A 54,879-nucleotide genomic window follows, 5' to 3' on the forward strand; every position below is an offset into this window, starting at 1 on the left:
GGCCCGCCGCCGAGCGACTTCAGCCCCGGCCCGCCGCCGAGCGACTTCAGCCCCGGCCCGCCGCCGAGCGACTTCAGCCCCGGCCCGCCGCCGGCACGGTGGGCCGAGCCCGGAAGGTTAGCGACCTTCGCCGGTGGGGAAGAACCTGAACAGGTCGCATTCGCACGTCGCGGCGGGGAGAGCGGCGAGCGGCGAGCGGCGACCAGTCGCTGCGCCCGAAGGGAAGCCCCGCATGAGACTCAGTCACCACCCGGAAGGGCGTCACGAGGACGGCAACTCCGCCGACCTTCCCGGGGCCGGCGTGACAGCCGTTCCCGCGTCACCGCCCACGCGGTCCGGCGCGAAGGCGTCCGGGCACGACTCGGAAGCGCCGGGCGACGCCGGCAGCACGCTCCCGCGCCGGCCGTCGGACTCGCCGGGCGACGCCGACAGCACGCTCCCGCGCCGGCCGTCGGACTCGCCGGGCGACGCCGACAGCGCGCGACGGCGAGGCGAGGAGGATTTCGATCTGGCCGCCGCCGGCACGACAGAGGTCGGCCGCGGCCCCGACGCCCGGGAGACGGCCCCGCCCGGACCGGACGAGGGGCCGGACAAACCGTCGCAGCTGAAAGCCAAGGGGCTCTTCGCCGCGGTGAAGCGGACGATCAAGCAGTTCTCCGAGGACAACGTCTCGGACTGGGCCGCCGCGCTCACCTACTACGGCGTGCTGTCGATCTTCCCGGGCGCGCTGGTGATCGTCTCGCTGCTGGGCATGCTCGGCCCGGCCGGGCAGCGGACCGTGGAGGACGCGGTCACCGAGATCACGCCGAACTCGCAGCTGCGTGACCTGGTCAACACGGTGCTCGACCAGGTGCACGGCACGGGCAGCGCCGGGACGGCCGCGGTCGTCGGTCTGATCGTGGCGTTCTGGTCGGCGTCCGGGTACATCGCCGCGTTCATGCGCGCGTCGAACGCGATCTACGACGTGCCGGAGGGCCGGCCGATCTGGAAGACCCTGCCGATCCGGGTCGGGGTGACCGCGGTCGTCGGCGTGATGCTGATCGCCTCCGCGGCCATCGTGGTGTTCACCGGCGACCTGGCGCGGGTGGTCGGTGAGCGGATCGGGCTCGGCGACGTCGCCGTCACCATCTGGAACATCGCCAAGTGGCCGGTGCTGTTGATACTGGTCAGCCTGATGTTCGCGATCCTCTACTGGGCCTCGCCGAACGCCAAGACCGGCGGTTTCCGCTGGATCAGCCCGGGCGGGATCTTCGCCGTGGTGCTGTGGGCGGCGGCCTCGGCAGGCTTCGCGATCTACCTGGGGAACTTCGCGAACTACAACAAGACGTACGGGACGCTGGGTGGTGTCATCGCGTTCCTGGTCTGGCTGTGGATCTCCAACATGGCGATCATGCTCGGCGCCGAGCTCGACGCGGAGCTGGAACGCGGCCGCGCCATCGCCGCCGGTCACCCGGCCGACGAGGAGCCGTTCCTGGAGCTGCGCGACACCCGCAAGCTCCAGAAGGGCTCCGAACACGGCCTGAGCCAGAGTTGACCTCCGCCGGCGCGGCGGCCCGAACCGCCGCGCCGGCCCGCGTGGGCGCCGGCCCGCGGGGGCGCCGGCCCGCGGGGGCGCCGGCCCGGAGGACACCGAGCCGCCCCCGGCACAGGCCGCCTGATCCGGGACGGAGCGGCCAATCATGGCAGGCCGGGCACGGACAAAACGACCCGCCGGGCACAACACGGCACGGCGGACACGGCACGGCACGGCGGACACGGCACGCCGGGCACGGCACGGCGGGCAGAGCCACAAGGCTGCGGGCACCAACGCGGCCGTCGGCGCGGCATCTGAACCCGCTCGACGGCCCCGGCACGGTCACTTGCAGAGCAGCTTGCCCATCCGATGACCGGAAACGCTCAACCCCACCCCGAGCAGCGCCAGCAGGAAGAGCACGTCCACCACCTGCGCCCACCCCACCCAGCCCAGGCTGATCCCGCGGATCAGGTCGACCGACCGGTACAGCGGGGACACCTCCACCAGCCAGCGCAGCGCCGGCGGGTACGACTCGGCGGGGACGAACGTGCCGGAGAACAGGAACAGGGCGAACTGCCCGGCCCCGATCAGGTCGAAGTCCTGCCAGCTGCGGATCAGCGTGGACACGGTCATCCCGAGCGCCCCGAACGCGAAGCCGACCAGCACCGTGGCCGGGAACGCGGCGAGCGCGCGCAACGGCGTGGTGAGGTCCATGACGACCATGATCACCAGGAAGGCGGCCGAGTAGACGCTGCCCCGGATCATCGCCCAGACCAGCTCGCCCAGCGCGATCTCGAACGGTTGGATCGGGGTGGCGAGGATCCCGTCGTACAACCGCATGAATTTCATCTTGCCGAAGAAGTTGAAGGTGGTCTCGGCGAGCGCCCCGCTCATCGCCGACGCGGCCAGCATCGCCGGGGCGACGAACTCCGTGTAGCCGACCAGCCTGCCGCCGGGCAGCTCCAGGTCGCCGATCAGGGCGCCGACACCGACGCCGATCGAGAACAGGTACAGCACCGGCTCCAGCAGGCCGCCGGCCATCACCACCCAGTACGCCGACTTGAGCGTGCTGATGTTGCGCTCGGTGACCCGCGCGGACCGGCCGGCGCTGCCCTCGAACGACACCAGTTTCGGCCAGACCAGCGTCAGCACGCCGCTTCTCCCCTCATCGTCAGAACACCAGCCGGCGCTGGAACCGCCGGTGCGCCAGGAACCATCCCGCCACGCACCAGGCCAGCAGGTAGAGCAGGTGCCACCAGCCGGCCGCCCCCGGGTCGAGGCCGAGCGTGGCGGCCCGGGTCAGGTCGACGCCGTGCCACAGCGGCAACGCCCAGGCCACCCATCGCAACGGCTCGGGCAGCGACCCGATCGGGAAGAACACCCCCGAGAACAACGACATCGGCAGCACCGCGAACCGGAACAGGATGGCCAGGTAGCTGTCGCTGCGGACGCTCGCCGTATAGGCCGCGACGGGCGCCGCCACCGCCAGCCCGACCAGCGCGGACAGCGGCAGGACGGCCAGTGTCCAGATCGAGCGGAACGTCCCGAACGCGGCGGCGACCAGAAGGAACGCCGTGACGCTGAGCAGCACCCGGAAGATCATGAAGGCCAGGTGGCCGCCCAGGATGTCACCCACCCGTAGCGGCGCGGCCGCCTGGGCGAAATACACCTTCAGCCACTCGAAGGAGCTCATCACCGGCCAGCTGGCCTCGCCCAGCGCGGTCTGCGCCGCGGTCGAGGCGATCAGTCCGGGCACGATCCAGTCGAGATAGGCCACGCCGTCGATCCCGGTCCTCACGTAGCCGCCGACGCCCAGCCCGAAGCCGAGCATCGTCAGCAACGGCAGCACCAGCGTCGACAGGGCGCTGGACCGCCAGGTGCGCCGGTAGTTGACCAGGTGATATTCCAACACGTACGCCGAGGGGGTCATCAGTCCACCAGCGTCCGGCCGGTGAGGTGCAGGAACACGTCCTCCAGGCTGGAGCGGCGGACCAGGGCCGACGCCGGGTTCAGCGCGCGCCGGTGCACCTCGGCCAGCGCGTCGTCGCCGTCGGAGACGTAGAGCAGCACCCGGTCGGGCAGGACCTCGGTGCGGTCGGCGATGCCTGCCAGCTTGCCCGCGAAGACGCCCTGGTCCTCGGCGGCGAAGCGCAGCTCGACGACCTCACGGGTGGAGTGGCGCTCGATCAGGGCGCGCGGCGAGCCCTCGGCCACGATCCGGCCGCCGTCCATCACCACGAGACGGTCGCAGAGCTGCTCGGCCTCGTCCATGTAGTGCGTGGTGAGCACCAGCGTCACGCCCTGCTGCTTGAGCCGGAACAGCCGCTCCCAGACCAGGTGCCGGGCCTGCGGGTCGAGACCTGTGGTGGGCTCGTCGAGCAGCACCAGGTCGGGCTCGTTGACCAGCGCCCGGGCGATCGTGAGCCGCCGTTTCATGCCGCCGGACAGCGGCTCCACCTTGCTGCCGGCGCGCTCGGTGAGCTGCACGAACTCGAGCAGTTCGGCGGCACGGCGGCGGGCGGTGGGCCGGGGGATGCCGAAGAAGCGCGCATAGGTCGTCAGGTTCTCCCGGACGGTCAGCTCGACGTCGAGGTTGTCGAGCTGGGGGCAGACGCCGAGCCGGGCACGGATCGCCGGGCCGTCCCGCCGCGGATCCATGCCGAGGATCCGCAGCACCCCGCCGGTGGGTGGCGAGACACAGCCGATCATGCGCATGGTGGAGCTCTTGCCGGCCCCGTTGGGACCCAGGAAGCCGAACGCCTCACCGGGCTGCACGTCGACGTCGATGCCGTCGACGGCGGTGAAGTCGCCGAACCTCTTGATCAATCCGCGGGCGTGGATGAGAGCTGTCACGCCCCAAACCCTACGGAGGGGGTACGACAGAATTCCTCGCCGCGCCGACCAGCTCATCGGTCGCCGTGATCACCGACTCGCGGTCCACCGGGGTGCCCGAGTCGTAGCGGACCGCCCAGGTCAACCCGTCCCGCCCGCTCACCCGGCGGCCGACGACGCGCACCGCGCCGTCCTCCAGCTCGTGATGCGTGGTGTACGCCACCGAGCGGGTCACCCGGGACCGCACCTGATCGGGCAGCTCCCCCGGCTCCAGGAGCAGGAACGTCAGCGCCGGGCCGTCCACCAGCACGGTGTAGCCGTCGCGCTCCTCGGCCACCTCGGCCGGGGTGATCCGCAGCTCCCGCCCGGACCACGCGGCCTTGTGGATCTCGTGCCAGCCCAGCCGGTCCCCGCCCGGCGGCCAGATGCCGCGGTTGGTCGCCACCACGACCCCCTGCTCGCACGCGGACCAGGCGACCACCCGCTCCTCGGCCTCGAGCGGGGGACGGGAGCCGGCCGGCAGCGCGGGCCGGCGTCGGAAGAGCCTCACATGCCACCTGCCGCCTGTTCACGCAGGGCCCGGGCCTGCTGTTCCAGCGAGAAGAGCTCCCCGGCGAGCGCCAGATACTGATCCTTGTGGGTGACCGGGTTGAGTCGCTGCACCTTCGACTTCAGGTCGCGGATCCGGGTGGTCACCGCCGCACCCTGCAGCCGTGCCAGGGTGACCTGCACATACCGCGGGTCGACCGGGCCGTCCACCCTCAGCGGCTCCACTGCCAGCTCGCTGACCAGTCCCTGCGAGCCCAGGTCGGCGCAGGCGTCGCGGACCTTCTCGATCCACACCACCCCGCCGGTCGCCGAGCACGCGCCGCCGGCCTGCGCCACCGCCTCACGCAGCGCGGCCAGCACCGGATCGGCGTAGTTCTCCGGCCCGAGCGCGTCGAACATCGGGCCGGCCAGCACCGGCTCCTGCAGGGCCAGTTTCAGCGCCTCACGCTCGACCAGCCGCTGCGGCGAGTCGGCCGGCGCGGGCCGGCCCGGCGCCCGCTGCTCGGCGGCCTCCCCGCGCAGCGCGTTGTGCACCGCGCGCTGCACCGGCTCGAGGTCCATCCCGATGTCGCCGGCCAGCTTCCGGGCGTACTCCGGTCGCTTCTCCCGGTCCTTGATCTTGGCGACCAGGGGGGCGGCCTTGCGCATCGCCTCGACCCGGCCCTCGACGGTGTCCAGGTCGAAGCGCGAGATGGTGTGCCGCAGCGCGAAGTCCACCAGCGGCTCACGGCCGGCGATCATGTCGCGCACCGCGAGGTCGCCGCGGGCCAGGCGCAGCTCACAGGGGTCCATGTTGTCCGGGCTGACCGCGATGAAGGTCCGCCCGACGAACCGCTGGTCCTCCTCGAAGGCGCGCAGCGCCGCCTTCTGCCCGGCCGCGTCCCCGTCGAAGGTGTAGATGATCTCGCCGGTGAAGCTGTCGCTGTCCATCAGCAGCCGGCGCAGCACCCCGATGTGATCGACTCCGAACGCGGTGCCGCACGTCGCCACCGCGGTCGGCTCACCGGCCTCGTGGCAGGCCATCACGTCGGTGTAGCCCTCGACGATCACCGCCCGGCCGCGCTTGGCGATCTCCCGCTTGGCGTGGTCGATGCCGTAGAGCACGTGGGACTTCTTGTAGATCGGCGTCTCGGGCGTGTTCAGGTATTTCGGGCCGTCGTCGTCGTCGAACAGCTTGCGGGCGCCGAAGCCGATCACGTCGCCGCCCAGGTCCCGGATCGGCCAGAGCAGCCGCCGGCGGAACCTGTCGATCAGCGACCCGGAGCGGGCCGTCCTGGACAGGCCCGCGGTGATCAGCTCGTCCGCGGTGAAGCCCTGCAGCCGCAGGTGCTTGCTGAGCGCGTCCCACGAGTCGGGGGCGAAGCCGCACCCGTACCTCTCCGCGGCGTCGCGGCCGAAGCCGCGCTCGGCGAGGAACTCCCGGGCCTTGCGCGCGCCCGGCGAGCCGAGCTGGTCGCGGTAGAACTCGACGGCCGAGGCGTGCGCCGCGATCAACCGCTGCCGCTGCCCCGCCTGCGGCCGCGGGCCGGACGGCGCGGAGCCCTCGGTGTCGTACCGCAACTGGATGCCGGCCTTGCCGGCCAGCCGCTCCACCGACTCGACGAACGACAGGTGCTCGGCGTCCATCAGGAACTTGATCGCGTCCCCGCCCTGGCCGCAACCATGGCAGTAATACACGCCTCGAGCTGGGGAGACGTTGAACGACGGGGTCTTCTCGTCGTGGAAGGGGCACAGCCCCTTGAGGTTCCCGCCCCCGGCCGAACGCAGCGTCACGGTCTCGCTGATCACATCGGCGATCGAGGTGCGGTCGCGGACCAGTGCGATGTCCTCGTCCTTCACCCTGCCCGCCACGGCATACATCCTGCCTCGCCCACTCCCGGAACCGCCAGCAGGGTCCGGGCGCGGCGTCAGGACAGCGGGCCGACCAGCGCGCGGTGCCAGGCCACGGCGGCGTGGTCGGTGAGCGACGCCACCTGATCGATCACGACGCGCAGGGCCGCGGCGTCGCTGCCGGCGGCCGCGTGCGCCGGCCGGAAGAACGGGTCGAGCCTGTCCGGGGCACGGCTGAGCGCCTCCACCAGCTCGACGATGATCAGGCGCTGCCGCTCGTACCACGGCTCCGCGGCGCGCATGCGCATCACGTACCGGAAGGCCATGCCCTTGAGCAGCGCGCACTGGGTGCGCACGGTGCGCGGGACGACCAGGTCGGCGTCGTAGCGGCGCATCGGGTCGGTGCCGTACCGGCTGTGCGTGGCGCCGACCGCGGACGAGACGAACCGGCCGGTCAGCACGCTTGTCATCCGTTTGAGGGTGACCTGGGCGCGGTACGACCCGTCGTACTCCCCGACCGCGGCCACCGCCGGGTCGGCGAGCAGGTGGTCGAGCGCCTCGCCGAGCTCGCCGGCCGTCTCGTCGGAGTAGGTGGCGGCCACGTCGGCGCAGAGCGCGGCGCGCTCCTGCGGGTCCCGCAGCAGCGGGCCGAGATCGAGGTAGCCGCCGTGCAGCCCGTCCTCGACGTCGTGCACCGAGTACGCCACGTCGTCCGCCCAGTCCATCACCTGCGCCTCCAGGCAGCGGCGGTCGCCGGCGCGGCCGTCGCGCAGCCAGGTGAAGACCGGCTCGTCGTCCGGGTAGACGCCGAACTTGCGGGTCCCGGGCCGGCGGAACCACGGATATTTGCAGCAGGCGTCCAGCGAGGCGCGGGTCAGGTTGAGCCCGGCGCCGGGCACCTTGGCCTCCAGCCGGGTGAGCACCCGCAGGGTCTGCGCGTTGCCCTCGAAGCCGCCGCACCCGGCGGCGACCAGATCGAGGGCCGCCTCGCCGTTGTGCCCGAACGGCGGGTGGCCGATGTCGTGGGCCAGGCCGGCGACGTCCACCACGTCCGGGTCGCAGCCCAGACGCGCGCCCATCTCCCGGGAGATCTGCGCGACCTCCAGGGAGTGGGTCAGCCGGGTGCGCAGGAAGTCGTCCGATCCGGCGGTGTGCACCTGCGTCTTGGCGGCGAGCCGGCGGAACCCGGCCGAGTGCAGCACCCGGGCCCGGTCCCGCTGGTAGGGCGTCCGCCCGTAACCGCTGTCCTTGGCGGGCTCGGATGCCCAGCGCTGGGCGTCGACGGCCGTCATGGGATCAACCATAGGGGCCGCGACGGCTCGCGCTATCGACCTTTCCGGTCACCCAGGACGCAGAACTCGTTGCCCTCGGGATCGGCCAGGACCACCCATCCGACGTCGTGCTGGCCGATGTCGGCGGGCCGGGCGCCCATCCCGACCAGGCGTTCCACCTCCGCCTCCCGGTCGTCCGGGCGCAGGTCGAGGTGCAGCCGGTTCTTCACCCGCTTCGGGTCGGCGGACTGGGTGAAGAGCAGGCCGGGCAACTCGTCCGGGCGACGCCGGATCTCCACGAAGTCGCCGTCGTCGTCCTTGCCCTCGTCGACGATCACGTAGTCGAGCGCCTCGGCCCACCAGCGGGCCAGCCGGACGGGATCCGCGGCGTCCACCACGACCTGCTCCCAGCGACTGGGCATATGTCCTCCACACGATCGACACGTGACGATCAGGTTACGCGCCCCCGACGGGTGACCCGTGTCGTTCGAGCGGACGCGCCGTGCGACGAAGGCACTCGATGCGTGCCGGAAGATGACATTCCGTGATTCCTGGTTCACCGGCGACCGCGACGATGCGGCGCTTGCTGACCGAGCTGGGTGCGTCCGGGCGGACCGGCGCACTGCATGTGGGTGGCACTCCAGGTGGGGTGTTCTACCTGGTGGCGGGACGGATCGCGTACGCCGAGTCGCCGGCCGCGCCGAGCCTGGCGGAACGCCTGATCGGCTCCGGGCGGCTCAGCCCGCAGACCTGGCGCGCGGCGTATGCGGAGGGTCACCGCGCCCGCCGGGTCGGGCGGATCCTGCTGCGCGACGGCTGGCTCGGCCAGCACGAGCTGGCGCTGCGGGTGGTGGCCGCGATCGCCGGCGCCACGCACGCGCTGCTGCGACAGGCCGACGCGCCGGCCCGGTTCGTCCCCGGGGAACGGCACTGGCTGGGCGAGGTGACGCCGGGCACGCGCACCCGGGCGCGGCCGCGGCTGGTCCGGCGCCGGCCCCGGGCCCGCACGCCGGCCTGACCGACCACGACGCACAGGGCGTGCGACCTTTCGCCTCGGTGTCACCGGAGGATGGCCCGCGGTGGCGGGGGCGGCGATCCGGTCGTACGCCACGAGCAGCGCACCCGAGGGAAACGTCGAGGAGAGAAGTGCCCGGCGTCGATCACTGTCTACAGGAGGCCATGACGATTCCTGGCGCGGTCGGGGCCAGCATCGTCGACTACACCACCGGCTTTCCGGTCGCCACGACCGGGGCCGCACCGAATTCGGACCACGAGGCCACTGCCGCCGGAACCGCCGACGTGGTCCAGGCCGCGAACAGCCGGTCGCTGTTCGTCTCGGCCGTACCGCACGACCTGCTCGAAGACCTGATCATCACGACGGCCGGGGGTTACCACCTCCTGCGGGTCGTCCAGACCGAATTCGATAGCCGGCTGGTGCTCTACGTCTGGCTGGACCGGGTGCGCGGCAACCTCGCCGTGGCCCGCCGCCAGATGCAGCGCCTGACCGACGAGCTCGTCGCGACATGACAAACGCGCACACCAGTGAGGAGTGACGGTGCCGCCCACGAAGACCGCCGGACCAGGCGATCTGCTGTCGCAGGTCGCCGGTGAGCGGCAGACCGGAGCGCTGGTGGTGGGCGGCCACCCCGGCGGCGCGGTCTACGTCTTCGAGGGCCGGGTCATCTACGCCGAGTCGCCGGCCGCGCCGGGGGTGGGCGAGCTGCTCACCTCGTCCGGGCGGCTGGCCGGGCGGACCTGGCAGAACGCGCTGGACCTGGGCACCTCGACGGCCCGGGTGGGCCGGCTGCTGGTCGAGCAGGGACATCTCACCCAGGGGGAGCTGGAGCTGTGCGTGCTCGGGGCGACCTACGACGCGGCGTACTTCACGCTGGCCACGGCACGCGCGTCCGTGGACTTCCTGCCGTCGGCCACGCACTGGCTGGGTCCGGTGGTGCACATCGACACGGCGGCGGTGCTGCACGAGGTGGGGCGGCGGGCCGAACTGCTCGACGACATCTTCCCCGACCCGCGGATCGACACCGCTCCGGTGAGCCCGGTGACCCGGCCGCCGCGGGAGCGGGTGACCGTCACCGCGCTGCAGTGGGAGTTACTGATCCACGCCGACGGGCAGCGCACGCCTGCGGATCTGGCGCTGCTGCTCGGCCGCGCCGGCTACGCGACCATCCAGGAGCTGCGGCGGCTCGCGGCGCTGGGGCTCATCGAGCTTCCCGAGGTACGGGTACCGGACGCCCCCGACTTCTTCGTCCGGCTGCCGCGGCACCGGCCCGGCGCCGTGCCGGTGACTCGCCCCGCGCCCGTGCCGGAGGCGGCGCCGGGCGGGCCACCGGTCGACGGGATGCCGCCGGCCAGAGGGGAGCCACCACCACCGGAACCACCACCACCGGGGGTGGGGAACACCGGGCCGAACCGGCTGGCCCGCCGCAAACCCGGCGCGAAGCTGCCGAAGGAGCTCGCCACCGAGAACCCGCCGGTGCATCAGGGCACCGACGAAGTCCTGCTGAAACGCATACGCACCGCGCTGCGGGCACTGCGGTGACGCGCGCACCCCCGGACCAGGAAGAAGGAGCGTGGCGAGTGATTACTGTCGATCCGGCGGTACCCGACGAGCTCGGCCGCCTGCGCAGCCGGGTGCCGGAGCTGGTCGGCAGCGTGCTGGCCACGGCCGACGGCATGGTCGTCGCGCACGACTCGCACGGGATCGAACCGGACACCCTGGCGGCTCTGGCCGCGGCGCATCTGGCGCTGGCCCGCCGGTTCGCGCACGCGGTCAATCACGGCGAGCTGCGGGAATCCGTCGTGGAGTGCGACGGCGGGTACATCACCTCGTACACCGCGGGCCCGAACGCCCTGCTCACCGTGGTCACCTCGGGTGACGCGAACCTGGCCATGGTGCACCTGGAGGCGCGGCGGTGCGTACGCCGGATCGTCAAGCTCCTGGCCCAACTGGAGCTGATCCGGCAGCAGCAGAAGCAACAGCAACTGCTCCAGCAGCAGCACCGGGCGCAGTCGGAGCACCAGCCGCCGCAGCGGCCGGAGATCCCGCAACAGACCGGACCCTCGACGGCCCCGCTGGTCCGGCGGACCCCGATGGCCACCCTGCCGAACGTCGGCGTGCACGGCAGCCTCCGCCACACGGCGGCCGGCTGACCGGCAGAGCAGCACCGCGGCGATCCGCCGCACTCATCGGCGCCGCCGCTCCTGGCCGGCGGGCCACCATCCCACCACAACGGAGGAACGAATTCCGATGGCCGACATGGACACCGCGCTCAAGGAAGTTATGGAGATCGACGGCTGCATCGGCGTCGCGCTCGTCGACCACACCAGCGGCATGGCCCTGGGCACCCTGGGCGGCGGCAAGGACCTCGACCTGACGGTCGCCGCGGCCGGCAACACCGACGTGGTCCGGGCGAAGCTGCGCGCGATGGAGATGCTCAACCTGTCCGAGAAGATCGAGGACATCCTGATCACCCTGGACACGCAGTACCACATGATCCGCCCGCTCACCAGCCGAGCGGGCAAGGGGCTGTTCCTCTACGTGGCGCTGCGCCGGGACCGGGCGAACCTGGCCATGTCCCGGCACCAGTTGCGGCGCATCGAGAACGACCTCGACGTCTGATCACGACGTCGTCCCGGCATGATCGCCACCCCCCGGACGGGGAGGGCCCGCACCGCCCTCCCCGTCCACGGTTCTCAGGCCCGCAGCTCGCGCGGCTCCTGATCGCCGTGCGCCCACATCTCGTGGGTGAACCCGCCGGTCAGCAGCCGGGCCCGCAGCGACTTGCCACGCCGGGCCGGCACGACCGAGACCGAGGTCCCGTCCTGGCGCAGCTCCCGGGCGACCGCGAGCACCGTGGCCAGCTCATCACGGTCCTTGTCGAACAGCAGGGCGAGGCGTCTGCGGGGCTCGGCGCCACGGTCCCGGAGCAGTTCCCAGATGCGCTCGAAACCGATGGAGAACCCGCACGCCGGTACCGTGCGGCCGAGGAAACGGCCGATCATCTGGTCGTACCGGCCACCGCCCGCGACAGACGAATTCATCCCCTCGACCTGGATCTCGAAGATCGGGCCGGTGTAGTACCCCATGCCGCGCACCAGGGTCAGGTCGACGTCGATACGCACGTCCGCCGCGGACGCGCCGGCCGCGTCGCGGATGGTGGCCAGCCCGTCCAGCGCCTCCCGGTCGTCGTCGATCTTCAGCAGGCCGGCGAGCGTCGCCAGGTCGGCCGACTCCCGCGACGCCTCGATGATGCTCATCAGGCCGGTCACCGCGGCCGGCGGGAAACCCCGCTGGACCAGCGTGTCGGCCACCCCGGACGGCCCGATCTTGTCGATCTTGTCGAGCTGGACGAGCGCCTCGCCGAACGACTCCGGCGCGAGGCCCGCCACGCTGAGCAGCCGGTGGAGCAGGCGGCGGTCGTTGAGCTGCACCCGGAACCCGCGGAAGCCGAGCGCGCCGAGCGCCTCGGTGGTCGCGGTCACCAGTTCCACCTCGGCCAGCAGGCCGGGCTCGCCGATGAGGTCGATGTCGCACTGGACGAACTGCCGGTAACGGCCGCGCTGCGGGCGCTCGGCACGCCACACCGGGCCGATCTGCATGGCCCGGAACGGGCTCGGCAGCTTGGCCTCGTTGGTGGCGAAATAGCGTGCCAGCGGAACCGTGAGGTCGTAGCGCAGGCCGTAGTCCGCGAGATCGGTCTGCGGCGTGACGCTCTGCGGGTCGAGGCCGCGCCGGAGCGTCTTGAAGATCAGCTTCTCGTTCTCGCCGCCCTGGCCGGACAGCAGGAAACGCAGATCCTCCAGGACCGGCGTCTCGATCCCGGAATAGCCGAACTTCTCGTAGACGGCGCGAATGCGCTGGATCACCTCACCGCGCGTGCGCGCCTCCTCCGGAAGGAAGTCCCGCATCCCGCGCACCGGCGACGGTCGTTCACTCATTCGGCGTGTCGTCCTTCCTGTGCGCCTGGGCGCCCTTCACCGGCCCCAGAACCTATCAGCCGCGACGATCCCGACTCCGGCGGTGATACGCGGCGAACGCGCCCCGGCTGCCGCCCACCGCTGCTGGTCCCCGGACCCGGCGGCTAGCATGTGCGGCATGTCGGCCCGGGAGATCGTGGAACGTGTCCGGGCCGGTGAGCTCGACCACGAGACCGCCCTCGACCTGCTCGCCGGCGTGCCGGCCGCGGAGACCGACACGGCGCTGGCCACCGCGCTGGGCGGCGAGTTCGACAGGCTGTTCCGTACCGGCTGGCAGCCGGTGGAGCTGCACCGGGCGGTGGCCCGGCGCGGCAATCCGATCCAGGGGCGGCTGGTCGCGGAGGCCGCCACCACGTTCATGACCGGCAAGGAGCCGGTCGCGGACGGGTGGCGGGCTCAGGCCGTACAGCTGAGATCGGCCGGAGGCCGCAGATCGGACCGGATCGCCGTGCTGGACGCCTCCCTGGACCTGCTGGCGCAGCTGCGCCGCCTGCCGGCCATCGAGATCCTCGTCCCGCCGCCGGGCACGCCCGCGACGACCGTGCACCAGCACGCCGACCAGCGGGTGCTCGACCGGGTGCGGGCGCTGCTGGCCAAGGCGGAGGCCACCGACTTCCCGGCCGAGGCGGAGGCGTACAGCGCCAAGGCGCAGGAGCTGATCACCCGCTACCGGATCGAGGAGGTCACCGCGCCGGCCGTGGACCTCACCCCGTTCGCGCGCCGGATCGGGGTCGACCATCCCTACGAGAACGAGAAGGCCAGCCTGCTCGACGCCGTCTCACGGGCCAACGGCTGCCGCACGGTCTGGTCGCCGGAGCTGGGCTTCAGCACGATCTTCGGCTTCGACGCCGACATCGACGCGGTCGAGCTGCTCTACACGTCGCTGCTGGTCCAGGCGAACAAGGCGATGACCCGGGACGAGCCGGTCAAGGGCAAGGCCCGGGTCAAGGCGTTCCGCCGATCGTTCCTGATCGCCTACGCCGTCCGGATCGGCGAGCGCCTGCGCGAGGTCGCCGACCGCGAGTTCGCCGGCCACGGCGACCTGCTCCCGGTGCTGCGCGACCGCGACGTCCAGGTCCGCGCCGCGATGGAGCGGGTCTTCCCCCGCACGGTCCGCGCCCGCGGCAGCCGCGTCGACAGCCTGGAGGGCTGGGATTCCGGCCGCGCCGCCGCGGACGAGGCGAACCTGCGATAGAACCCGATCCGGTACGCCCGGAGCACCGTCCCACGGCCCGGTCGCACCGGGACCTGGCCCCCTATCCGCCGGACTCCTCGGTCTCGGCTCCCTCCGGGACGGTGTCGTCGTCGCGGGAGTCGAGCCACCCGTGCGGAAGCGCCACCTTGCCCGGGGCGTTGACCCGGCCGCGCGGCTGGCCCAGCGACTCGACCGGGAACGGCACCGCCGGGTCCAGCTTGGCGAGCAGGTCGTCCAGCTCGTCCAGCGACGAGATCATCGCCAGGCTGCGGCGCAGGTCACCGCCGACCGGGAAGCCCTTCAGGTACCACGCGACGTGTTTGCGGAAGTCGGCACAGCCGTGCCTCTCGTCCTCCAGCGCCTCGACCAGCAACTGCGCGTGCCGGGACATGATCTTCGCGACCTCGCCCAGGGTGGGCAGCACCGGCTGGTACGAGTCGCCCTGGGTGAACGCCGCCTCCAGATCCGCGAACAGCCACGGGCGGCCCAGGCAGCCGCGGCCCACCACCACGCCGTCGACGCCGGTGTGCGCGACCATCCGCAGCGCGTCGGAGCCCTCCCAGATGTCGCCGTTGCCCAGCACCGGCACGTCCAGGGCCTGCTTGAGGGTGGCGATCGCGTCCCAGTCGGCCTGGCCGGAATACCGCTGCTCGGCGGTGCGGGCGTGCAGCGCCACGGCGGCCACCCCGGCGTCCTGCGCGGTGAGGCCGGCCTCGACGTACGTCAGATGGTCCTCGTCGATGCCCTTGCGCATCTTGATGGTTAGCGGGATGCCGTAGTCCGCTGCCGCGTCGGCGGCCTGGCGCACGATGCGGCCGAACAGCTTGCGGCGCCAGGGCAGCGCCGACCCGCCGCCGCGGCGGGTCACCTTCGGCACCGGGCAGCCGAAGTTCAGGTCGACGTGGTCGGCCAGGTCGTTCTCGCCGACCATGCGCACCGCCGCCGCGGTGACCTCCGGGTCCACACCGTAGAGCTGCAGGCTGCGGAAGCCCTCGTCCTCGGCGAACGCGATCATCTTGAGCGTCTTGGGGATCCGCTCCACCAGGGCCCGCGTGGTGATCATCTCGCAGACGTAGACGCCGCCGCCCTGCTCCCGGCAGAGGCGCCGGAACGCCACATTGGTGATCCCGGCCATCGGGGCGAGCACGACGGGCGGGTTGACGGCGTGGTTGCCGAGCATGAGCGGTGCGGTCACGCGCTCCAGGGTGACACGCTCAGCCCGGCAACCACGAATCGGCAGCCGCCTACCGGTCCCCGTCCGGCGCGATCAGCGTGTCCAGCATCCCGATGATCTGCTGCACGCCGCCCTTGAGCAGGTGCAGGTCGGCGGTGTGCTGCGCGAGGATCGCGGCGTGTTCCTCGAACATCCCGGTGTGCCTGTTCAGGATGGTGGTGTGCCTGTTGAGGATCGCGGTGTGCTCCGACTGGGTTTTCGCCAGCGACTTCAGGAGCCGATCCTGGGCAGCCAGCTTCAAGCCGAGCTCCGACTGATCACGATCTTGGCTGGCGCGGAGCCTTTCCTGCTCGTCCATGCGCTCCTCCAGGTTGGCAACGCGGTCTTCCAGGGTCGGCATACATGCCTCCAGGGCGAAGGGTAGCCCGTCAACCGACGGGTGAGGGGTGTTCACTCCGCCGACAACTATAGGCGCGGGACCAGATGTCGTGCGTCACCTGAACGGGTGCCCGCGTGGCGCGCGGCGACCGGGCCGGGCGGGTCACGGGACGCTGAAGTTGACGGCGACCCGGTTGTCCCCCTCGGTCACGCCCCAGAGCCGGGGCGCCGAGCCGTTGTACGACGGCTGGTACGACAGGTTCTCCAGCCCGCCGTAGACCTGCGCCTGCTGGTGCGGCGCCTGGTCCGGCAGGGCCTTGTGGACGCAGGTGCCGGAGCCGGACGCGCAGGTGCCGGAGATGAACCAGTTCGCACCGTCGCTGGCCACGCCCTGCATGTGCCAGATCGGCGAGACGAACGCCTCGTCGGCGTGCACCTTGCCGTCCGCGCTGAGCAGTGGCAGCGCTGTCGCCGAGCTCATCGGCCAGCGGATCGCCCGGCCCCCGGCGCTGTTCGCGCCGACGAACTCGGCCGAGACCATCGAGTCCCGGGCGCTGCCCCGGCGGTCCAGGCTGATCGCGTTGAGGCAGGGCCGGTTGCCGGTGATCGACGAGCAGCCGACGTACGCCCCGGTCGGCGTGTACTCCGGGTAGTACTCCCCCACCTCGGGCAGCACGTACCGGTGCCAGCGGCCGCTGGGCGCCTTCGTCCCGTCGGCTCCGAAGCCGACCTCCTGCTCGGAGCGGGTCATCGCCCACAGGTGACGCAGGCTGAACGCGTGCAGCCGGCCGCCGTTGGCGACCAGGATGGTGTTGCCGTACCAGACGACGCCGTCGGCGTGGTTCCAGTCGAACGTCCGGAAGTTGTCCACCCCACCGGTGGAGTCCGGCACGACCAGCAGCACGTCGCGGAACTTCAGCGCCGCGGTGCTGGTGTAGTCGACGAAGGTGAGCCGGGCGAACGCGTCGCTGTCCTGCGGGCCGTGCCAGCTGGCCACGGCGATCCTGCGGTCCTGCCAGATCAGGTTCGGCTGGGCGTCCCAGGAGCCGGTGACGCCCTGCGGGCGCCAGGTGGAGGCCCAGTCGTCGTCCTCGGGGTCCCAGCAGAAGCCGGCCGGGCTCAGCGTCGACGGGATCCCGGTGGAGTGGCACAGCCCCCAGGTGGGCCGGAAGTCCTGGGGCCCGTCGATCGCCGCACCGAGCGTCGGCACCGCGGTGACCTTCCCGCTCGCCTCGATCCGGTCGATGACCGCGCCGTACCGCTGGAAACTGTCGGACGGATCCAGCACGAACGACGACGCGTCGATGTGCGCGAACGCCGCCGCGGCGTCCGCCCGCCCCGGACCGGCCGCCACCGTCACGGCGCCGATCAGCACCGACGCCGCCCCGGCCAGCAGGCGCCGCCCCCGTGAACCTCTCGACATAGGCCACCTTCCCTTGATCAGAAAGTGACCATCCTAGATTCCGTCAGCCCGGCTGGAACAGCGCGCGGGGCATGGCGTCGCCATGCCCCGCGTCGACGGATCGGAACTCAGCAGCCCGGCAGGCGCTTGATCAGGTAGTCCTCGATCTGGTCGAGGGAGACCCGCTCCTGCTTCATGGTGTCGCGGTCCCGCACGGTCACCGCGTTGTCGGTGAGCGTGTCGAAGTCGACGGTCACGCAGAACGGCGTGCCGATCTCGTCCTGCCGCCGGTACCGCCGCCCGATCGCCTGCGAGTCGTCGAACTCCACGATCCACCGCTTGCGCAGGGTCGCGGACAGCTCACGGGCCTTCGGCGACAGCTCCGGGTTGCGCGACAGCGGCAGCACGGCGACCTTGACCGGGGCCAGGCGCGGGTCGAACCGCATGACCGTGCGCTTGTCGACGCCGCCCTTGGTGTTCGGCGCCTCGTCCTCGTCGTACGCCTCGAGCAGGAACGCCAGCACCGCGCGGGTCAGGCCGGCGGCCGGCTCGATCACGTACGGCGTCCAGCGCTCGCCCTTCTCCTGGTCGAAATAGGACAGGTCGACGCCGGAGTGCTTGGAGTGCGTGGACAGGTCGAAGTCGGTCCGGTTCGCGATGCCCTCGAGCTCGGCGAAGTCGGTGCCGCCGAACTGGAAGCGGTACTCGATGTCGACGGTCCGCTTCGAGTAGTGCGACAGCTTCTCCTTCGGGTGCTCGTAGAAGCGCAGGTTGTTCTCCGACAGGCCCAGGTCGCGGTACCAGTTCCAGCGCTCCTGCAGCCAGTACTCGTGCCACTGCTCGTCGCTGCCGGGCGCGACGAAGAACTCCATCTCCATCTGCTCGAACTCGCGCGTGCGGAAGATGAAGTTGCCGGGCGTGATCTCGTTGCGGAAGCTCTTGCCGATCTGCGCGATACCGAACGGCGGCTTCTTGCGCGCCGCGGTCGCCACGTTGGCGTAGTTCACGAAGATGCCCTGGGCGGTCTCCGGGCGCAGGTAGTGCAGGCCCTCGGTGCTCTCGGTCGGGCCGAGATAGGTCTTCATCAGGCCGTTGAACATCTTCGGCTCGGTGAAGGTGCCCTTGTTGCCGCAGTTCGGGCAGTTCAGCTCCTGCAGCGAGGAGGGCGGCGACCCGTGCTTGGCCTCGTAGGCCTCCTCCAGGTGGTCGGCCCGGAAACGCTTGTGGCAGGACTGGCACTCGGTCAGCGGGTCGACGAACGCGTCGAGGTGACCGGAGGCCGCCCACACGTCCTTGGCCAGGATCACGGCCGAGTCCAGGCCGACGATGTCGTCGCGCTGCTGGACCATGGTCCGCCACCACTGCCGGCGGACGTTCTCCTTCAGTTCGACGCCCAGCGGACCGTAGTCCCAAGCCGAGCGGGTCCCTCCGTAGATCTCGCTGGAGGGGAAGACGAAGCCCCGGCGCTTGGCAAGGCTGACAACGGAATCGATGCGGTCGGCAGGCATGGGTCTCCTACGCCGGCTGGGTGTCGGCGGGGGTATCGATGTGGGAAGAGGACGAAAGCCGAGATTACTCCCCGAGCGAGCACACCTCGAACGCGCCCGTGCTGGTGTTCTGCCCCAGCTGCGCCTCGGTGTGCTCGACGTCGCCCCCGGAGTAGGTCAGGTCCACCGGCACCTCGCCGGAGACCAGATCAAGATCACCGATCCGGTACGCCGTGAAGCGCTCCTCCCGGGCCACCCGCTCGCGGAACTCGGCGAGGCTCTCCCGGTCCTTCGCCTCCTGGCACAACTGCCCGTACGCCTTGTCGTAGTCACCGGCCCTGACCGCGTCCAGGTACTTGCCGACCACGACGTGCGCCTGCTCGTTGAACGCGCCGGTCATCGCCACCCCGAGGCCGATCACCGCGGCCAGCCCCCCGGCGCAGACCAGCGCCACGATGCCGCCGCCGATGCCGAAGCCCAGCCCGATCCGCCGGCCCCGCCCCTCGACCGGCGGCGCCGGGAACGGCGGGTGCACGCCCGGCCCCGGCGGGGGCGGGGGCACGAAGACGGCAGGCGGGGCGGCCGGAGCGGCGTACTCGACAGGCGGTTGACCGTAGGTCATACGCAGAGCCTAGTAGGCGGGGTCCGAGGCGGTGGCCGGCGTCGGCCGAGGGCGAGGTCGCATACCGGTGTCGTCTGTGGCCTTGCCGCGGGAGCCGCACCCGCCTGATCCGCGGGGCGGGCCCTGGCTCTCAGCGCCACGGATCGGCGGCCCGGTCGCTGGCGGCGACCTCGACCGGCTCGCCGGGCCCGGCGCTGGCCAGCGTCTCGAACGCGGACGGCTCGTCCAGCGACCGGGCCAGCAGCGGGGTCGCGTGCACCTTGACGTCGAAGGCGCCCAGCGCGCGGCGGTAGGCTCCGACGGACTCCCACTCGGTCACCAGGGTCCAGCTGGACGTGTCCTCCAGGGCCCGGGTGAGCCGGCCGGACCGGTAACCGGGGCATCGCGCGAGCGCGGCCAGCGCGGCGTGCGCCTGCTCCACGAAGCCGTCACCAGTGTCCGGCGGGACCAGGAAGCGGTTGAGCACCAGCATGTGACGAGGGTACGCACCTTGACGGGAGCCGCTGTGACGACGTCCGACCATTTCCTGCGCCGCCTGGCCCGGATCAACCCGACCACCGCGTTCGTCGTGGCGCTGGTGCTGCTGCTGGCCGGTCTCTTCCTGCCCGGGGTGGTGGGCGCGCTGCTGCTCGGGGTCCTCGCGGCCGGGCTCGCGGCGCTGACGTTCACCACCTGGCCGGTGCAGGCGCCGATCACCCGGCTGGTCCGGGTGGTGCTGCTCACTCTTCTGGTGGTCGCCGTGGTCGGCAAGGCGCTCTGAACGCATGCGCTTTTGACAATCATTGTCATTATCGATCACAGTGGGTGGCATGATGCGCCGCCCGCTGGTCCCCCTGGTCGTGCTGGCCGCCCTGGCCGCGCTGGCCGGCTGCGGCGCGCGGGCCGACGCCGGCGGCCGCCTGCCGATCGTGGCCGCCTTCTATCCCCTGCAGTTCATCAGCGAGCGGATCGGCGGCGGCCTGGTCACGGTCACCAACCTGACCAAGCCCGGCGCCGAGCCGCACGACGTGGAGCTCAGCCCGCGCCAGGTGGCCCAGATCTCGGACGCGAAGATCGCCGTCTTCCTGCACGGCTTCCAGCCCGCGGTGGACGACGCCATCGAGCAGAACGCCGAGGAGCAGGGGTACGACGTGGCAAGCGCCGTCCCGCTGCTGCACGCGGAGGACTCCGGGGGCGACGAGGGTCACGACCACGAGCACGAGCACGGCGGCACCGACCCGCACGTCTGGCTGGACCCCACCCGCCTCGCCGCGATCGGCGACCGGCTCGCCGAGCGGTTCGGCCAGGCCGACCCGGCGCACGCCGCCGGCTACCGGGCGCACGCCGCCACCCTGCACCAGCAGCTCACCGAGCTGGACGGCGAGTTCCGCGCCCGGCTGGCCGGCTGCGCGCGGCGGGAGCTGGTCACCAGCCACACCGCGTTCCACTACCTGGCCGCCCGCTACCAGCTGACCCAGGTCGGGATCACCGGCGTCGACCCGGAGGCCGAGCCGTCGCCGCGCCGCCTGGCCGAAGTGGCCGCCGAGGCCCGGTCGCACGGCACCACCACCATCTTCTTCGAGACCCTGGTCAGCCCGAAGGTCGCCGAGACGATCGCGCGTGAGGTCGGCGCGCGGACCGCGGTGCTCGACCCGCTGGAGGGCCTGACCGACCCGGACGCGGACTACTTCTCGGTGATGCGGGCCAACCTGGCCGCGCTCACCACGGCATTGGGGTGCACGTCATGACCGTCATCGAAGTCAATCACCTGGCGGCCGGATACGACGGGCGGGAGATCCTGCGGGACGTCACCCTCAGCGTCGCGGCCGGCGACGTGGTCGCGGTGCTGGGCGCCAACGGCTCCGGCAAGTCCACGCTCATCCGGACGATCCTGGGCCTGGTCCCGATCCGCCGGGGCGAGGTCGAGCTGTTCGGCACGCCGCAGCGCCGGTTCCGCCGGTGGGAGCGGGTCGGATACGTGCCGCAGCGCCTGGGCGCCGGCAGCGGCGTGCCGGCCACCGTCGGCGAGGTGGTCTCCTCCGGCCGGCTGGCCCGCCGCGGGCTGTTCCGCCCGCCCGGGGCCGCCGACCGGGCCGCGGTCCACCAGGCGCTGGAGGCGGTGGGTCTGCTGGACCGGATCGGCGACCCGGTCAGCACCCTCTCCGGCGGCCAGCAGCAGCGCACGTTGATCGCCCGGGCGCTGGCCGGCCGGCCCGACCTGCTGGTGCTGGACGAGCCGACCGCCGGCGTGGACGCGGCCAGCCAGGAGGCGTTCGCCGGGGCGCTTACCGCGTTCGCCGCCGACGGCGGGACGATCCTGCTGGTCCTGCACGAGCTGGGGCCGCTGCGGCCGCTGATCGGCCGGGCCGTGGTGGTGCACGAGGGCCGGATCGCGCACCAGGGCGTGCCGCCGGAGCCGGCCGGGCACCACGCCGAACCGGGGCACGACCACGTGCACCCGCACGCCGACGCGGAGCAGGCCGGCATCTGCGAGTGGGCGCCCACCGACGGGATGAAGGCGTACTAGACATGGACCTGCTCACCTATCCCTTCATGCTGCGTGCCCTGGCCGGCGCCCTGATCATCGGGCTGGCCGCGCCGGCGCTCGGGGTCTACCTGGTGCAGCGGCGGCTGTCGCTGATCGGCGACGGGATCGGCCACGTGGCGCTGACCGGTGTCGGCGTCGGCCTGCTCACCCACCAGTCCCCGGTGCTCACCGCGGTGTTGGTCTCGGTGTTCGGCGCGATCGCCGTCGAGCTGGTCCGCGAGCGCGGGCGCACCTCCGGCGACCTGGCCCTGGCCCTGCTCTTCTACGGCGGCATCGCGGGCGGAGTGGTGCTGGTCGGGCTCTCCGACGACGCCAGCAACGCCAGCTTGATGCAGTACCTGTTCGGCTCGCTGATCACCACCTCGCCCACGGACATCGCGGTGATCGCGGTGCTCGGCGCCGCAGTGCTGGCCGCCATGCTGGTGTTCCGGCCGGCGCTGTTCGCGCTCTGCAACGACGAGGAGTACGCGCGGGTGAGCGGCCTGCCGGTGCGTACCCTCAATCTGCTGCTCGCGGTGACGACAGCGGTCACCGTGACGATCGCCATGCGTACCGTCGGCCTGCTCCTGGTCTCCGCCCTGATGGTCGTCCCGGTCGCGGCCGCCCAGCAGCTGACCCGCGGATTCCGGTCGACGATGGCGGTGGCCATGCTGATCGGGATCTGCGCGGCCGGCGCCGGGGTGGTGGTCTCCGGCGAGATCGACACCGCGCCGGGCGCCACCACGGTGCTGCTCGCCATCGCGGCGTTCCTGCTCGCCACCGGCGCCGGCGCGCTCTGGCACCGCCGGCCCGGTTCCCCCTCGCCGGCCCCTGTCGAACCCCCGGATGTCGTGCTCCATGGCTGACCGGGTCCGCGCGGTACGGTGGTCCACACCATGACGGCCACCGGTTACGAAGCGTACGAAGCCGCGGGCGCGCTGCTGCGAGCGCTGTCCGCCCCGATCCGGATCGCCATCGTCGCGGAGCTCGGAGCGGGCGAGCGTTGTGTGCACGATCTGGTCTCGCAACTCGGCGCCCCGCAGCCGCTGGTCTCGCAACACCTGCGGGTGTTGCGGGGGGCCGGCGTGGTGAGGGGTGTCCGGCGTGGCCGCGAGATCGCATACTCCCTGGTGGACGAACACGTCGCGCACATCGTCGCCGATGCCGTGAGCCATGCGAGGGAGAGCCGATCGTGAACCCGGAGAGCAGTGCCCAGCGCAACACCAAGCAGCGGAGCGCGGTGCGTGACGTGCTCGGCGAGACCGAGGGCTTCCACAGCGCGCAGGACCTGCACGCGATGCTGCGCGACCGGGGCGAGCGGGTCGGCCTGACCACCGTGTACCGGACGCTGCAGGGGCTGGCCGACACCGGCGAGGTGGACGTGATGCGCCCGCCCGGTGGCGAGCACCTCTACCGCCGGTGCAGCCAGGGGCATCACCACCACCTGGTGTGCCGGTCGTGCGGGCGGACCGTCGAGGTGCTCGGGCCGGCGGTGGAGTCCTGGGCCGAGAAGATGGCCGGTCAGCACGGTTTCGTCGACGTGTCGCACACCATGGAGATCTTCGGGACGTGCCCGGAGTGCGCCGGCAAGGGCTAGGTGCCACGCTGCACTGGTGAAGTTCTATGCGGACCGCCTGCCCACCGCCGTACGCCAGCTGGTCACCGACATCCTCGTCGTCGTCTGGGTCTACCTGTGGATCCGTGTGGCGCTCTGGGTCCGCGACGTGGTGCAGAAGCTGGCCGTTCCCGGCCAGAAGCTGGAGAGCGCGGGCAGCGGCATCGCCGACAACCTGGCCGACGCCGGCGGCAAGGTGGGCCGCGTGCCGCTCGTCGGCGACCAGCTGACCAAGCCGTTCAACGGCGCCGCCGACGCGGCCCGCTCGATCGCCGACGCCGGCCACCAGCAGCAGGAGCTGGTCGACCAGCTGGCGCTGATCCTGCCGCTGATGGCCCTCGCGGTGCCGCTGGCGCTGGTGCTCTTCCTCTGGCTGCCGCTGCGGATCCGGTGGATCCGGCGCGCCTCGGTGGCCCTCGCCGTCCGGGACGAGCCGGCCGGCAAGGACCTGCTGGCGTTGCGGGCGCTCGCCTCCCGGCCGCTGAGCGAGCTGGCCCGGCTCGGGCCGGACATCGCGCAGAGCTGGCGGGCCGGTGACGCCGCAGCGGTGGAGGCGCTCGCCGAGCTGGAGCTCAAGCGTCTCGGTCTGCGCCGCGGGCGAAGCTGAGCGCCGCGGGGTCGGCGGGGGCGTCGTCCAGCACGAAGCCGTCCTTGTCGTCGTCGTCGGCCCAGTTGCGGTGGGTCACCGGCAGGATCGCCCAGAACGTCAGGAACCAGCCGCCGGAGATCACCGTGAGCACCACGGCCCAGCGCGCGTCCAGCACGTAGTCGGTGATCAGCAGCACGCTGCTCACCATCGAGACCAGCATGCAGGCCAGCCCGCCGGTGGCCATCCGGTGCGCGTAGCGGACCAGCTCGGGCTTACGGCCCTGGCGGAACAGCGCGCGGTGGAACGCCACCGGCGAGATGATCAGCGCGGTGGCGAACGCCGCGCTGATCAGCGCCACCATGAACACGTCCCGCTGGAACGCGTTGGCCTTGGGGAAGCCGCTGGAGAAGGGGAGGGTCAGCAGGAAGGCGAAGAGAATCTGCACGCCGGTCTGCGCCACGCGCAACTCCTGCAGGAGGTCGGCGAAGTTCCGGTCCCAACGCTGCTTCTGGGTCTCTCTCGACGAGGGGGCCATGGTGTCATGGCGTTCCCCGCCGTGGGCATGGTCAAACGCCGATACGTGCCAGCACCGCGTCACCCAGCTCACGCGGCGCCTGTTCGGGCACCCAGTGGCTGACCCCGCGCATCGCGACCAGCTGGTAGTCGCCGCGCACCCAGTCTGCGGCGCGCAGGGCGGCGGTCAGCCCGACCACGCCGTCGCGGTCGCTCCAGACGTACGTGGTGGGCACGGTGATCTGGCCGAGGTCCGCGACGTCCGCCGACCGGAAGGCGCGGTACCAGTTGAGCGCGGCGGTCAGCCGGCCCGGCTCGCGCATCGCCTTGACGTAGAGGTCGGCCCGCGGCCCGAGCGGCCCGAGCATCCGGCGCATCACCAGCGCGCCGCCGCCGAGCAGCAGCCTCTCCGCCACCGGGCTGCGCAACACCCGGGTGTAGGCGAACCGGGCGCGCTGCGACGGGCGGACCCGCAGCGCCATCAGCAGCGCCCGAGGGTGCGGCACCGAGATCGCGGTCAGCGTCCGCACCCGCTCCGGGTGGCGGCCGGCGACCAGCCAGGCGACGATCGCGCCCCAGTCGTGCCCGACCAGGTGGGCGGACTCCAGGTCCAGGGCGTCCAGCACCGCCGGCACGTCGGCGACCGCCTCGCCGATCCGGTACGGGCCCACCCCGGACGGGCGCGCGCCGGGCGAGTAGCCGCGCTGGTCCAGCGCGTACGTCCGGAGTCCGGCCGCGTGCAGCCGGGGCAGTAGCGGATCGAACTCCCGATGGTCCTGCGGGAAGCCGTGCAACAGCAGCACCGGCTGCCCGTCGGACGGCCCTGACGCGGTCACCTCGAACGTCAGGCCGCGAGCCTTGACCTCCATGTGAGAACCACCTCCCTGTGCCAACACGTCTAGCTGGTGTTAGCGTCATCGAAACACAACGAAGCTTTTCCGCGACGGTGGAGACCCGCGCGTCACTCACGTGATGCCCGGGATCGAGGCGGGTCCGCGGGCGAGCTCCGATCCGACAGGGGAGCGCACAGCGCTGAGAGTGCGGCCACGCCGCAGACCCTCGTACCTGATCTGGGTAATGCCAGCGCAGGAAGTTCGGTCCTCTCCAGCCGCGCCATGCTACGACGCATGGCGTGCGTCTCCTCCCGGTATCCGCTGGGAGGCGCATATGAGAAGCAGCTGGCGCACGATAGACATCGTGATCGCCTCGGTCATCGCCGTCGCGTTCGGCGTGATCTTCTGGGCCTGGGACGCCGTCTGGGCGGCCACCGAGAACGCGTTCGTGTTCTTCCCGCCGGCGCAGGCCGTCCTCTATGGGATGTGGTTCCTGCCGGCCGTGCTGAGCGGGCTGATCATCCGCAAGCCGGGCGCCGCGTTCTTCACCGAGACGGTCGCCTCGATCATCTCGGCGCTGCTCGGCAACAAGTGGGGCGCCACGGTGATCGTGCAGGGCGCGGCGCAGGGCCTGGGCGCCGAGCTGGCGTTCGCGTTCTTCCGCTACCGCGTCTTCACGCTCCCCGCCGGGCTGCTCTCCGGCGCCCTGGCCGGCCTGGTCGCGGCGGTCTTCGACTGGTTCGTCTGGACCTACGCCTACCAGCTGTGGAGCTACCGCGTCCCGTACGCGCTGATCACCGTCGTCAGCGCCACGGTGATCGCCGGTGCGGGCGCCTGGCTGCTGGTCCGGGCCCTGGCCCCGACCGGCGTCCTGGACCGGTTCGAGGCCGGTCGGGAGCGAGCCCTCATCTAGATGTCCGAAGTTCATCTGCGGGGGTTCGGGTGGCGGCACGCCGGCCGCCGCGCCTGGGCGGTCCGCGGGCTGGACCTGACGGTCCGGCACGGCGAACGGGTGCTGCTGCTCGGCCCGTCCGGCGCGGGCAAGAGCACCCTGCTCGCCGCGCTGGCCGGACTGCTGCCGGAGGACTCCGGCGAGGCCGGGGGCACCATCGAGATCGACGGGCTGGACCCGCGCAAGGCCCGGGACCGCACCGGCATCCTGTTCCAGGACCCGCAGACCCAGCTGGTGATGGCCCGCTCCGGCGACGACGTGGCGTTCGGCCTGGAGAACCGCGGCCTGCCCCGGGCGGAGATCTGGCCGCGGGTGGCCGAGTCGCTGGAGCGCGTCGGTTTTCCGTACGACATCTCCCGGTCCACCGCCGCGCTCTCCGGCGGCGAGGCGCAGCGGCTGGCCCTCGCCGGGGTGATCGCGCTGCGCCCCGGCCTGCTGCTGCTCGACGAGCCGACCGCCAACCTGGACCCGGCCGGCGCCGCGTTGATCCGTGACGCGATCGCGCGGGCGGTCGGCCCGGACACCACGCTGATCATCGTCGAGCACCGGGTCGCCGAGGCGTTGCCGCTGGTCGACAAGGTGGTGGTGATCGAGCCGGGTGGCGGCGTGCGTGCCCAGGGCACGCCCGCAGAGGTCTTCGCCGCCTACGGCGAAGACCTCGCGGAACACGGCGTCTGGGTGCCGGGTTGCCGCATCGCCGCGCGGCCGTCCCGGGTTGCGCCCACCGACGAGCTGGTACGTGCGGAAGCGGTCACCATCCCGGGCCGCCTCCCCGCCGTGACGCTCACCGTCCGGGCCGGCGAAGTGGTCGCGGTCACCGGGCGCAACGGCGCCGGCAAGTCCACCCTCGCGCTGGTGCTCGGCGGTCTGCTCGCGCCGGTCGCCGGGCGGGTCACCGGGTTCGGCGATCGCCGGCCGCCGCACAGGTGGCGGGCCCGGACGCTGACCCGGCGGATCGGCTCGGTCTTCCAGAACCCGGAGCACCAGTTCGTCACCGGCCGGGTCGCCGACGAGCTGGCCCTCGGGCCGCGCCGCCTCGGCAGGCCGCCCGCCGAGGTCCGCCGGACCGTGGACACGCTGCTGCAGCGGCTGCGGCTGGAGAAGCTGGCGGCGGCGAACCCGTACACGCTCTCCGGCGGCGAGGCCCGGCGGCTGAGCGTGGCCACCGCGCTGGCCACCGCGCCGCGGCTGCTGGTGCTCGACGAGCCGACGTTCGGGCAGGACCGGCGGACGTGGCTGGAGCTGGCCGACCTGATCGCGGAACTCCGCGACGAGGGGCACGGGATCGTGGCTGTCACCCACGACGGGGACTTCGTCCGTACCGTCGCCGATCGCACCTCGGTCATCGGCGGACCCGCCGGGGAGGAGCGGCCTTGACCGTCACCGCCGCCGCACCGCTGGCGCGCCGCAATCCGGTAGCCAAGCTGGGCGCCGCGCTGCTGTTCACGCTGCCGCTGGTGGCCACACTGGACCCGGTGACCCCGGCCGTCGCGCTGGCCGTGGAGCTGGTCGCGCTGCCGTTCTTCGGCGTGCGGCCCGGGGTGCTCGCCCGGCGGGCGTGGCCGCTTCTGATCGCCGCTTTCGGGGTGCTGGTGAGCATGCTGCTGTTCGCCGCCGACCGCGGCGGCGCCCTGCTCGTCTCGCTCGGCCCGCTGGACGTCACCACCGGCGTGCTGTCCGCCGCCACCGGGCTGGTCCTGCGCATCTTCGCCGTCGCGCTGCCCGGCATCGTGGTGTTCACCACCACCGATCCGACAGACCTGGCCGACGCCCTGGTGCAGAACGCCCGCGCGCCGGAGCGGTTCGCGGTCGGCGCGCTGGCCGCGTTCCGCCTGATGCCGCTGCTCGGCGACGAGTGGCGGATGCTCACCGTGGCCCGGCGCGCCCGCGGCGCGGACACCGGCCGCGACCCGCGCGCCTTCGTGTCCACCGGGTTCGCGCTGCTGGTCGGCGCGCTGCGGCGCGGGGTCCGGCTGGCGGTGGCGATGGACGCGCGCGGCTTCGACTCGGGGATCCCCCGCACGCACGCCCGGGTGTCCTCGTTCACCCGGGCCGACCTGGCCCTGCTCGTCGTCTCCGGGCTGGCGTCCGCGGCGATCCTGACCCTCGCCGTCGCCACCGGATGGTTCCGCCCGATCATCGGTTGACCGCGTGTTCGCCGGCCGGACACCACCTCGACAGTGGACGTTGACCTGCTCCCGCGAGGGTGGCGCTCATGGGTCATGGCCACGATCACGATCACTCTTCCGCGGCGGCTGCCGGGGCCGGCGTCCCCGAAGCCGTGGATCTGAGCATCCCGGACAGCGAACTCTCCCCCTCCGACCACTCGCGGCGCGACTTCCTGCGCGGGGCCGGCCTGCTCGGCGCGGGCGCGGCAGCCGCGTCGGTCTTCGGCCGGCCGGGCGCCGCGGAGGCCGCCGGCCTTGCGCACACCCACGACCACCAGGGCGGCGGCAACGTCCAGGGCGGGTTCCGGTGGCTCGCCGGCGACCACCACATCCACACCCAGTACAGCTCCGACGCGCAGTACCGGGTGCTGGACCAGGCCCGGCACGGTCACGCGTACGGCCTGGACTGGCTGGTGATCACCGACCACGGCAGCGCGGCGCACGCCAAGATCGGCGTGGACAAGGTCAACCCGGACATCGTCAAGACCCGCTCCGAGATCCGCGACCTGCTCACCTTCCAGGGCCTGGAGTGGAACATCCCGGGCGCCGAGCACGCGACCGTCTTCGTCCACCCGGGCAGGCACGAGGTCGACGTCCTGAAGAGGTTCGAGAACGCGTACGACGGCTCGCTGCTGCCGGCCACCAACACCGCGGCGCAGAACGAGGCGATCGCCATCGAGGGCATCAAGTTCCTCGGTGAGCAGGTCGAGCAGCGCAAGGTGGAGGGTGCGCTGTTCCTGGCGAACCACCCGGCCCGGCGCGGCATCGACTCCCCGCACGAGATCCGCAACTGGCGCGACGCCGACCCGACCGTCGCGATCGGCTTCGAGGGCGCGCCCGGCCACCAGGCCGCCGGCATCCCCGCCCCGAACGGCCGTGGCGGCGCCCGGGGCTACTACGACAACAATCCGTCGGCCGCGTCGTTCGCCGGCTACCCGCTGGAGAGCTACCGCACCTGGGGCGGCTTCGACTGGATGACGGCGACCGTCGGCGGCCTCTGGGACAGCCTGCTCGCCGAGGGCAAGACCTGGTGGATCACCGTCAACTCGGACTCGCACGTGGTCTACCTGGACCAGTCGGCGCAGGGCGCGAACAGCGACTTCAACGCCAACGGCAAGTACAACGACCCGGAGTACACGGGCCAGCCGCTGATCACGGCCGGCGACTTCTGGCCGGGCTACTACGGCCGGACCAACGTGGGCGCCACGTCGTTCTCCTACAAGTCGGTCATGGACGGCCTGCGCGCCGGACGCGTCTGGGTCGACCACGGCCGGCTGATCAAGGGCTTGGACGCCCGGGTCCGGCAGACCGGCGACCGCCGCGCGCACACCGGCACCCCGCTCGGCGGCGTACTGCGGGTCAAGCGGGGCACCTCGACCGAGCTGACCGTCGACATCGGCCTGCAGGACACCCCGAACTGGGCGACCTTCATCCCGCGCCTGCGCCGGGTCGACGTCATCGCCGGCACGGTGACCGGGCCGGTCTCCGACCGGGACAGGTTCACCGCCCCGAACACCAAGGTGGTCAAGTCCTTCGAGATCGGCAAAACCAGCGGCTCGGTCTCGCTGAGCTTCGACCTGGGCCGCCTGGACAAGCCGTTCTACGTCCGGCTCCGCGGCACCGACGGCAACCGCACCCAGCCCGGCCTGCTCGGCGCCTCGACCGACCCGTACGGCCCCGAGCTGGACGTGGTGGGCGACGCCGACCCGTGGGGCGACCTGTGGTTCTACACCAACCCCATCTGGGTCCTCCCCCGATGACGAACGGGATCGCGGCGGCCGGCTCCCCGGCCGGCGCCATCCCCGGCGTGGCAGCGGTCCCGGCCTCCTCCGGCGGCGTCGCCCGCATCGTCGGGGTGAGCCTGGGCCACCGCACCCTGGCCGAGGCCGACCACTGGATCCAGGAGCTGGCCCCGGCTCCGGTCCTGGCCTGCACGCACCTGGTGCAGGTCCCGTTCCCGCACGTCGCGATCAGCCTGCTGACCTCGGAGCCGGTCCGCACCGACCCGGCCCTGCGGGCCGCCGCCGACGCCGCGGCCGGCGGCCCGGCCGGCCGGGCCGTGCTGTTCCCGGGCAGCGCCCGGCTGACCGGCTCGCTGACGGTGAGCGAGATCCTGCAGCGCAGCTCGATCGCCCGGGTCGAGGTTCTGGGCGGCGGCGCGGCCACCCCGGACGCGCTCGTCGACACCGGGGACTTCGTCCGCCCGCAGTTCCGCTCCGGCGAACTGGTCCTGGTCACGACGCCGGCCGCGGGAGACCGCCTGGTTCCCTTCGAACGCCGCGACCCGACTCCCTGCTGCGCCGCCCACTGATCCTTGAATCCGGCGTTCCAGCCGGCTTCCGTCAGAGGAAACCTTCCGGCAGGCACCCGATGGTGACTTGAATCGATCAACGCTTGCGCCTAGTCTAGGCGCGGAGCAAGATGCTGTACGCACTCTCCCGGAAACCACGAAGGTGAGGATCAGGCCTTCGCAGCCCGATCCTCACCTTCATCGCCCGGAGGGGCGCTAGAGAAGCAGTTCGACCAGAGCGGTGGCCCCGGCGATCACAGTCGCCAGTCCACCGAGGACGACCCCCGCGGTCCGGAGGTATTCGATGATCACCGCATGTCTGCCCGGCCCACTCCCAGTGCCGGTGGCAACCTCCGCGTAGGCCGGGACGACTTCCGCGAAGCTGTCAAGGGCAGCGTCAGGCCGCGAACTCTCCGGCTCCGGCTGTCGTAGGCTCATGCCGAATCCTTTCTCTCATCGGGGAGGCGGGTTCACAGCGGCGGCCCCTCCGGCATGAGGGGCCGCCGCGCCACGAATATGCATGATTCCGGCTTCCAGATGTTTCCCGCCTTTCGCGCCAGGTCGGGGCGCATGTGCCGATGCACGTGCATTTGCAAGTACCCCTGACGCCTCTCGATGGAGCATATTCACTTTGCGCCTCGCCGGTCGACGTCACTCAAAGTAAGCGGCTACCGGAGAGGGTGAGGGAGAGCGGCGTCTGCACGTGCATCGGATCGCGCAGAATGCCCCGCCGCTTCCAGGAAACTTGCAGATTCCATCGACACTTGCGTATCTGACCTGCTCCGGCGCGTGCCACTCTATGTAACGAGCGCGGAAAGACGGACCACAACACGCCTGCCGAGTTCGGAGGCAACGGCACGGGACTCCCGAACGCAGTCGATGAGATTCACCCGTGAGCGCCGGAGGGGTCCCCCGATCGGGTGCATCTGGGGCGGTTCGTCTCCGGCTGAGGGTTACCGAGCCGGCCACGATCTTCGGGGATGTCGCCGGCCGGGGAACGTGTACCGCGACAACGAGGTGCGGCCGCGACGCGCCGGGTGATCAGCGCCGCCTCCTCGGGCGGCGCTGATCAGGAGACGGCTGAACGCGTCACAGGACGTAGGTGGCGATCATCTGGCTGAGCTGGCGGATGTCGACGTTGCGCTTGAACTCGAGCCGGACCTTGCCCAGGCCGCTGTACCAGAGGTCAAGCTCGGTGTCCCGGTCCAGGCTGCCGGCGGTCTCCACCGAGAAGGCCTGGATCCTGCTGTACGGCAGCGACGTGAAGTCGGTCTTCGAGCCGGTGATGCCCTGGACGTTGACGGCGATCAGCCGCTTGTTGGTGAAGACCACGAAGTCGCGGACCGAGCGGAACGCGAAGACGATCTGCTCGCCCTGGATCAGGAACGGCGCGACCTGCGGGTACAGCTCACCCGGGTCGCACGGGTTGAGCTTGAAGACGGAACCGTTGGCGAAGTCGATCACAATGGGCGACCCTATCGGCCGAGGAGCGCCGCCACCTCGGCGGCGAGCTTGGTGGTGGCCTCGATCTCGGCCTTGCGGATCGACACGCTCTCCACGTTGAAGCCGTACGGCACGCCCAGGTGCTCGCAGAAGTCCCGCAGGTCACGGGCGATGTCGAGGCAGTGCTTGTACGACTCGGCGAGCGGGTCCGGCGAATGCCGCAGCGAGTTCTGCAGCCAGCGCGGCACGTCGACGCCGAGCCAGCGCAGGAACTCCAGCGTCTTGAGCGATCCGCACAGCGACAGCGTGAAGATCATCGTCCGGGGTCGCACACCCCGTGCCCGGCACTCGTAGTAGTAGTCGGAGATCAGGTTCTTGGTCTCGTTGACGTGGTAGACGACCTGCGAGATGAAGAAGCCGGCGCCGCGCTCCTGCTTGGCCAGCATCCGCAGGTGCTCGTCCCGCCGCTCGCCGATCGCCACCGCGCCGAGCGGCAGCTCCGGGCGGATCTCGCCACGCAGCTCCTGGGCGCGGCGCAGCCCGGTGCGAACCGCCTTGCCGCCGGACGACGGGCCGACGAAGACGCTGAGCACCCGCTCCGGGTCCGCGTCCCGCATCCAGTCGCACAGCTCGTCCTCGCCGTACTTGCCGACGCACCGGTAGATGATCACCGGCTCGGCCCAGGCGCTCAGGTGCGTCTCGTAGTAGCGCACCGGGTCGAGCGTGGCGAGGAACGGGAACGGCCGCTCCTCCGGGTTGCGGTCCGACTCGTCGTCGATGTCGTACAGGATCAGCCCATCCAGATCGAGGCCGCCGAGCCGCTCCAGCGTCACCTCGGCGATCTCCTTGATCCGTTCCTCGGAGGTGCTGCGCTTCGGCGGCGTCACACTGAACAGCAGCACACCACTGCGCGCATCGGCCAGCATTTCCGGCAGTCGGGCACGAGTCATGGACCCCACCTTAGAAACCGCTCGCCCACCGCACCCACGACCGCCCATCGTTCCCGCCAGTCGAACAACCAGACTAGTCGTACGCATCGATCAACTCGATCGGCATCAACTCCGACGCCTGATCGACGGCCGGCGGTGCGGCGCGGGGCCCCGCCGTACGCCTGCGAAAATCGACACCATGCTGATCGCCTTCTCTGTCACGCCGATCGGGGTCGGTGACTCCGTCGGCGACGCCGTCGCCGAGGCCGTGCGCGTCGTCCGGGCCTCCGGGCTGCCCAACCGCACCGACGCCATGTTCACCACGATCGAGGGTGAGTGGGACGAGGTGATGGCCGTCGTCAAACAGGCCGTCGACGCCGTCGCCGCGGTGGCGCCACGGGTCAGCCTCTCGCTCAAGGCCGATGTCCGGCCCGGCGTGACCGGCGCGCTGACCGCCAAGGTGGAGCACATCGAGCGGGTGCTGAACCAGCCATGAGCCATGAACCGGGCGCCGGGCCGGCCCTGCCGTCGGGAGCGGGCACCGAACCGGCCATGGGCCCCGCAGCGGATGCCTCGCCAACCGTGACACCTGGAAACGAACCGGCCACGACGCCGGGAGCGAGCGCTCGGCCGGCCGGCAGGCGACTGGTGATGTGGGACATCGACTACACCCTGCTGCGTGGCGGTGGAGTCGCGGCCCGCGCCTGGAGGACCGCGTTCACCGAGGTCACCGGAGTGCCCTGGCGCGACGAACCGATCTTCGGTGGCCGCACCGACCTGGACATCTGCAGCGGGGTCTTCGCCGCGCACGGGGTCACCGACTGCACGCCGGAACGGTTCTTCGCGCGGTACGTGGAGATCGTCGGCACGGTCGGGCACGAGTTCGCCGAGCAGGGCGAGCTGATGCCCGGAGTGCGGGAGGTGCTGGCCTGCCTCGCCGGCCGGCCGGACGTCGTGCAGACCCTGGTCACCGGCAACGTCCCGGAGGTGGCCGCGATCAAGGTGAACGCGTTCGGGCTGGCCGGCTCGTTCGACATCGAGGTCGGCGGTTACGGCACCGACGACAGCGTGCGGGCCACCCTGGTCCGCCGCAGCCTGGAGCGGGCCCAGGCCAAGTACGGCGAGGTGTTCCACCCCGTGGTGATCGGCGACACCGTGCACGACGTGACGGCGGCGCTGGCCAACGACGCGGTGGCGATCGCGGTGGCCACCGGCGCCACACCGGCGGCCGACCTGGCCGCCGCCGGCGCGCACGTGGTCCTGCCGGACCTCAGTGATCTGGCGGCCGCGGTCCGGGCCCTGGCCGGTTGACCACGGAACCAGAGGCCCTCTCGCGGATCACACGGGGCTGCGGCGTGGTCCGCGGACGGGGCCTGGAACTCGCCCCGCCCTCGTGTGATCCGGGAGGCGCTAATCCGGGCGCAGCTCCGGCGGGAACCCGGTCCACCGCAGCTCCGGCGGCAGGTGACTGATGTCGTTGAACATGATCAGCCGTGGTTTCTGCCCGGGGAAGTAACGGATCAGGGTCAGCCCGGCGTTGCACGAGTGGAGCCCGCGCCACCGGTCCTCCGGCGCCTCCAGGGCGTCCCGCACGAACCACGCCACCTGGAAGGCGTGCGTCACCACCAGTTCGTGCGTCTCGACAGCGGCCGGCCCGGTGAACCGGTCGATCATGGCGGCCGAGTTCGCCGGGGTGGGGAACTGGTCGTCCAGCTCCCCGGCGGCGTGCAGCGGGACGTCCGGCAGGTGCGCGGCGATCAGCGTGGCGGTCTGCACCGCCCGTGGGAGCGGGCTGTGGAAGATCGCCGAGACGGGCACGCCGGCGAGCCGCTCCCCGAGGAGGGTGGCCTGCTGCTCGCCGTCCCCGGTGAGCCCGGTCTCGTCCTCGTTGGAGAACGCGTGTCGGGCGATCCACAGGTGCCGGACCTCGTTCATCGGGCCGCGGCTCACTCCGGGCTGACCGGGTTCGGCAGCGCCCCGCCGAAGCGCCGGTCCCGCTGGGCGTACAGCTCGCAGGCGTACCACAGGTGGCGGCGGTCGAAGTCGGGCCAGAGGGTGTCCAGGTAGACCATCTCCGCGTACGCCGACTGCCAGAGCAGGAAGTTCGACGTCCGCTGCTCGCCGGACGGCCGCAGGAACAGGTCCACCTCCGGCACCTCGGGGTGGTACAGATACTTCTGGATGGTCTTCTCGTTGACCTTGTCGGCCTTGAGCCTGCCGGCCGCGACGTCCCGGGCGATGGCCGCGGCGGCGTCGGCGATCTCCGCCTGGCCGCCGTAGTTCACGCAGAACTGCAGGGTGAGCGTCTTGTTGTGCTTGCTCATCTCCTCGGCGGTCTGCAGTTCGGAGATCACGCTCTTCCACAGCCGGCCGGAGCGGCCCGACCAGACCACCCGGACCCCGAGGTCGACCAGCTGGTCGCGGCGGCGGCGGATGACGTCGCGGTTGAAGCCCATCAGGAAGCGCACCTCGTCGGGAGAGCGCTTCCAGTTCTCGGTGGAGAAGGCGTAGGCCGACAGGTACGGGATGCCGAGCTCGATGGCGCCCTCGATGGCGTCGAAGAGCGAGTGCTCGCCCTGCTCGTGCCCCTTGGTGCGGGACAGCCCGCGTTCCTTGGCCCAGCGGCCGTTGCCGTCCATCACGATCGCCACGTGCCGCGGGAGCGCGGCGGCGGGCAGCTCGGGTGGGTGGACGCCGGAGACGTGCGGGGTGGGCGGACGCGGGCTCACGGTTTCAACTCCCGTCGATCGACAAGCGGCAGCGAGCGTAGCGAGCGCTCCATGTGCCATTGCAAGTGGGCGGCGACCAGGCCGCTGCACTCCCGGCGCACCGAGGGGGCGGACCCGTCGGCGACCCGCCAGTCGCCGGCGGTCAGCGCCGCCATCAGGCCCAGGGTGGCCGGGCTGGGGTGGGCCGCGCCGGGCGGCCGGCAGTCCGGGCAGACCGCGCCGCCGGCCGGGACCGCGAACGCCGCGTGCTGCCCGGGGTCGCCGCAGACGGCGCACTCGGTGAGCGCGGGCGCCCACCCGGCGAACGCCATCGCGCGCAGCAGGTAGGCGTCGAGCACCAGGCTGCCCGCGTGCTCGCCGGCGGCGAGCGCCTTGAGCGCGCCCAGGGTGAGCTGGAACAGCCGCAGCGCGGGCTCCCGCTCGACGGGGGTGAGCCGTTCGGCGGTCTCGCAGATCGCGCTGGCCGCCGTGTACCGCGGATAGTCGGTCAGGAAGCTCTTGCCGAACAGGTCCAGCGCCTCGACCTGGCTGACCGAGTGCAGCGAGCTGCCCACCCCCTCGGGGGAGCCGGCCAGCTGCAGGTCGATGTGCCCGAACGGCTCCAGGCGGGCGCCGAAGCGCGAGGTGGTGCGGCGCACCCCCCGGGCCACCGCGCGCAGCCGGCCGTGCCGGCGGGTCAGCAGCGTGACGATCCGGTCGCTCTCGCCCAGTTTCTGCACGCGCAGCACGACCGCGTCGTCGCGGTAGAGGTGGCGGCGGTATCCAGCAGCGGGCACCCCGCCATTCTGCCCGGTGCGTACGACAAACCCTGACCCGGATCTCAGGGTCGACTCGGGGACGGGACTGATGGTGCTCGGTGCCCACCCGGAAATAGCGTCAGGCCATGAGCCGTACAGCTGCCCTGATTCTCGCCGTCGCCTCGGTCGCCGCCCTGGCCGGCTGCGACGGCGCGGTGGGCGCCAAGATGACCTTCGCCGACACCGAGAAGACGAAGATCACCGACATCGTGTTGAGCGGCGGCAGCGGCGATGTGATGGTCACCACGGGCAACGTCACGGAGACCCACATCAAGCGCACGATCCGCGGCGGCAACGGCTCCGCCGCGGCGTACCGGATCTCCGGCGGCACGCTCACGCTGACCACCGACTGCGGTTTCGACTGCAGCATCTCGTACGAGATCCAGGCGCCGACCGGCGTGAAGGTCAGCGGCAACCTGCGTTCCGGCGGCGTGGCCCTGACCGACGTCGGCCCCGTGGACCTGACCGTCACCTCGGGCGACGTGATGATCGACGGCAGCAGCGCCCCGGTGAAGGTCAAGGCGACCTCGGGCAGCGTGACGGTGTCCCGCGCGCCCGGCGTGACGCTGGAGGCCACCTCCGGCGACCTGGTCGCCCGGGAGATCTCCGGCCCGGTCGACGCCCGGGTCACCTCCGGCAATCTCGACCTGCAGCTGGTCAGGCCGGCCCCGGTGACCGCGTCGGTCTCCAGCGGCGACCTGATGCTGATGGTGCCCGAGGGCAGGTACCGGATCAGCGAGCACACCGCCGGCGGCGACGCCGAGATCGACAGCGCGCTGATCAGCGACCCGGACTCGCCGAATGTGCTGGATCTACGCGCGCGAAGCGGCGACCTGACCGTCGGCATCCGGTAGCCGGGCGGGGGCCGGCGAGACCGGCACGGGGAGGCGGCGGCCCGGCAGCAACGCCGGCCGCCGCCCGGCCGCCACGTCCTCCACCCAGCCGGCCAGCGCCAGCGCGACGCCGAGCAGCACCACCACGGCAGCGAACCGCCAGCCCAGCCCGACCGGCCCGGTGATCGGCAGGTGGTGCCGCTCCCCGAACTGGGTGACCGCGACCAGGATCGGGATGTGCCACAGGTAGATGCTCAGCGCCCGGGAGTTCAGCACGGTCAGCACCCGGTGCTCCCGGACCATCGGCGAACAGCTCAGCGCGACCAGCACGAAGGCCGCCGACCAGAGCGCGTTGCCGATCGGGATGTCGTTGAGGTCGTAACCGCGCGGCCCCGGGTGCGTCACGACCCAGAGCATCCCCGCGACCGCGAGGGCTGCCGCGATCGCGATCATCACCTTGCGCGGGACGCGCCTGAGGTGACCGTCGTGGTGGGCGAACCCGAGCAGCCACGCGCCGCCGTAGAGCGCCAGGTCGTGCGCCACGTTCACGACCTTCGCGCCGGTCAGCTCCAGGACCAGCAGCACAGCGTACGGGACGAGCACCGCGACCAGCGGGATCCGCCGGAACACCGGCAGCGCCAGCGGCGAGAGCAGCACGAACCACAGGAAGTCACGCAGATACCAGGCGTGGCTCAGCGACTCCATCCACCAGCCGGTGGCCTCCGGATCGACCAGGGGAAAGCCCCAGAGCAGCAGGTGTACGTCGAACGGGGTACCGGCGATCAGCATCGCCGGTACCGCGATCAACAGGGCGAGCACCCACAGCGAGGGCAGCAACCGGCGCAGGCGGCGCTCCACCGCCCATACCCCGAACCGGTCCAGTGACGCCGCCATCAGCGACCCGGCCAGCGCGAACATCACGGACATCGCCGGGAACACGATGGTCAGCGCGGCCCAGCCGGTGAGGTGATAGATCACCACCCGGACGGTGGCGATCGCGCGGAGCAGGTCGAGGTACCGGTTGCGCATGGCCAACCGTGTTACCCGGTTTTACGGTTGAAGCGCAAATTCGGTGAACTATTCCATAGTAAGAGAATGTCCAACTATCGAGCTAGAAACCGAGTTTGCGGAGCTGCTTCGGATCACGCTGCCACTCCTTGGCGACCCGGACGTGAAGATCCAGGTAGACCTTGGCACCCAGAAGTCGCTCGATCTCCACACGCGAACGCGAGCCGACCTCCTTGAGCCGTGCCCCACGGGTCCCGATCACGATCGACTTCTGGCTGTCCCGCTCCACGTAGATGTCCGCGAAGATCCGCGTCAGGTTGCCCTCGACGAGCATCTCCTCGACCAGCACGGCGATCGAGTGGGGCAGCTCGTCGCGCACCCCCTCCAGCGCCGCCTCGCGGATCAGCTCGGCGATCAGCATCTGCTCCGGCTCGTCGGTGAGCACGTCGTCCGGGTACAACTGCGGCGACTCCGGGAGGTGACGCACCATCACGTCGGTCAGCGTCTCCACCTGATGCCCGGAGACCGCGCTGACCGGGACGATCTCGGCGAAGTCGTACAGCTCGGAGACGGCCAGCAGCCGCTGCGCCAGCGTCTGCGGATCGACCAGGTCCACCTTGGTCACCACCGCGATCACGGTGGCCTTCAGCTCGCTGATCTCGGACGAGATGAACCGGTCGCCGCGCCCCACCGGCTCGTCCGCCGGGAAGCACACCCCGATCACGTCGACCTCGCTCCAGGTCTCGCGCACCAGGTCGTTGAGCCGCTCGCCGAGCAGCGTCCGGGGCCGGTGCAGACCCGGCGTGTCGACCAGCACCAGCTGCGAGTCCGGCCGGTGCAGGACGCCACGGATCACGTGCCGGGTGGTCTGCGGCTTGCTCGAGGTGATCGCGATCTTCTGGCCGACGATCGCGTTGGTCAGGGTGGACTTGCCGGCGTTCGGCCGCCCGACGAAACAGGCGAAACCCGCCCGATAGACGCCGTCGTCCCTCCGGTCCGACGACGCCGCCTTGTGCCGGTGCACCCGCTGCGGCCTGCTGTCGGGCCGGCTTTCCGAGGTGCCGGTACGGCCGTCGGCACGCCCACCGCGGGCGGAACCCGGCTTCCCGGCACGACTGTCGCCCCGGCCCGCCGTGGCGCCCGCGCCCGCGCCGGACCCACCGGTCGCGCCCCGCTCCCCGGACGCACCGCCCCGCGCGCCGCCGGTCCTGCGCCCCCGCTCGTCCGCGCCCGGCCCCTGCTCGGCGGCCCGCCGAGCCGCCCGGCGCTCCTGGCGGCGTTGCTCGTTGCGCTCCCCCGGCGTCAGCCGCCGCTCACCCGGCTCCGGGTGCCGCTGCTCGTCGCCTTCCGCGGGCGCCGGCCGCTGCCCGCTGCGCTCCCCCGGCTCCGGACGACGCCGCTCGCTGCGCTCCTTCGGCTCCGGACGACGCCGCTCGTTGCGCTTCCCGGGCTTCTCGGGGGTCATGCGGTCACCGTGCCCAGCAGCGTGCCGGCCGGACCCGCGACGTGGATCGGGGCGTCGGCGGCCAGGTCGCGGACCGCGGCGTGGCCGGCACCCTCCAGGTCCGCGGACGCGGTCACCACCGCGGCCGCCTCGATCTTCGTGGCGCCGGAGGACGCGGCCTGGGCCACGGCCAGCTGCAGCGCGGAGACGGTGAGGCTGGGCAGCGTCACCGAGGCGGCCGCATACGTACGGCCGTCCTGGTCGCGGACCGCCGCGCCCTCGGTGGCGCCCACCCGGGCGCGGGAGCTGCGGGCCAGGGTGACCAGCTTGGCGTCCTCGGCGCTGAGCGGGGTGCCGTCCGCATTCGGCACGGGGACGGCGGTGAACGACTGCTCAGGCATCGGCGGGAAGTCTTTCCTCGTTCTCGGTGGCGTTCTCATCGTTGTCGTCGGCGGGCGGCGCCGGCCGGGCCCGGCGCACCAGCACCGAGTCGATCCGGTTCCGCCTGCCGGTGGTGCCCTCGGCGATCAGGTGCAGACCGCCCACGTCGGCGTGGGCGCCCGGGATCGGCACCCGGCCCAGCGTCTGCGCGAGCAGGCCGCCGACCGTCTCCACCTCGTCGGTGGGCAGTTCCACGCCGAACACGTCGCCCAGGTCCTCGATCGGCAGGCGGGCCGCCACCCGGACCGCGCCGTCCTCCAGGTGCTCGATCGGGGGGCGCTCCACGTCGTACTCATCGGTGATCTCGCCGACGATCTCCTCGAGGATGTCCTCGATGGTGACCAGGCCGGCCGTCCCACCGTACTCGTCGACGACGATCACCAGGTGGTTCCGTGCCGCCTGCATCTCGGAGAGCAGATCGTCGACCGGCTTCGACTCCGGCACGAACGTCGCCGCGCGCATCGCGTCGGCCACCGCCTGCGCGGCCGCCGCCGGATCCCCGTTCTGCGTCCGCCGGATCACGTCTTTGAGATACAGCACGCCGAGCACGTCGTCGACGCTCTCGCCGATCACCGGGATCCGCGAGAAACCCGAGCGCAGGAACAGGTAGAGCGCCTGCTGCAGGCTCTTCGGCGCCTCGATCCACACCATGTCGGTACGCGGCACCATCACCTCGCGGGCGATCGTGTCACCCAGCGCGAACACCGAGTGGATCATCTCCCGCTCGCCGTGCTCCACGACGCCGCGCTGCTCGGCCAGGTCGACCAGCTCACGCAGCTCCACCTGGCTGCCGAACGGCCCCTCCGGGAACCCCTTGCCCGGGGTCACCGCGTTGCCGATCAGGATCAGCAGCGAGGCCAGCGGGTTGAGCACCCGGCCCAGCCAGCGGACCAGGGGCGCGGCGGCGCGGCCCACCGCGTACGCGTGCTGGCGCCCGACCGTGCGCGGGGCCACCCCCACGACGACGAAGCTGACCAGCGTCATCGCGCCGGCCGTGACCAGGGCCGCCGGCCAGCCCACCCCCCAGCTGTCCACCGCGACCAGCGCCACCAGCGTGGTGGCGGTCAGCTCGCAGAGCAGCCGGAGCAGGAGCAGCAGGTTGACGTGGCGCACCACGTCGGAGGCGACCGCGGCCAGCGCGCCCGCGCCCCGATGCCCCTCGCGCTCCAGCTCGGTGGCCCGGGCCGCGGAGACCGTGGCCAGTGCCGCGTCGGTCATCGAGGCGAGGCCGGCCAGCAGGACCAGCCCGACCGCGTAGATGATCAGTTGCAGGTCCGGCAGGCCGGCCGAGGCGGGGTTCACGATCAGCCGGCTTTGCGCCCGGCGCGCCAGCTCTGCAGCAGTTTGGCCTGCAGAGCGAACATCTCGCGCTCCTCCTCCGGCTCGGCATGGTCGTAGCCGAGCAGGTGCAGCGCGCCGTGCACGGTGAGCAGGTGCAGCTCGTCGGCGGCCGAGTGGCCGGCCGCCGCCGCCTGCTTGGCGGCCACCTCGGGAGCCAGCACGATGTCACCCAGCAGCGCCGGCTCGCCGGTGCCGGACTCGCCGGGACCGTGGTCGACGCTGCCCTCGTCCATCGGGAAGGCGAGCACGTCGGTAGGCCCGTCGCTGCCCATCCAGCGGTGGTTCAGCTCAGCCATGTAGTCGATGTCGACGAGCAGGATGGACAGCTCGGCGAGCGGGTTGACCCCCATCTCGTCGAGGGCGTGCCGGGCAACCGCGAGGATCGCGTCGGTGTCGACCTCGACTCCCGACTCGTTGGCGATCTCGATGGACATAGTGGTGCGATTACCCCTTGTGACTAGCGCCGACGCCCGGCCCGGCCGTTGGCGGCCCGCCCCGGGACGGCGTGAACGGAATTAGCTGCCTGTTGCTCCTGCGCGGCATCGAACCGCGCGTAGGCGTCCACGATCTCCGCGACCAGCCGGTGCCGCACCACGTCGGAGCTGGACAGCTCGGCGAAGTGCACGTCCTCGACGTCGCGCAGGATCTCCCGGACCACCTTGAGCCCACTGGTCGTGCCGCCCGGCAGGTCGACCTGGGTGACATCGCCGGTCACCACGATCTTGGCGCCGAACCCGAGCCGGGTGAGGAACATCTTCATCTGCTCGGGCGTGGTGTTCTGCGCCTCGTCCAGGATGATGAAGGCGTCGTTGAGTGTCCGACCGCGCATGTAGGCCAGCGGCGCTACCTCGATCGTGCCCGCGGCCATCAGGCGTGGGATGGACTCCGGGTCGAGCATGTCGTGCAGGGCGTCGTAGAGCGGCCGCAGGTAGGGGTCGATCTTCTCGGTGAGCGTGCCGGGCAGGAAGCCCAGACGCTCGCCGGCCTCGACCGCCGGCCGGGTCAGGATGATCCGGTTGATCTGCTTGGCCTGCAGCGCCTGCACGGCCTTGGCCATCGCCAGATACGTCTTGCCGGTACCGGCGGGGCCGATGCCGAAGACGATCGTGTTCTCGTCGATGGCGTCGACGTAACGCTTCTGGCCCAGCGTCTTGGGCCGGATGGTGCGGCCCCGCCGGGACAGGATGTTCAGCGTCAGCACCTCGGCGGGGCGCTCGGAGGTGTTCTCCTCGAGCATCCGCAGGGTGCGGCGGACCGCGTCCACGCTGAGCGTCTCGCCCTTCTCGATGAGCTCGATGAGCTCGGAGAAGAGCCGCTCGGCGGTGGCGTTGTCGGCCGGCTCGCCGCTGATCGTGATCTCGTTGCCGCGCACGTGCACGTCACTGCTGAGCGTGCGCTCGATGAGCCGGAGGATCTCGTCCTTGGCGCCGAGCAGGTTCACCATGATCTTCGGGTCGGACACCGAGATCTTGGTCTGCGCCCGCACCGGGCTGGACGAGCCCGTGCTGGAAGGGTTCGGCGTACCGGTCATAGGGCGGCCCTAGGGGCCTCCGCCACCTGCTCTCTAACTAAGCGCCGTCCCGTCGGTGCCGGTCGAGGCTCCCGGGGCGGCGTGCTCAAGGATCGTGCCATCCTATCCGCTCGCCCGCCGCCCCGCCGATGCCATTATCGGCAGGCCGTTCGACAGATCACCCGGGCGCGGATCAGAACGGGCCGTCCGAGGCCGCGCCGCCGTCGAAGGCCTCCTGGCGCCGGGTGAACCGGTAGGTGGCCCAGTGCATCAGCGTCACCGCGCCCGACTCGTCCCGGGTCAGCCGGAGCAGCTCGCCGGCCTCGCGCCCGGAGATCGTCCGGAGCACGTCGGGCTGGTCCGGCAGCGGCCGGAAGATCGCCGGCGGGCGGTCCCCCGGCGCCTCCGCGGCGCGCGCCTGCAGCTGCCCGTCGTGCCAGGCGAAGACGAACTCGGAGCCCTCGCTCCACCAGCGGCCCAGCACCGGCCGGTAGGGCGCCGGCGCGGGAGCGGCCACCCGCCACGGCCGGATCTCCGCGGGATCCGTCTCGACCGCGAGCCGCAGCAACTCGTGCACCAGCTCGTTGGTCTGCCCCGCGGTCCCGGAGGAGCCGAGCACCGCGCAGCCCAGCCCGCCCGGGTTGCCCTCGCCGCCGCGCCGGCCGTAGACACCGGCCAAAAAGCCCGGCATGGCGCCGTCGTGGCCGACGTGCATCACCCGCTTGCCGTCCGGGCAGAGGATCAGCCCGAGCCCGAAGCCGGCCGCCCAGAGCGTCTCGTCGGTGGTGGTCAACGGCCAGCGCATCTCGTCCAGGGTGGCCCGCCGCAGCACCCGGTCGTGACCGCCGTCCGCCAGGAAGGCCGCCCACCTGGCCATGTCCGAGGCGGTGCTCCAGAGCTGCGCGGCCGGGGACACGCCGCCCAGGTCGGGGGTCGGCTCCGGGCGGGCGGCGTCGGAGTACGCGTCGACCAGGTAGCCGACCACCGCCTCGGCCGGCCGTTCGACAGTGGTGTGCGCGAGCCCGAGCGGCTCCAGGATCCGCTCGGCGAGGATCTCCGCCCAGCTGCCGCCGCGGAGTCGCGCGACGAGCTGCCCGAGCACCGCGAGGCCGAGGTTGGAGTAGTGGTAGCGGCGCGCGTTGGGCAGCACCCGCTCGGCGCGGTCCAGCTCGGCGATCATCCGGCCGGCGTCCGGGCTGATCAGCGTGTCCCACACGTCGCCGTACGGCTCGCGCTGGTAACCGGCGGTGTGCGAGAGCAGCCGGCGGATCGTGGCGTCGCCGTGCGCCGGCACGTCGAGGTGGCGGGAGACCGGCTGGTCGAGGTCCAGCAGCCCGTCGTCGCGGGCCTGCATGACCAGCACCGCGGTGAACGTCTTGGTGACCGAGCCGATCCGGAACCGGCTGCCCGGCCCGAGCGGGCGTTCCGGGTCGCCGGACTCGCCGACGGTGAGGACCCACGGTTCGCGGTCCGGGCGGACCAAGGCGACGCTGAGCGCCGGAATGCGGCCGTCCGCCTGAGCCCTGCGGACGGCGCGCTCGTAGCGCGGGTGCGCCTCGGCGGCCGTCGCGTCCCGGCCGGTGCCGGTCGCCGCGCTCACCGGCTGGCCGCCCGGGTGGACGCGTGCGGTTGCCGCCCGGCCTCGGTCGGCGCGCTCACCTGCCGGCCAGCATCGGTCCGAGCGGGGCGCCGCCGACGACGTGCGCGTGCACGTGGAAGACCTCCTGGCCGGCGTACCTCCCGGTGTTGAAGATGACCCGGAAGCCGCCCTCGGTCAGCCCCTCGGCCTGCGCGACGGCGGCCGCGGTGGCCAGCACGTCGGCGGCGGCGGACGGATTCGCGGTGGCCAGGGCCACCACGTCGGCGTGATGCTCGACCGGGATCACCAGCACGTGGGTCGGCGCCTTGGGGTCGAGGTCCCGGAAGGCCACGGTGGTGTCGGTGCGGTGCACGACGGTCGCGGGGATCTCGCCGGAGACGATGCGGCAGAACAGGCAGGAGTTGTCCACCTGTCGGATCTTAGGCGTGCCGGAAGTGGGCCCGAATGGGTCCGGAGAGATCACCCAGCGCTGGGAGTACGGCGGGTGCTCGGGCCCGCGAGCGAGGATCCGACGGTTACCAGCGGCCGAGCCGGGCGGAGAGGACCGAGAGGGCGGCGACCCCGGCCGTCGACGTCCGCAGAACGGACCTGCCCAGCCGCACCGGCAGCGCACCGGCCTCCCGGAAGGCGTCCAGCTCGGCGTCGCTCACGCCGCCCTCCGGGCCGACGATCAGGACGACCTCCCCGGACTCCGGCAGCGCGGCCGTGGTCAAGCGTTCGGTGACCTCCTCGTGCAGCACGAAGGCCGCGGCCGCGCCGGCGGTCCGGGCGGCGACCTGCCTGGTGGAACAGTCGGGCTCGCCGGCCACCAGCGGCAGCCAGGCGCGCCGGGCCTGCTTGGCGGCCTCGCGAGCGGTGGCCGCCCACTTGTCGCGCGCCTTGAAGCCCCGATCACCGCGCCACTGCGCCACCGACCGGGACGCCGCCCACGGCACGATCTCGTCCACACCGACCTCGGTCATCGCCTGCACGGCCAGCTCGCCCCGGTCCCCCTTGGCGATCCCCTGCACCACGACCAGCCGCGGGTCGGCCGCCGCCTCCCGCGACAGCTCCCTGAGCACGACGTCGACGCTGCCCTTGCCGACCGCGACGACCTCGGCGCGCGCCGTCCCACCCCGCCCGTCCGCGAGGATCAGCACCTCACCGGCACGCAGCCGCTGGACGGTGGCGGCATGATGCCCCTCCGGCCCGTCCAACGTGAACGACGATCCGGTGGGCAGGCTCTCGACCAGGAACAGCGGCGCGGACACCCCCGCACGGTACCGTGCGGCGCCGGACCGGCCGCGCCTCCACCCGTCGTCGGGACGCGACCATCCGGCCCGGCGGGCCCGGCGCCCACCCGGCCCCGCAAGCCGGCGACCTTCCGGTCCAGCACACCGGAACCCCGGTCCGGGGCACGCGCTGATACCCCGGGGGAGCCCGGCGAGGCGCGCGCTCACAGCCACAGCCGGGCAGCCCCGGCGAGGCACACCCCGAACGCGAGAATGAGGCGCGCGGGGCTGACGACGTACCGGCGAATCGGTGTGAGCGGGAGCGAACCGCCCACCGCACCCCGGCTACAGCCCCAGGAACCGCGAAAGCGGCGGCCGAAGAGCCGCCGCTTCCGTGAATCCCTGCTCAGTGACCGTTGAAAGCGTCCCGCATCCGGCTGAAGAAGCCGCCCTGCTTGCTCAGCTCGGCCACGTCCTCACCACGGGTCTTGGCGAAGTCGCGGAGCATCCGCTCCTGATCGGCGGTCAGCTTGGTGGGCGTCTTGACGTCCAGGTGGACGAAGAGATCGCCACGGCCCTGCCCGCGCAGGTGCGGCACGCCCTTGCCCCGGATCCGCAGCGTGCTGGCCGGCTGGGTGCCCGCCTTGACCTCGATGTTCTCTTCCCCGTCGAGGGTCTTGATGGTCATCCGGGTGCCCAGCGCCGCGGCCGTCATCGGTAGCGTGACCCGGCAGTGCAGGTCGTCGCCCTTGCGCGAGTAGACGTCGTGCGGGCGCTCGTGGATCTCCACGTAGAGATCGCCGGCCGTGCCGCCGCCGGGGCCGACCTCGCCCTGCTGGGCCAGGCGGATCCGCATGCCGTCCTCGACGCCGGCCGGGATCTTGACGGTGAGCGAGCGGCGGGTGCGGATCCGGCCGTCGCCGGCGCAGGTCGGGCACGGGCTCGGGATGATCGTGCCGTGGCCCTGGCAGTTCTGGCAGGGGCGCGACGAGACCACCTGGCCGAGGAAGGTGCGCTGCACCGACTGCACCTCGCCGCGGCCGCCGCAGACCTCGCAGGTGGCCAGGTGGGTGCCGGGCGCGGTGCCGGCGCCGGAGCACTGGGTGCAGAGCACCGCGGTGTCGACAGTGATCGGCGCCTCGACGCCGAACGCCGTCTCCACGAGGTCGAGCTCGAGACGCAGGATCGCGTCGGCGCCGGGACGGGTGCGGGGGCGCGGGCCACGGCTGCCGCCGCCGGCCGCGGTGCCGAAGAACGCGTCCATGATGTCCTGGAAGCCGACGAACGGGCCGGCGCCGCCGGGACCGCCGGGCGCGCCGCCGCCGGGGGCGAGCGGGTCACCCCCGAGGTCGACGATCTGCCGCTTCTGGTCGTCGGAGAGAACCTCGTACGCCGCGTTGATGTCCTTGAACTTCTCGTGCGCCTCCGGATCGGGGTTGACATCCGGGTGGTACTGCCGAGCCAGTTTGCGGTAGGCGCGCTTGATCTCGTCGTCGGTGGCTTCCCGGCTCACGCCGAGAATTCCGTAGTAGTCCTTGGCCACGGGGTTTGGAGTCCTCAATGTCTGCGCGGATCCGTCAATTCTGTGCCAACAGGTCGCCAACGTAGCGTGCCACTGCACGAACAGTAGCGATGGTGCCGGGGTAGTCCATGCGGGTCGGCCCCAGCACGCCGAGCCCACCAACGATCGTGGCGCCCGGTCCGTAACCGGTGCTGACCACGGAGGCCGACCGGAGGTTGTCGATCTCGTTCTCGTCGCCGATCCGGACCCGGGTGGTGCTCGGCTCCAGGTCGCCGATCAGCTTGAGCAAGATGACCTCCTCCTCCAGCGCTTCGAGGACGGGTCGCAGCGTGCCCTGAAAGTCCAGCACACCGCCGCGAGTCAGGTTGGCCGTCCCGGCGAGCGCGAGGCGCTCCTCACTCCGCTCGACGAGCGTCTCCAGCAGCACGGTGGCCAGACATGCCATTTCGCCGCGGCGCTCCGGCGCGCACTCGTCGACGAGTTTCTGCACCAGGGGCGGGGTGTCGGCGAGCCGCTGCCCGGCCAGTTTCTCGTTCACCCGACGCCTGAGGTCCCAGACGTCGCCCTCCGGGACCGGGCCGGGCATCTCGACCAGACGCTGCTCGACGCGGCCGGTGTCAGTGATCATCACGAGCATCAGCCGGGTGGTGGAGATCGGCACGAGCTCCAGGTGGCGCACCGAGGAGCGGGACAGGCTCGGGTACTGCACCACGGCGACCTGGCGGGTCAGCTGGGCGAGGAGCCGGACCGTGCGATGCACCACATCGTCGAGGTCGACGACGCCGACCATGAAGCGCTCGATGGCGCGGCGCTCGGCCGGGGTGAGCGGCTTGATCCGGGTCAGGCGGTCGACGAAGAGCCGGTAGCCGGCGTCGGTGGGCACCCGGCCGGCGCTGGTGTGCGGCTGGCGGATGTAGCCCTCCTCCTCCAGCACTGCCATGTCGTTGCGCACGGTGGCCGGGGAGACGCCGAGCTGGTGCCGCTCGACAAGCGATTTGCTGCCGACCGGCTCGCGAGTCTTCACGTAGTCCTCGACGATCGCCCGAAGCACTTCGAGCTTGCGGTCATCCAGACTCATATGACCCCTCCCTCTGGCACTCCCGCGGACAGAGTGCCAGTCTACGTCGCCGCTGGCTGCGGCGCGATGATCGAAATAACCCGGGCAGCGGCCGCTCTTCCGGAAGCGAAACAGTACGGCACCGGACCGCTCCCGTCAGGGCACGACGTCACGGATCACCGCGTCGGCCAGCAGACGCCCACGCAGCGTGAGGACCAGCCGACCGGCGTCGTAGGCGGCCGGCTCCAGCAGGCCGCCGGCCAGCGCCCGGGCGGCCGCCGGACGGTCGACCCGGTCCAGCGCGATGCCCTCGCGCAGCCGGACGCGCAGCATCACGTCCTCGACGTGGCGGTCCCCGGCGGTCAGCAGCTCCCGGCCGTGCCCCGGGGAGACACCGTCGTCCAGGCGTCCGGCGTAGGTGGCCGGATGCTTGACGTTCCACCACCGGACCCCGCCGACGTGGCTGTGCGCGCCGGGCCCCAGCCCCCACCAGTCGGCCCCGGTCCAGTACAGGAGGTTGTGCCGGCACTCGCCGTCCTTTTTCGCCCAGTTCGAGACCTCGTACCACTGGAAGCCCGCGCCGGCCAGCGTCTCCTCGGCGGCCAGGTAGCGGTCGGCGGCGACGTCGTCGGACGGGTAGGGCAGTTCGCCCCGGCGCATCCGGCCGGCCATCCGGGTGCCGTCCTCGACGATCAGCGCGTAGGCGCTGACGTGGTCCACCCCGGCGTCCACCACGGTCCGCAGCGACCTGGCGAAGTCCTCCTCGGTCTCCCCCGGCGTTCCGTAGATCAGATCGAGGTTGACGTGCTCGAATCCGGCTTCGCGGGCCTCGATGGCGGCCTGCGGAGCCCGGCCCGCGGTGTGCTTGCGGTCGAGGACCCGCAGGACGTGCGCCGCGGACGACTGCATGCCGAGCGAGATCCGCGTGAAGCCCGCCGACCGCAGTGCCCGCAGGCCGGCCGGGTCCACGGACTCCGGGTTGGCCTCGGTGGTCACCTCGGCACCGGAGGACAGTCCCCACGTACGGTCGATGCCCTCCAGGATCCTGCCCAGGTCCGACGGGCTCAGCAGGGTCGGGGTGCCGCCGCCGACGAACACGGTGTCCACCCGGCCCGGCTGGATCACCTTCGCGGCCAGGTCCAGCTCCCGCAGGACGGTCGAGGCGTACTCGTCCCGGCTCGCGCCGCCGCCCAGCTCGCCCGCGGTGTACGTGTTGAAGTCGCAGTACCCGCAGCGGCTGGCGCAGAACGGCACGTGCACGTAGACCGCGAACCCGTTCGCCCCCACGTCACGGGTCGCGTCGTCGGGGAGGGACCCGTCCGGGGGAACGGGTTCGCCATCAGGGAGTGCGCCGGCCATGCAGCAAGTGTGCCTGAGCGCCCGGACCGCCCGAGCGGGCCAGCGACCCCGGCCGGTTCCCGAACGGACGCTAAGGTGCCGGGCATGGATCTGGTCCGTACCGTCACCGAGGCCGGGGTGACCACCCTCACACTGGACAGCCCCGCGAACCGCAACGCCCTCTCCCGCGCCCTGATCACCGAGCTGCTGGCCGCCCTGTCCGACGCGGCCGCCGCCGTGGAGACCCGGGTCGTCGTGCTCTCGCACACCGGCCCGGTGTTCTGCTCCGGCGCCGACCTCAAGGAGACCGCCGCCACCGAACCGGGCCAGCGCCTGCCCGTCGAGCTGATGGCCGACCTGCTCGCCGAGATCTGGGAGTTCCCCAAGCCGGTGCTGGCCCGGATCGCCGGGCCGGCCCGGGCCGGCGGGCTGGGCCTGATCGGCGCCGCCGATCTGGCTGTCTGTGCGGCCTCGGCCACCTTCGCGTTCACCGAGGTCCGGCTCGGCGTGATCCCGGCTGTGATCAGCGCCACCGTGCTGCCGCGGCTGGCCCCGCGCGCGGCGGCCGAGCTCTACCTGACCGGCGACGTCTTCGACGGCGCGCGGGCCGCCCGGATCGGCCTGGTCACCGCCGCCGTCCCGGACGAGGAGCTGGACAGCGCGGTGGCCGGATACTGCGCGTCGCTGATCCGCGGCGGGCCGCTGGCCCTGGCCGGGACCAAGGAGCTGCTGCGCCGTACGAGGTCGGCCTCGATCCGGGCCGAACTGGCCGAACTGAGTGACCGTTCAGCCGGATATTTCACCTCCCCGGAGGGCCGTGAGGGCGTTTCCGCACGTCGTGAGAAACGTGACCCGGACTGGGTGCCGAAACAGCGATGATGATCTAGGTGCGTTCGTTGTCTACGCTTGGCGTCCGATCACGGAAGGGGTACGAAACGAGTGAAGACGGCAGTCGGCGTGCTCGCCTCACTCGTCCTCATCGCCGTCGTCAGCGTGGTCGTCGTCCTGCACCGCGGCCCCGGCGGGATCAACCTGCCGGCCCTCGGCCCGGAGTGCACGGTCAGCGCCGACGGCGAGGTCACGCTCGACTCGGCGCAGATGGCCAACGCGGCCACGATCGCCGCGGTCGGCGTGCGCCGGGACATGCCCGAGCAGGCGGTGGTGGTCGCCCTCGCCACCGCCCTGCAGGAGTCCAAGCTGGAGAACCTGGACGGCGGTGACCGCGACTCGGTCGGCCTGTTCCAACAGCGCCCCAGCAAGGGCTGGGGCACGGTCGAGCAGATCAAGGACCCGCGGTACGCGGCCGGCAAGTTCTACGGCGCCCTGAGGAAGGTGAAGGGCTGGGAGAAGATGCGGGTCACCGACGCGGCGCAGAAGGTGCAGCGCTCGGCGTTCCCGAACGCCTACGAGAAGTGGGCGGACGAGTCCCGCGTGCTGGCCCGCGCGCTGCTCGGCAAGGCCACCGGAGCGGTCGCCTGCACGGTCACCGGAGCTCCGGCGCTGCGCGGCGCGGCCGCTGCGGCCGCCCTGATGGCGGGCCTGAAGCTGGACTGGGGCGGGAAGCTGGACTACGCCAGCGAGGAGACGGCCGGCTTGACGGTTTCGGTCAGCAACACCAGCTCCGGCTGGCGGTACGCGCACTGGCTGGTGTCGCACGCCTCGGCCACCGGTCTCGAACGGGTACGTTTCGGCAATCTGGAATGGCACGCCCCGGACGGAAAGTGGCAGAAAGTAACCACGGATTCTGGTGGCGACAACGGCCGCGTCGTCGCCGAAGTGTTCAGCTGATCCCTACTCCCCGCAACTTTCGGTAACCTTTTGTAATTCATACCGGTCAAAGCGCCGTTCGCGCTGCGTATACATCGACATGGACAGTGCGCAACCCTCCTGGTACTAAGTAGGGCGTGTTCTGGGGAGCGCTCGAATGGATCCTGCTGGGAGTGGGAGGCGTCAGCGCGATCGCCTACGGGGTGCGGCGCCATCGACCTGCGCGGAAGGCGCCGTGGTGGCTGCTGGCCGGGTCGCTGGCGGCTCTCGCCGTGGGCGACGTCTGCTATTCGTACCGGCACGTCCCGATCCTGGAGGACCTCGCGGACCTCTGCTATCTGCTGATGTTCGCCCTGACCGCGTTGTGCCTGCTGCAGTTCACCCGCGGCGGCGCGCTGCTCGGGGACCGGGCACGACTGATCGACCTGCTCGCGCTCAGCTGCTCGACGCTGCTGATCGTCTGGGTCTTCGTGATCGGGACGGACGGCCGGTTCGAGACGGTGTCGCCCGCCGACGTGATCGGAGACCTGCTGCTGCTCGGGGTGGCCAGTCGCCTGGTCGCGGCCGACCGGCGCAACGTGGCGGCCGTCCTGCTGCTGGCCGGCGCGCTCGGGATGCTCGCCGGCGACGTCGGGTACCCGCTGGCCCGCGGCCCGCTGACCGAGTCCGCCTTCGTCGTGCTCTACGTCTGCTGGGGCCTGGCCGCTGTGCACCCGTCGATGATCCGGCTCACCGAGCCGGCGCCGGACCGGCCCAGTCCCTGGAAGTTCCGGTGGTCGGTGCTGCTCGCCGTCTCGGCCGCCGGTCCGCCCACGGTCCTGCTGATCGAGGCGCTGCGCGGCGAGGTGGAGGACGGCGTGGTGATCGCCGTCACCGGCGCGGTGACGCTGGTGCTCACGATCACCCGGCTGGCCGACGCGATCCGGCAGAACAGTCAGGCGCTCACCCGCGAGCAGGGCCTGCGCGCGGCCACCGCGGCGCTGGTCGCGGCCGCGGACCGGCCCGCCGTGGACGCCGCGGTGCGGGCGGCGGTCGCCCAGCTGCTGCCACCCCAGGCGGTACGCCGGGTCGCGCTCGCCGACGAGTTGGCCCCCACCGAGCTGCCCGCCACGCCGGCCCTGCCGGGCAGCCGCAGCTGGTGGCTGGACGCCGCCGGCCCGGACGACCGCACGCTGGTCTGCCCGCTGCGGCTGGAGCCGCTCGACGTGGCCCGGCCCAGCGGTGGCGCGCTGATCATCACCGGCCGCCGGGAGGACCTGGTGACCGGGCACGACGCGCTCGAGGTGCTGGCCGGGCAGGCCGCGCTCGCGCTGGACCGGATCACCCTGGTCGAGGCGGTCGGGCGGCGGGACAGCGACCTCTATCTGCGGGCTGTGATCCGCAACACCGCCGACCTGATGGCGGTGATCGACACCGACCAGCGGATCCGGTACGCCAGCCCGGCGCTGCGCGACCTGCTCGACCAGGAGGAACTGCCCCCGCTGGCCACCCTCGACGAGCTGGTCGACCCGGACGACCGGGCCCGGGTGCGCACCGCGCTGCGCTCGCACGGCGACGGCACGGTGCACTGCGCCCTGCAGCGGGCCGACCGGACCCAGGTGCTCGTCGAGCTGACCTACCGCGACCTGCGCGAGGACCGGCTGGTGCAGGGCCTGGTGGTGACGATGCGCGACATCACCGGCAACCACGATCCGGCCGAGCTGCACCCGTACGGGGAACACAGCGCGGAGATGCCCGCCTGGGTCAATCGCCGCTCCGCACAACAGCGTTTCCGTTACTGAAAGACGATTCTTTCGTACGACACGAAGAAGCGCCGGTTCTCGGGGGAGATCCGGCGCTTCTTCGTTCGCTCACACAACCCGCCTGCGCGGGGCCTTGCCTGCGGCCTTGCGTTATCGGGTCAGACCCCGGCGACCGGTCACACCGACGGTCAGGGCGACACCGATCGCGGCCAGCACGACCTGGAAGAAGAACTCGATCCAGTCGAAGCCGTTCGTGTCAGCGACACCGAAGGCCCGGGCCAGCACCGTACCCAGCAGCGCCGCGACGACACCGATGACCATGGTCAGCCAGATCGGGATGTTCTGCTTGCCGGGCACGACCAGGCGACCCAGAGCGCCGATGATCAGACCGACGATCAGGGCGGTGATGATTCCGGTGACAGTCATTGAGGTCCTCCTCGGGGGTGGTACTTGTTCGGTTGCGTCCGTCGAGCACCTGTGTTCCCGACCCCCGGAAAACTCAAACCGCCCTATTTTTTGGCGCCCTTCGGGTCGGCCGCCTCGGAGGTGGAGAGCGCGGCGATGAAGGCCTCCTGCGGCACTTCCACGCGACCCACCATCTTCATCCGCTTCTTGCCTTCCTTCTGCTTCTCCAGCAGCTTCCGCTTCCGGCTGATGTCACCGCCGTAGCACTTGGCGAGCACGTCCTTGCGGATCGCGCGGATCGTCTCGCGGGCGATGATCCGGGAGCCGATAGCCGCCTGGATGGGCACCTCGAACTGCTGCCGCGGAATGAGTTTCTGCAGCTTGGCGGCGATCGTGGTGCCGTAGGAGTACGCCTTGTCCTTGTGCACGATGGCGCTGAACGCGTCCACCGGCTCGCCGTGCAGCAGGATGTCCACCTTGACCAGGTCGGCGATCTGCTCGCCGGAGGGCTCGTAGTCCAGCGAGGCGTAGCCCTTGGTCTTGCTCTTCAGCTGGTCGAAGAAGTCGAAGATGATCTCGGCGAGCGGCAGGGTGTACCGCAACTCCACCCGTTCGGAGGACAGGTACTCCATGCCGAGCAGCGAGCCACGGCGGCTCTGGCACAGCTCCATGACGGCGCCGACGTACTCGTTCGGCACCAGGACCGTGGCGCGCACCACCGGCTCGTGGATCTCGGCGATCTTGCCGGCCGGGAACTCGCTCGGGTTGGTGACCGTCTGCTCCTTCCCGTCCTCGGTGACCACCTGGTACACCACGTTCGGCGCGGTGGAGATCAGGTCGAGGCCGAACTCGCGCTCCAGCCGCTCGCCGATGATCTCCAGGTGCAGCAGGCCCAGGTAACCGACCCGGAAACCGAAGCCGAGCGCCGCGGACGTCTCCGGCTCGTAGGTGAGCGCGGCGTCGTTGAGCTTCAGCTTGTCCAGCGCGTCGCGCAGGGCCGGGTAGTCCGAGCCGTCGATCGGGTAGAGACCCGAGTAGACCATCGGCT

General features: G+C 71.8%; 61 protein-coding genes and 1 riboswitch (1 of these 62 only partly in view). Of the genes, 25 read left to right on the forward strand and 36 right to left on the reverse strand.

Features of this window, described 5'->3' with window-relative positions; translation table 11 throughout:
* Positions 1–232: 232 nt before the first annotated feature.
* A complete protein-coding gene (locus Asi03nite_RS24630; protein WP_307834026.1) occupies positions 233–1,534 on the forward strand; it encodes a YhjD/YihY/BrkB family envelope integrity protein in 1,302 nt (433 codons plus the stop codon).
* 321 nt (positions 1,535–1,855) lie between these two features.
* Here the strand turns inward: Asi03nite_RS24630 and Asi03nite_RS24635 are convergent, their stop codons facing one another.
* Genes Asi03nite_RS24635 through Asi03nite_RS24665 form a run of 7 tightly spaced genes read right to left on the reverse strand, consistent with a single transcriptional unit; the run spans position 1,856 to position 8,417 of the window.
* On the reverse strand, positions 1,856–2,665 hold the full coding sequence (locus Asi03nite_RS24635; RefSeq protein ID WP_203682826.1) for an ABC transporter permease: 810 nt from the start codon (positions 2,663–2,665) through the stop codon (positions 1,856–1,858).
* Positions 2,666–2,684: 19 nt separating this feature from the next.
* The gene (locus Asi03nite_RS24640; protein WP_203682827.1) at positions 2,685–3,443 is read right to left on the reverse strand and encodes an ABC transporter permease; all 759 of its coding nucleotides are present in this window, start codon (positions 3,441–3,443) and stop codon (positions 2,685–2,687) included.
* Positions 3,443–4,366: an ABC transporter ATP-binding protein gene (locus Asi03nite_RS24645; protein ID WP_203682828.1), complete on the reverse strand. Its 924-nt coding sequence runs from the start codon at positions 4,364–4,366 to the stop codon at positions 3,443–3,445. The genes Asi03nite_RS24640 and Asi03nite_RS24645 overlap by 1 nt, the downstream gene beginning before the upstream one ends.
* A 10-nt stretch (positions 4,367–4,376) precedes the next feature.
* Complete coding sequence (locus Asi03nite_RS24650) at positions 4,377–4,895, reverse strand: hypothetical protein (RefSeq protein ID WP_203682829.1); 519 nt, start codon at positions 4,893–4,895, stop codon at positions 4,377–4,379.
* A complete protein-coding gene (gene dnaG, locus Asi03nite_RS24655) occupies positions 4,892–6,754 on the reverse strand; it encodes a DNA primase (protein WP_203682830.1) in 1,863 nt (620 codons plus the stop codon). The genes Asi03nite_RS24650 and dnaG overlap by 4 nt, the downstream gene beginning before the upstream one ends.
* A 47-nt stretch (positions 6,755–6,801) precedes the next feature.
* Positions 6,802–8,016, reverse strand: coding sequence for a deoxyguanosinetriphosphate triphosphohydrolase (locus tag Asi03nite_RS24660; RefSeq protein ID WP_203682831.1), 1,215 nt, complete (start codon positions 8,014–8,016; stop codon positions 6,802–6,804).
* A gap of 32 nt (positions 8,017–8,048) precedes the next feature.
* Positions 8,049–8,417 (reverse strand): VOC family protein, encoded by a 369-nt coding sequence (locus tag Asi03nite_RS24665; protein WP_203682832.1) that lies wholly within the window; start codon positions 8,415–8,417, stop codon positions 8,049–8,051.
* Positions 8,418–8,539: 122 nt separating this feature from the next.
* Here Asi03nite_RS24665 and Asi03nite_RS24670 point away from each other — a divergent pair, with 122 nt between their 5' ends.
* From Asi03nite_RS24670 to Asi03nite_RS24690, 5 genes are all read left to right on the forward strand, one after another.
* Positions 8,540–9,013: a DUF4388 domain-containing protein gene (locus Asi03nite_RS24670; protein ID WP_203682833.1), complete on the forward strand. Its 474-nt coding sequence runs from the start codon at positions 8,540–8,542 to the stop codon at positions 9,011–9,013.
* A gap of 128 nt (positions 9,014–9,141) precedes the next feature.
* Complete coding sequence (locus tag Asi03nite_RS24675; protein ID WP_203682834.1) at positions 9,142–9,522, forward strand: roadblock/LC7 domain-containing protein; 381 nt, start codon at positions 9,142–9,144, stop codon at positions 9,520–9,522.
* A 28-nt stretch (positions 9,523–9,550) separates the two neighbouring features.
* Positions 9,551–10,552 carry a DUF4388 domain-containing protein gene (locus Asi03nite_RS24680; protein ID WP_203682835.1) on the forward strand — a complete coding sequence of 334 codons (1,002 nt, stop codon included), beginning with the start codon at positions 9,551–9,553 and terminating at the stop codon, positions 10,550–10,552.
* Positions 10,553–10,593: 41 nt separating this feature from the next.
* Positions 10,594–11,163, forward strand: a complete 570-nt coding sequence (locus Asi03nite_RS24685; RefSeq protein WP_203682913.1) for a roadblock/LC7 domain-containing protein — start codon at positions 10,594–10,596, stop codon at positions 11,161–11,163.
* Positions 11,164–11,260: 97 nt separating this feature from the next.
* Positions 11,261–11,632 carry a hypothetical protein gene (locus Asi03nite_RS24690; RefSeq protein WP_203682836.1) on the forward strand — a complete coding sequence of 124 codons (372 nt, stop codon included), beginning with the start codon at positions 11,261–11,263 and terminating at the stop codon, positions 11,630–11,632.
* A gap of 74 nt (positions 11,633–11,706) precedes the next feature.
* On the opposite strand, the gene hisS is transcribed toward Asi03nite_RS24690, so the two are convergent.
* Complete coding sequence (gene hisS, locus Asi03nite_RS24695; protein WP_203682837.1) at positions 11,707–12,951, reverse strand: histidine--tRNA ligase; 1,245 nt, start codon at positions 12,949–12,951, stop codon at positions 11,707–11,709.
* A 157-nt stretch (positions 12,952–13,108) separates the two neighbouring features.
* Between hisS and Asi03nite_RS24700 the strand changes: the two genes are divergently transcribed.
* Positions 13,109–14,185: a DUF2786 domain-containing protein gene (locus Asi03nite_RS24700; protein ID WP_203682838.1), complete on the forward strand. Its 1,077-nt coding sequence runs from the start codon at positions 13,109–13,111 to the stop codon at positions 14,183–14,185.
* Between the two features lie 61 nt (positions 14,186–14,246).
* Here the strand turns inward: Asi03nite_RS24700 and dusB are convergent, their stop codons facing one another.
* From dusB to Asi03nite_RS24730, 6 genes are all read right to left on the reverse strand, one after another.
* Entirely contained in the window at positions 14,247–15,365 is a 1,119-nt protein-coding gene (dusB, locus tag Asi03nite_RS24705) for a tRNA dihydrouridine synthase DusB (RefSeq protein ID WP_203682914.1), read from the reverse strand.
* A 64-nt stretch (positions 15,366–15,429) separates the two neighbouring features.
* Entirely contained in the window at positions 15,430–15,759 is a 330-nt protein-coding gene (locus Asi03nite_RS24710; protein WP_203682839.1) for a hypothetical protein, read from the reverse strand.
* 141 nt (positions 15,760–15,900) lie between these two features.
* Entirely contained in the window at positions 15,901–17,160 is a 1,260-nt protein-coding gene (locus Asi03nite_RS24715; RefSeq protein ID WP_203682840.1) for a hypothetical protein, read from the reverse strand.
* 107 nt (positions 17,161–17,267) lie between these two features.
* The gene (locus Asi03nite_RS24720; RefSeq protein WP_203682841.1) at positions 17,268–18,647 is read right to left on the reverse strand and encodes a glycine--tRNA ligase; all 1,380 of its coding nucleotides are present in this window, start codon (positions 18,645–18,647) and stop codon (positions 17,268–17,270) included.
* A 64-nt stretch (positions 18,648–18,711) separates the two neighbouring features.
* A complete protein-coding gene (locus Asi03nite_RS24725) occupies positions 18,712–19,248 on the reverse strand; it encodes a hypothetical protein (protein ID WP_203682842.1) in 537 nt (178 codons plus the stop codon).
* A gap of 130 nt (positions 19,249–19,378) precedes the next feature.
* Positions 19,379–19,720, reverse strand: coding sequence for an antibiotic biosynthesis monooxygenase family protein (locus Asi03nite_RS24730; protein WP_203682843.1), 342 nt, complete (start codon positions 19,718–19,720; stop codon positions 19,379–19,381).
* A gap of 33 nt (positions 19,721–19,753) precedes the next feature.
* Here Asi03nite_RS24730 and Asi03nite_RS24735 point away from each other — a divergent pair, with 33 nt between their 5' ends.
* From Asi03nite_RS24735 to Asi03nite_RS24765, 7 genes are read left to right on the forward strand one after another with little or no spacing between them, the layout of a single operon-like run.
* Entirely contained in the window at positions 19,754–20,008 is a 255-nt protein-coding gene (locus tag Asi03nite_RS24735; RefSeq protein WP_203682844.1) for a DUF6703 family protein, read from the forward strand.
* Between the two features lie 52 nt (positions 20,009–20,060).
* Positions 20,061–20,975 carry a metal ABC transporter substrate-binding protein gene (locus tag Asi03nite_RS24740; protein WP_373872161.1) on the forward strand — a complete coding sequence of 305 codons (915 nt, stop codon included), beginning with the start codon at positions 20,061–20,063 and terminating at the stop codon, positions 20,973–20,975.
* Positions 20,972–21,754 (forward strand): metal ABC transporter ATP-binding protein, encoded by a 783-nt coding sequence (locus tag Asi03nite_RS24745; RefSeq protein WP_203682846.1) that lies wholly within the window; start codon positions 20,972–20,974, stop codon positions 21,752–21,754. The genes Asi03nite_RS24740 and Asi03nite_RS24745 overlap by 4 nt, the downstream gene beginning before the upstream one ends.
* Before the next feature lie 2 nt (positions 21,755–21,756).
* Positions 21,757–22,620 carry a metal ABC transporter permease gene (locus Asi03nite_RS24750; protein WP_203682847.1) on the forward strand — a complete coding sequence of 288 codons (864 nt, stop codon included), beginning with the start codon at positions 21,757–21,759 and terminating at the stop codon, positions 22,618–22,620.
* Positions 22,621–22,650: 30 nt separating this feature from the next.
* Positions 22,651–22,950, forward strand: coding sequence for an ArsR/SmtB family transcription factor (locus Asi03nite_RS24755; protein WP_203682848.1), 300 nt, complete (start codon positions 22,651–22,653; stop codon positions 22,948–22,950).
* Positions 22,947–23,351: a Fur family transcriptional regulator gene (locus tag Asi03nite_RS24760; RefSeq protein ID WP_203682849.1), complete on the forward strand. Its 405-nt coding sequence runs from the start codon at positions 22,947–22,949 to the stop codon at positions 23,349–23,351. Before Asi03nite_RS24755 ends, Asi03nite_RS24760 begins: the two co-directional genes overlap by 4 nt.
* Before the next feature lie 16 nt (positions 23,352–23,367).
* The gene (locus Asi03nite_RS24765; RefSeq protein WP_203682850.1) at positions 23,368–23,976 is read left to right on the forward strand and encodes a hypothetical protein; all 609 of its coding nucleotides are present in this window, start codon (positions 23,368–23,370) and stop codon (positions 23,974–23,976) included.
* Here Asi03nite_RS24765 and Asi03nite_RS24770 read toward each other — a convergent pair.
* Positions 23,942–24,493: a DUF6328 family protein gene (locus Asi03nite_RS24770; RefSeq protein WP_203682851.1), complete on the reverse strand. Its 552-nt coding sequence runs from the start codon at positions 24,491–24,493 to the stop codon at positions 23,942–23,944. The genes Asi03nite_RS24765 and Asi03nite_RS24770 overlap by 35 nt on opposite strands.
* A gap of 31 nt (positions 24,494–24,524) precedes the next feature.
* Positions 24,525–25,340, reverse strand: coding sequence for an alpha/beta fold hydrolase (locus Asi03nite_RS24775; protein WP_203682852.1), 816 nt, complete (start codon positions 25,338–25,340; stop codon positions 24,525–24,527).
* Positions 25,341–25,477: 137 nt separating this feature from the next.
* A riboswitch (TPP riboswitch) is annotated at positions 25,478–25,581 on the forward strand.
* Positions 25,582–25,638: 57 nt separating this feature from the next.
* On the opposite strand from Asi03nite_RS24775, the gene Asi03nite_RS24780 reads away from it, so the two are divergent.
* The 5 genes from Asi03nite_RS24780 (at position 25,639) to Asi03nite_RS24800 (ending at position 30,735) form a co-directional block, all read left to right on the forward strand.
* A complete protein-coding gene (locus tag Asi03nite_RS24780) occupies positions 25,639–26,217 on the forward strand; it encodes an ECF transporter S component (protein ID WP_203682853.1) in 579 nt (192 codons plus the stop codon).
* A complete protein-coding gene (locus tag Asi03nite_RS24785) occupies positions 26,218–27,633 on the forward strand; it encodes an ABC transporter ATP-binding protein (RefSeq protein WP_203682854.1) in 1,416 nt (471 codons plus the stop codon). It begins immediately after the preceding gene.
* Complete coding sequence (locus tag Asi03nite_RS24790) at positions 27,630–28,403, forward strand: energy-coupling factor transporter transmembrane component T family protein (protein WP_203682855.1); 774 nt, start codon at positions 27,630–27,632, stop codon at positions 28,401–28,403. Before Asi03nite_RS24785 ends, Asi03nite_RS24790 begins: the two co-directional genes overlap by 4 nt.
* 68 nt (positions 28,404–28,471) lie before the next feature.
* Positions 28,472–30,184, forward strand: a complete 1,713-nt coding sequence (locus Asi03nite_RS24795; RefSeq protein WP_203682856.1) for a twin-arginine translocation signal domain-containing protein — start codon at positions 28,472–28,474, stop codon at positions 30,182–30,184.
* Positions 30,181–30,735: a hypothetical protein gene (locus Asi03nite_RS24800; protein WP_239102901.1), complete on the forward strand. Its 555-nt coding sequence runs from the start codon at positions 30,181–30,183 to the stop codon at positions 30,733–30,735. The genes Asi03nite_RS24795 and Asi03nite_RS24800 overlap by 4 nt, the downstream gene beginning before the upstream one ends.
* 195 nt (positions 30,736–30,930) lie before the next feature.
* On the opposite strand, the gene Asi03nite_RS24805 is transcribed toward Asi03nite_RS24800, so the two are convergent.
* The 3 genes from Asi03nite_RS24805 to Asi03nite_RS24815 form a co-directional block, all read right to left on the reverse strand.
* On the reverse strand, positions 30,931–31,152 hold the full coding sequence (locus tag Asi03nite_RS24805) for a hypothetical protein (protein ID WP_203682857.1): 222 nt from the start codon (positions 31,150–31,152) through the stop codon (positions 30,931–30,933).
* Positions 31,153–31,803: 651 nt separating this feature from the next.
* Positions 31,804–32,178 (reverse strand): PH domain-containing protein, encoded by a 375-nt coding sequence (locus Asi03nite_RS24810; RefSeq protein ID WP_203682858.1) that lies wholly within the window; start codon positions 32,176–32,178, stop codon positions 31,804–31,806.
* A gap of 11 nt (positions 32,179–32,189) precedes the next feature.
* The gene (locus Asi03nite_RS24815) at positions 32,190–33,107 is read right to left on the reverse strand and encodes a methylenetetrahydrofolate reductase (RefSeq protein ID WP_203682859.1); all 918 of its coding nucleotides are present in this window, start codon (positions 33,105–33,107) and stop codon (positions 32,190–32,192) included.
* A 178-nt stretch (positions 33,108–33,285) separates the two neighbouring features.
* Between Asi03nite_RS24815 and Asi03nite_RS24820 the strand changes: the two genes are divergently transcribed.
* Both Asi03nite_RS24820 and Asi03nite_RS24825 read left to right on the forward strand, forming a co-directional pair.
* Entirely contained in the window at positions 33,286–33,582 is a 297-nt protein-coding gene (locus Asi03nite_RS24820; RefSeq protein WP_203682860.1) for an MTH1187 family thiamine-binding protein, read from the forward strand.
* Positions 33,583–33,737: 155 nt separating this feature from the next.
* Positions 33,738–34,397: an HAD family hydrolase gene (locus Asi03nite_RS24825; RefSeq protein ID WP_203682861.1), complete on the forward strand. Its 660-nt coding sequence runs from the start codon at positions 33,738–33,740 to the stop codon at positions 34,395–34,397.
* A 99-nt stretch (positions 34,398–34,496) separates the two neighbouring features.
* Here the strand turns inward: Asi03nite_RS24825 and Asi03nite_RS24830 are convergent, their stop codons facing one another.
* Genes Asi03nite_RS24830 through recO form a run of 3 tightly spaced genes read right to left on the reverse strand, consistent with a single transcriptional unit; the run spans position 34,497 to position 36,591 of the window.
* Entirely contained in the window at positions 34,497–35,021 is a 525-nt protein-coding gene (locus tag Asi03nite_RS24830) for a histidine phosphatase family protein (RefSeq protein WP_203682862.1), read from the reverse strand.
* Positions 35,022–35,032: 11 nt separating this feature from the next.
* Positions 35,033–35,815, reverse strand: a complete 783-nt coding sequence (locus tag Asi03nite_RS24835) for an isoprenyl transferase (RefSeq protein WP_203682863.1) — start codon at positions 35,813–35,815, stop codon at positions 35,033–35,035.
* On the reverse strand, positions 35,812–36,591 hold the full coding sequence (gene recO / locus Asi03nite_RS24840; RefSeq protein ID WP_203682864.1) for a DNA repair protein RecO: 780 nt from the start codon (positions 36,589–36,591) through the stop codon (positions 35,812–35,814). Before recO ends, Asi03nite_RS24835 begins: the two co-directional genes overlap by 4 nt.
* Before the next feature lie 107 nt (positions 36,592–36,698).
* Between recO and Asi03nite_RS24845 the strand changes: the two genes are divergently transcribed.
* Positions 36,699–37,466 (forward strand): DUF4097 family beta strand repeat-containing protein, encoded by a 768-nt coding sequence (locus tag Asi03nite_RS24845; RefSeq protein ID WP_203682865.1) that lies wholly within the window; start codon positions 36,699–36,701, stop codon positions 37,464–37,466.
* Here the strand turns inward: Asi03nite_RS24845 and Asi03nite_RS24850 are convergent.
* From Asi03nite_RS24850 to hemW, 12 genes are all read right to left on the reverse strand, one after another.
* The gene (locus Asi03nite_RS24850) at positions 37,425–38,474 is read right to left on the reverse strand and encodes an acyltransferase family protein (RefSeq protein WP_203682866.1); all 1,050 of its coding nucleotides are present in this window, start codon (positions 38,472–38,474) and stop codon (positions 37,425–37,427) included. The two genes, Asi03nite_RS24845 and Asi03nite_RS24850, sit on opposite strands and share 42 nt — an antisense overlap.
* 82 nt (positions 38,475–38,556) lie before the next feature.
* Positions 38,557–39,477, reverse strand: coding sequence for a GTPase Era (gene era / locus Asi03nite_RS24855; RefSeq protein WP_203682916.1), 921 nt, complete (start codon positions 39,475–39,477; stop codon positions 38,557–38,559).
* 437 nt (positions 39,478–39,914) lie between these two features.
* The gene (locus Asi03nite_RS24860) at positions 39,915–40,298 is read right to left on the reverse strand and encodes a cytidine deaminase-like protein (RefSeq protein ID WP_203682867.1); all 384 of its coding nucleotides are present in this window, start codon (positions 40,296–40,298) and stop codon (positions 39,915–39,917) included.
* Complete coding sequence (locus Asi03nite_RS24865; protein WP_203682868.1) at positions 40,291–41,640, reverse strand: hemolysin family protein; 1,350 nt, start codon at positions 41,638–41,640, stop codon at positions 40,291–40,293. Before Asi03nite_RS24865 ends, Asi03nite_RS24860 begins: the two co-directional genes overlap by 8 nt.
* 2 nt (positions 41,641–41,642) lie before the next feature.
* Entirely contained in the window at positions 41,643–42,113 is a 471-nt protein-coding gene (ybeY, locus tag Asi03nite_RS24870) for an rRNA maturation RNase YbeY (RefSeq protein ID WP_203682869.1), read from the reverse strand.
* A 23-nt stretch (positions 42,114–42,136) separates the two neighbouring features.
* The gene (locus tag Asi03nite_RS24875; protein WP_203682870.1) at positions 42,137–43,210 is read right to left on the reverse strand and encodes a PhoH family protein; all 1,074 of its coding nucleotides are present in this window, start codon (positions 43,208–43,210) and stop codon (positions 42,137–42,139) included.
* A gap of 172 nt (positions 43,211–43,382) precedes the next feature.
* A complete protein-coding gene (locus tag Asi03nite_RS24880; protein WP_203682871.1) occupies positions 43,383–44,789 on the reverse strand; it encodes a serine hydrolase domain-containing protein in 1,407 nt (468 codons plus the stop codon).
* 55 nt (positions 44,790–44,844) lie between these two features.
* Positions 44,845–45,198: an HIT domain-containing protein gene (locus tag Asi03nite_RS24885; RefSeq protein WP_203682872.1), complete on the reverse strand. Its 354-nt coding sequence runs from the start codon at positions 45,196–45,198 to the stop codon at positions 44,845–44,847.
* 106 nt (positions 45,199–45,304) lie between these two features.
* Positions 45,305–46,039: a 16S rRNA (uracil(1498)-N(3))-methyltransferase gene (locus Asi03nite_RS24890; RefSeq protein WP_203682873.1), complete on the reverse strand. Its 735-nt coding sequence runs from the start codon at positions 46,037–46,039 to the stop codon at positions 45,305–45,307.
* Between the two features lie 367 nt (positions 46,040–46,406).
* On the reverse strand, positions 46,407–47,543 hold the full coding sequence (gene dnaJ, locus Asi03nite_RS24895; protein WP_203682874.1) for a molecular chaperone DnaJ: 1,137 nt from the start codon (positions 47,541–47,543) through the stop codon (positions 46,407–46,409).
* A gap of 34 nt (positions 47,544–47,577) precedes the next feature.
* A complete protein-coding gene (gene hrcA, locus Asi03nite_RS24900; RefSeq protein WP_203682875.1) occupies positions 47,578–48,600 on the reverse strand; it encodes a heat-inducible transcriptional repressor HrcA in 1,023 nt (340 codons plus the stop codon).
* A 135-nt stretch (positions 48,601–48,735) separates the two neighbouring features.
* Complete coding sequence (gene hemW, locus Asi03nite_RS24905; protein WP_203682876.1) at positions 48,736–49,938, reverse strand: radical SAM family heme chaperone HemW; 1,203 nt, start codon at positions 49,936–49,938, stop codon at positions 48,736–48,738.
* Positions 49,939–50,022: 84 nt separating this feature from the next.
* On the opposite strand from hemW, the gene Asi03nite_RS24910 reads away from it, so the two are divergent.
* The 3 genes from Asi03nite_RS24910 (at position 50,023) to Asi03nite_RS24920 (ending at position 53,465) form a co-directional block, all read left to right on the forward strand.
* The gene (locus Asi03nite_RS24910; RefSeq protein ID WP_373872159.1) at positions 50,023–50,796 is read left to right on the forward strand and encodes an enoyl-CoA hydratase-related protein; all 774 of its coding nucleotides are present in this window, start codon (positions 50,023–50,025) and stop codon (positions 50,794–50,796) included.
* A gap of 60 nt (positions 50,797–50,856) precedes the next feature.
* On the forward strand, positions 50,857–51,705 hold the full coding sequence (locus Asi03nite_RS24915; protein WP_203682878.1) for a hypothetical protein: 849 nt from the start codon (positions 50,857–50,859) through the stop codon (positions 51,703–51,705).
* A 116-nt stretch (positions 51,706–51,821) separates the two neighbouring features.
* Entirely contained in the window at positions 51,822–53,465 is a 1,644-nt protein-coding gene (locus Asi03nite_RS24920) for a PAS domain-containing protein (RefSeq protein ID WP_203682879.1), read from the forward strand.
* Positions 53,466–53,576: 111 nt separating this feature from the next.
* On the opposite strand, the gene Asi03nite_RS24925 is transcribed toward Asi03nite_RS24920, so the two are convergent.
* The gene (locus tag Asi03nite_RS24925; RefSeq protein WP_203682880.1) at positions 53,577–53,852 is read right to left on the reverse strand and encodes a GlsB/YeaQ/YmgE family stress response membrane protein; all 276 of its coding nucleotides are present in this window, start codon (positions 53,850–53,852) and stop codon (positions 53,577–53,579) included.
* Positions 53,853–53,935: 83 nt separating this feature from the next.
* Positions 53,936–54,879: the 3' portion of a translation elongation factor 4 gene (lepA, locus tag Asi03nite_RS24930; protein WP_203682881.1), read on the reverse strand. Its footprint extends 934 nt past the window's final position; only the last 944 of its 1,878 coding nucleotides appear in the window; its start codon lies off the right edge, out of view; it ends in the stop codon at positions 53,936–53,938.

Origin of the sequence: Actinoplanes siamensis (assembly GCF_016862395.1) — a bacterium.
Classification (GTDB): domain Bacteria; phylum Actinomycetota; class Actinomycetes; order Mycobacteriales; family Micromonosporaceae; genus Actinoplanes; species Actinoplanes siamensis.

Bases quoted from the DNA above. Each gene is read 5' to 3' on its own strand.
- Asi03nite_RS24910 (WP_373872159.1), top strand. From the start codon at position 50,023: ATGGATCTGGTCCGTACCGTCACCGAGGCCGGGGTGACCACCCTCACA.
- Asi03nite_RS24720 (WP_203682841.1), bottom strand. From the start codon at position 18,647: ATGCCTGCCGACCGCATCGATTCCGTTGTCAGCCTTGCCAAGCGCCGG.
- Asi03nite_RS24730 (WP_203682843.1), bottom strand. From the start codon at position 19,720: ATGCTGGTGCTCAACCGCTTCCTGGTCCCGCCGGACACTGGTGACGGC.
- dusB (WP_203682914.1), bottom strand. From the start codon at position 15,365: ATGCTCGGCAACCACGCCGTCAACCCGCCCGTCGTGCTCGCCCCGATG.
- dnaG (WP_203682830.1), bottom strand. From the start codon at position 6,754: ATGTATGCCGTGGCGGGCAGGGTGAAGGACGAGGACATCGCACTGGTC.
- Asi03nite_RS24785 (WP_203682854.1), top strand. From the start codon at position 26,218: ATGTCCGAAGTTCATCTGCGGGGGTTCGGGTGGCGGCACGCCGGCCGC.
- Asi03nite_RS24800 (WP_239102901.1), top strand. From the start codon at position 30,181: ATGACGAACGGGATCGCGGCGGCCGGCTCCCCGGCCGGCGCCATCCCC.
- Asi03nite_RS24770 (WP_203682851.1), bottom strand. From the start codon at position 24,493: ATGGCCCCCTCGTCGAGAGAGACCCAGAAGCAGCGTTGGGACCGGAAC.
- Asi03nite_RS24805 (WP_203682857.1), bottom strand. From the start codon at position 31,152: ATGAGCCTACGACAGCCGGAGCCGGAGAGTTCGCGGCCTGACGCTGCC.
- Asi03nite_RS24850 (WP_203682866.1), bottom strand. From the start codon at position 38,474: ATGCGCAACCGGTACCTCGACCTGCTCCGCGCGATCGCCACCGTCCGG.
- Asi03nite_RS24690 (WP_203682836.1), top strand. From the start codon at position 11,261: ATGGCCGACATGGACACCGCGCTCAAGGAAGTTATGGAGATCGACGGC.
- Asi03nite_RS24860 (WP_203682867.1), bottom strand. From the start codon at position 40,298: ATGCCTGAGCAGTCGTTCACCGCCGTCCCCGTGCCGAATGCGGACGGC.
- Asi03nite_RS24755 (WP_203682848.1), top strand. From the start codon at position 22,651: ATGACGGCCACCGGTTACGAAGCGTACGAAGCCGCGGGCGCGCTGCTG.
- Asi03nite_RS24875 (WP_203682870.1), bottom strand. From the start codon at position 43,210: ATGACCGGTACGCCGAACCCTTCCAGCACGGGCTCGTCCAGCCCGGTG.
- Asi03nite_RS24815 (WP_203682859.1), bottom strand. From the start codon at position 33,107: ATGACTCGTGCCCGACTGCCGGAAATGCTGGCCGATGCGCGCAGTGGT.
- Asi03nite_RS24750 (WP_203682847.1), top strand. From the start codon at position 21,757: ATGGACCTGCTCACCTATCCCTTCATGCTGCGTGCCCTGGCCGGCGCC.
- Asi03nite_RS24660 (WP_203682831.1), bottom strand. From the start codon at position 8,016: ATGACGGCCGTCGACGCCCAGCGCTGGGCATCCGAGCCCGCCAAGGAC.
- Asi03nite_RS24710 (WP_203682839.1), bottom strand. From the start codon at position 15,759: ATGCCGACCCTGGAAGACCGCGTTGCCAACCTGGAGGAGCGCATGGAC.
- Asi03nite_RS24640 (WP_203682827.1), bottom strand. From the start codon at position 3,443: ATGACCCCCTCGGCGTACGTGTTGGAATATCACCTGGTCAACTACCGG.
- Asi03nite_RS24725 (WP_203682842.1), bottom strand. From the start codon at position 19,248: ATGACCTACGGTCAACCGCCTGTCGAGTACGCCGCTCCGGCCGCCCCG.
- Asi03nite_RS24715 (WP_203682840.1), bottom strand. From the start codon at position 17,160: ATGTCGAGAGGTTCACGGGGGCGGCGCCTGCTGGCCGGGGCGGCGTCG.
- Asi03nite_RS24845 (WP_203682865.1), top strand. From the start codon at position 36,699: ATGAGCCGTACAGCTGCCCTGATTCTCGCCGTCGCCTCGGTCGCCGCC.
- Asi03nite_RS24780 (WP_203682853.1), top strand. From the start codon at position 25,639: ATGAGAAGCAGCTGGCGCACGATAGACATCGTGATCGCCTCGGTCATC.
- Asi03nite_RS24925 (WP_203682880.1), bottom strand. From the start codon at position 53,852: ATGACTGTCACCGGAATCATCACCGCCCTGATCGTCGGTCTGATCATC.
- Asi03nite_RS24825 (WP_203682861.1), top strand. From the start codon at position 33,738: ATGTGGGACATCGACTACACCCTGCTGCGTGGCGGTGGAGTCGCGGCC.
- Asi03nite_RS24630 (WP_307834026.1), top strand. From the start codon at position 233: ATGAGACTCAGTCACCACCCGGAAGGGCGTCACGAGGACGGCAACTCC.
- ybeY (WP_203682869.1), bottom strand. From the start codon at position 42,113: ATGTCCATCGAGATCGCCAACGAGTCGGGAGTCGAGGTCGACACCGAC.
- Asi03nite_RS24830 (WP_203682862.1), bottom strand. From the start codon at position 35,021: ATGAACGAGGTCCGGCACCTGTGGATCGCCCGACACGCGTTCTCCAAC.
- Asi03nite_RS24820 (WP_203682860.1), top strand. From the start codon at position 33,286: ATGCTGATCGCCTTCTCTGTCACGCCGATCGGGGTCGGTGACTCCGTC.
- Asi03nite_RS24665 (WP_203682832.1), bottom strand. From the start codon at position 8,417: ATGCCCAGTCGCTGGGAGCAGGTCGTGGTGGACGCCGCGGATCCCGTC.
- hemW (WP_203682876.1), bottom strand. From the start codon at position 49,938: ATGGCCGGCGCACTCCCTGATGGCGAACCCGTTCCCCCGGACGGGTCC.
- hrcA (WP_203682875.1), bottom strand. From the start codon at position 48,600: ATGAGTCTGGATGACCGCAAGCTCGAAGTGCTTCGGGCGATCGTCGAG.
- Asi03nite_RS24795 (WP_203682856.1), top strand. From the start codon at position 28,472: ATGGGTCATGGCCACGATCACGATCACTCTTCCGCGGCGGCTGCCGGG.
- Asi03nite_RS24700 (WP_203682838.1), top strand. From the start codon at position 13,109: ATGTCGGCCCGGGAGATCGTGGAACGTGTCCGGGCCGGTGAGCTCGAC.
- hisS (WP_203682837.1), bottom strand. From the start codon at position 12,951: ATGAGTGAACGACCGTCGCCGGTGCGCGGGATGCGGGACTTCCTTCCG.
- Asi03nite_RS24775 (WP_203682852.1), bottom strand. From the start codon at position 25,340: ATGGAGGTCAAGGCTCGCGGCCTGACGTTCGAGGTGACCGCGTCAGGG.
- Asi03nite_RS24745 (WP_203682846.1), top strand. From the start codon at position 20,972: ATGACCGTCATCGAAGTCAATCACCTGGCGGCCGGATACGACGGGCGG.
- Asi03nite_RS24740 (WP_373872161.1), top strand. From the start codon at position 20,061: ATGCGCCGCCCGCTGGTCCCCCTGGTCGTGCTGGCCGCCCTGGCCGCG.